Consider the following 57,671-nt stretch of genomic DNA (forward strand, 5'->3'; position numbering starts at 1 on the left):
TGACCTGCCCCCACGATTAGATACAACACTCAGTTAGTAACGTCGGAATCTTCATTCTCAGAATGACCCTTTCTCCAGCCCGCTGCAAATTCAGACGGTGTCTGATAATTCAGCGTGGAGTGCGGGCGGCATTCGTTATAATCCTGCCGCCAGTCATTAATAATTTTCCTGGCATGAACGATATCGCTGAACCAGTGCTCATTCAAACATTCATCGCGAAATCGTCCGTTAAAGCTCTCAATAAATCCGTTCTGCGTTGGCTTGCCCGGCTGGATTAAGCGCAACTCAACACCATGCTCAAAGGCCCATTGATCCAGTGCACGGCAAGTGAACTCCGGCCCCTGGTCAGTTCTTATCGTCGCCGGATAGCCTCGAAACAGTGCAATGCTGTCCAGAATACGCGTGACCTGAACGCCTGAAATCCCAAAGGCAACAGTGACCGTCAGGCATTCCTTTGTGAAATCATCGACGCAGGTAAGACACTTGATCCTGCGACCGGTGGAAAGTGCGTCCATGACGAAATCCATCGACCAGGTCAGATTGGGCGCCGCCGGACGGAGCAGCGGCAGACGTTCTGTTGCCAGCCCTTTACGACGTCTTCTGCGTTTTACGCCCAGGCCACTGAGGTGATAAAGCCGGTACACGCGCTTATGATTAACATGAAGCCCTTCACGGCGCAGCAACTGCCAAATACGACGGTAGCCAAAACGCCTGCGCTCCAGTGCCAGCTCAATGATGCGCCCTGATAAATGCGCATCAGCAGCCGGACGGTGAGCCTCATAGCGGCAGGTCGACAGGGATAAACCTGTAAGCCTGCAGGCACGACGTTGCGACAGACCGGTCGCATCACACATCAACATCACGGTTTCCCGCTTCTGGTCTGTCGTCAGTACTTTCGCCCAAGAGCCACCTGAAGCGCCTCTTTATCCAGCATGGCTTCGGCAAGCAGCTTCTTGAGTCTGGTGTTCTCTTCCTCAAGCGACTTCAGGCGCTTAACTTCAGGCACCTCCATACCGCCATACTTCTTACGCCAGGTGTAAAACGTGGCATCGGAAATGGCATGCTTGCGGCAGAGTTCACGGGCGGGTACCCCAGCTTCGGCTTCGCGGAGAATACTGATGATCTGTTCGTCGGAAAAACGCTTCTTCATGGGGATGTCCTCATGTGGCTTATGAAGACATTACTAACATCGGGGTGTACTAATCAACGGGGAGCAGGTCAGCGGGAGCGATAGGTTTACGTGAACGTAGGGCAAGATCTCCACGGCGTGTGATCGTGTATTCTTGAATATCCTTTTTAGTAAGTGTATCTATACCTTTGTTGCCAAGCTTTTGTGAAAGGGTACTCATACGTTGCACAACAGTTGCATATCCCTTTTTCTTTATCCCCCCTTTAAATTGAGTGTCTCGTAAGTATTCATCAACGATGTTAGCGATGCTGTACGCGCTTTCTGTAGAAGAAGCAGGGGTATTAGACGCTAGATTTTGCGTAGCTGCATCTGTGCTTTGTGAATCATCTATTTCTCCATGATTCAATTTTGCATCTTGCAGAGCTGCCCATTCTTGGGCTTCTTGTGATGTGGGGAATGTTTTGCTGTAAGGCTTATCGACACCTTTACCACGTACCTGAACTTGATAGGAAGTAATGCCTTTAGGGGATGTTCTTTCTTTGGTGGTGATACTAGCCATAATCTCTAACACCAATTTCACAGATTTGTGTATGTGAATTGTTGTGAGTTAGGAAAACCTATGTCTATTTAGATACTTATACGATTTCTCGCTAAGTCTCCTTACAACTGTCATCGCAGTTTGTAACTAAAAGAGTAACCCAATAATGAAGATTGAAACAGGGAATAACCTCCTGCCAGATCAATAAATCGGGAAAATTTAGCGATTTGACAGAAGGATAACTGAGAGGCTTGCGGAAAGATTACGCAACGTTACGCGTGTGGCCGGCAAGAACTGCCAGCGCGTCGCTGTTCTCAATAGTGATATATTTGCCTTTCACCGCCAGCATGCCGCTTTTCTGGAAACGACCCAGCAGGCGGCTGATGGTTTCAACCGTCAGACCGAGGTAGTTACCGATGTCGCCACGGGTCATGGTCAGGCGGAATTCACGAGGCGAGAACCCACGCTGGGCGAAGCGACGAGACAGATTGTAGATAAAGGCCGCCAGGCGCTCTTCAGCGTTTTTCTTCGACAGCAACAGGATCATATCCTGATCGCCTTTGATTTCGCCACTCATCAGACGCATCATCTGCTGACGCAGGTTCGGCATCTTACCGGACAGGTCATCAAGGGTTTCGAAAGGAATTTCGCATACCATTGAGGTTTCCAACGCCTGAGCAAAGCTCGGGTGATGGCCGCTGCCAATGGCGTCAAAACCTACCAGGTCACCCGCCAGATGGAAACCGGTAATTTGCTCATCGCCTTGTTCGGTAATGGTATAGCTTTTTATCGTTCCGGAGCGGATAGCGTAGAGTGATTTAAGCTCATCACCTGCTTTAAAGAGCGTCTGCCCTTTTTGGATAGGCTTTTTGCGCTCGATGATGTTATCGAGCTGGTCAAGCTCATGCTCGTTAAGTGTGAACGGGATGCAAAGCTGGCTGATGCTGCAATCCTGGCAATGGATAGCACAACCGCCAGACTGAATGCGCCGTATAATTCGCTTTTCCGGGATCATAGGTCTGCTCAAGCCGTAATTGATATTTGTCAATTTTAACATCTTTTTGGTGAGCACGTAAGCCTGAGCTACTCCCAATAGAGAATAATTCAGGCATAACTGGAGCGAATGTTTGTATCTGCTTGATTAACCACACTTAATTTGGGGTCGCATTATGCGGAAGTGTGATGAATAAGGCATTAATTGCCTGGAATCTAGAGTAGCAAATAACCTTCGTGGCGCAATAACCACTCTTTTCGTTGTACGCCGCCGGCATATCCGGTCATGGTGCCGTTACGTCCAATGACGCGATGACAGGGAACCACAATGCTTACTGGATTGGAGCCATTAGCTGCGCCGACGGCTCTTGCAGCGCCGGGGCGCCCCAACTGTTCGGCCAACTGACCATAATGCATGACCTGCCCGCAGGGGATAGTGCGTAATGCTTGCCAGACTTCACGCTGGAAAGGCGTCCCAGCGGTTGCCGTTTCCAGCGAGTCAATGATGCTGAGGTTTCCGGCAAAATACTCAGAGAGTTTGTCGCTTAATCCACCAGGATTTTTGGCGGCAATGCGCTGATAACCTTCTGTACGGTAATGAATATCAAGCAATTGTTCCATGCGATCGCTGTGCTGATCCCATTCCACTGCGCGCAGGCGAAATTGCTCATCACAAATAACCCACAGCGGGCCCAGCGGCGTGTCTATGGTGTCTTCCAGTAAGTTAAGCATCCGTTTCTCTCATTACAGCATTCAAGCGAGGCTACACATTATCACGCCTGTGACCGTCGCAGCTATACCCCTAAAAACGGATATCAACTTGCCGTGAGTAGAGCGGTTCAGCGCGGTGGATCCGGCTAATTATTGGAAATAACCGTAAACCGTTACCGGTATAGTTGTCGGTATAATAGTGCGCGGTTATGATAATGCTCGTCGCAATATGCTGGAGGATGAGACATGAACCTTGATGATGCATCGCTGTTTCTTGACGCAATGGGGGATGTTCAACCGCTGAAAAACCATGCCGATGTGCAGTGGCAGCCCATGCGCAATCTTCGCACTCCGGCGCGTGTCGATACGCTTCAACTGGATAATTTTCTCTCGACGGGATTTCTCGATATTGTCCCGTTGAATGTGCCGCTCGAGTTTCGTCGCGAAGGTTTACAGAACGGTGTGACCGACAAGCTGCGAAACGGAAAATACCCGCAACAGGCGAGTCTCAATCTTATTCGCCAACCTGTTGAAACATGTCGCCAGATGCTCTTTAGCTTTATTCTGCAGGCGCAGCAGGAAGGGTTGCGTAACGTGTTGGTGATACACGGCAAGGGACGTGACGATAACTCCCATGCCAATATTGTTCGCAGCTACGTGGCGCGCTGGTTGACGGAATTTGACGATGTGCAAGCATACTGCGCCGCACTGCCGCATCACGGCGGCAGGGGGGCATGTTATGTGGCATTGCGTAAAAACGCACAGGCAAAACAAGACAACTGGGAGCGTCACGCTAAACGTAGTCGCTGAACGACGTAAACATCAGGCGGCCAGCACTCTGTTCCTGCCTTCGTTCTTGGCTTTGTACAACGCGTCGTCAACGCGTTTGAATAACTCATCGATGCTTTCATTTGTTTCGTGCCGAGCTACGCCAATGCTGACGGTAAAGCGGGGAAGGCCAGGGAGAGTCACTTTGGCCACCGTCGCCCGTATCACTTCTGCGAGATTGAGGGCAGTGTCCAACGAGGTTCGCGGCAGCAGCAGCACAAATTCTTCACCTCCCCAGCGAAAAATCAGATCGTCCTTTCTCGCACAGGATTCCAGTGTGCGTGCCAGAGCGCAAAGTACCTCATCACCTTTTAAATGACCAAAAAGATCGTTAATGCTTTTAAAGCGATCGGTGTCGATCAACAGCAGGCTGTAATCCTGTGTCAGTGACATCGCGTGGGTCTGTTCCGGCTCGGTTACCTGATAAAAATGTCGGCGGTTAAGCAATCCCGTTAAGGCGTCACGCAGGGCCGCACGCTCAAGCTCCTGTTCCAGCCGCTTTTGCTCGGTAATATCATGAATAATGCACAACATGAGCTTATTACCGTAGATTTCGATTGGCCCGGCGTAGGTTTGTACGTGACGGGAGGTGCCGTCTGCCAGTTTATGCACAAAATGCAAAGGTTTATGGCCACCGGGAAGATGGGCGATTTCATGCATCACCGGGAGTATATGACGGCCCAGCGTATTGATTTCCCATGTATGTTTCTGGCACATCGTATCATGGCTATAGCCATAAAAATTTAGCGCGCTGAGATTTGCATCGACGATCAGCCCATCACGGGACGGATCGATAAGCAACATTGGTGCCGAGTTGGTCTGGAAAAAACGCGCGTAAAATCCCTGTTTTTTTCGCTGATAATTCGCTGAACGGCTCGCTTTCAGACCTTGCGAAGTCGGTGTTTCAATGCCTTCGAAAAGAATGACGTCACCTGATTCCGGCAGAGAGCGGATGGACAGGCGGCATGCCATTGCGACGGCTTCACCTTCGCGGCAAACCGTAAGGATTTCCACAATATCGTGATGATTTCTCAAATCGCTGAGATACATGGTTAAATCATTCTGGGCATGAGTTGAAAATATGCCCTTGCGGAGTAGAGAAAAGCAAGGGGCCTGCATCAGTTCCCGCGCAACGGTATTTGCGAACACCAGTTCTTCGGTATGCGGCGAAACAATCCACACCGGCAGGGTTAATAAATCCAGTGAATGCAGCTCGGTTGTGCTCATCGATAATCCCGTTATCTTTATCTGCTGTGTTGCCCGTTTAATGGCATCTGTTTTTTATATTACAGTCTCACAATGTTATCGATTGTTGAGGAGATAAAGACTGTACGATTCGCTGCTGCTTAATGTTGCTTTCCGTTGGAATCAATTCATGGATCTGATGCGCAGGCAACGGTTTTGCAAACAAGAAACCTTGCAGCACGCCACATCCCATCTGGGTCAGGAGTATTTCCTGCTCCTGGGTCTCTATTCCTTCAGCCACCACTTGCATATTCATGGAGTGGGCTATGTCAATAATAGTAGACACAATCTTTGTATTTTTGCTGTTCTCGTTGATATCTTTAACAAATACTCTGTCAATTTTTAATTCCCGTGCCGGAAGAGACTTTAACATCAATATATTTGAATAACCGGTACCGAAATCATCAATAGAAACGGTGATCCCTAAAGCTGAAAATGCATTCAAGACTTCAGCGCTACGTTTTAAATTTTTAAGCGCTGTACTTTCAGTCAGTTCCAGCGTGAGATATGCAGGTGAAAGTTGATATTGTGCAAGGGCGCTGCAAACCACATCAACGATATCATGTTGTTCAAACTGGGAAGGGGAAAGATTAACGGCGAGGGTCCATTCCGCATGGCCCTGTAACTTCCATTGATGTAACTGCTGGCATGCCTGCTGGATAACCCATTTCCCGACCGGAATGATAAGACCTGTTTCTTCCAGCGCAGGCAGAAACTCTGCGGGTAACAGCATGCCGCGTTCCGGGTGATGCCAGCGTAATAACGCTTCAAAACCGGTCAGGGAATGATCTCCGGCGGTGTATTTGGGTTGGTACCAAAGCTCAAATTGATCGTGTTCCAGTGCTTGTGACAGTTCCTGTAAAAATGTCGGCGGTGTATCGGCGATAGCTTCCATTTCCGGGCTATAAATAGCCCAACCGTTTCTGCCAGCCTGTTTGACATGATACATCGCCATATCAGCCTTTACTTTTAACTCATGCAATGTGGAACCATGTTCAGGATAAATACTGCTTCCCGCACTTAACGAAACCCGAATGGTGTACCCAAACAGCGTGAAAGGATCGCCAATCGCAGCCGCAATCCGGGTCAGCAGAGCGGTGATAGTCTCTTTATTACAGTCAGGAACCAGAAGAATAAACTCATCTCCCCCCAGCCTCGCCAGCGTCATGGTGTCATCAAGGCAGCTGTAGATTCGCTGCGTACTGGCGATCAGCAACTGATCGCCGATGTGATGTCCCCAGGTATCGTTAACGACTTTGAAGCGATCGAGGTCGATGAATACCAGAGCAAATTGATGCTGATGCAGTTTGGAATGTTGTAGACAGGCCTGCAAGCAGGCATCTATATGTGTGCGATTGGCAAGTCCGGTCAGTGCGTCGAAGTGGACCTGATGCTCAAGCTGGCAGTTAAGTTGATGTAAGTTGTCTGCCAGCCGGGAGGTACGCAGTTGCGAATCCACCATCGACACCACCAGCATGATACCCAAAATAACCAGCGTGACGGCGCAGACCCAGACAGAGAGTTCCAGTGTGCTGAGCCCATTGTGTACAGTGTGTCCAAAATGGGTGAATGTTGCCGCTCCCATCCCGGTGTAATGCATAGAGGCAATCGCCAGCGCCATAATAAGGGCGGCGACAAGCCGATTGAACAGGGCTCGACGGGTATTTTGGCGCAAATGAAACGCCAGCCATAAACCCACACCAGATGCAACGATGGCAATCATCACTGAGAGCAGTATCAGCGAATGACTCCATAGGATGGCAACATGCTCAATGATGGCATACATGCCAACGTAGTGCATGGTGACGACACCTGCGCTTAATATTCCTGTGGCTACGACTAATCGTTTTGTTGAAAGCGTATTACCGGAAATGGCGATATTAATGGCGAGAGTTGCAGAAATGAGCGCAATAAAGAAAGAAAATGCCGTGAGCGAAAAATGGTAATTGATCGGCATACTCATTTTCATGGCCAGCATACCGATAAAATGCATTGACCAAATACCCATCCCTAGCGTAGCCCCGCCAGACAGGCGCCAGAAGGTTGATTCACGTCGATTGGAGATTGCCACTTTGCCCGCACTATCGAGAGCAATAAAAGAGGCAATAAACGCGACAACAAAGGAAATCCCAATCAATACAGGGTCCCACGACACATTCAACATCATACTACCTATCGAAAAAAAGCCGTGGTAATAAATCTAGCAGGTTTTGTCCAGTTAACATGATAAAACCGGGAATGTTCTTATGTTTTTACACTGGTATTAGAGGAAACAGGAAGATAGTGAAAATAACGAGCCATTACTTATATAAACATTCACCAAATTTATAGTTCTGTGTGTTTTATGCTCTCCATGTGCTTGTCATCACAATAACCTGATGACTGGCGCCATCACAGCCATTTGATGGAATAAAACACTGAACTAACAGGAATACAAGGTGTGATTTCTTGCCTTAAGTAAAAGGATTGCAGGCTCTCATTGAAAGTTCAGCTTTCGTCGCAGAGCAATGGCATTCTGCATTGCAGGTGCTATAAAAAATAATATCTACATAATTTCTTAGTGCACAGGACTAAAATGTTAAATGATATTAGCGTCAGAACCTTTATTATTTTATTTCTGCTTATTTCGGCAGTCGCTCTAAATATTGTTGAGATAATTTTCTCGGCCACGCCGGAAATTATAATTGGTACAAATGTGGTAAGCCTTATTTCTGTATTTTGCTTATGGTGGTATATGACGAAATACCTGGTCATGCCGATCAATACGGTAAAAAGGAGCATTGAGGAAGTGACGTCTGGGAATCTGGCGATCAGTATTCCAGAGTTTGGTAATAATTGTGCGGGTAGACTAATACCGGGCATCAATAGTTTATCGAGTAATATTTCAACACTCGTTAATGAGATCAGAACATCCTCACAAACGGCGATGGCGCTCTCTGAACAGCTTGCGGAACGCAGCGCCGAGCTTTCAGTGAAAACAGAACAACAATCTGGAGTATTGATGCAAACGGCTGCTAATATGGATGAAATAGCCGTTAATACGCGAAATAATGCTGACAACACGCAAATCGCCAGCGTCCAGGCAACAGTTGCCACGCAATGCGCCATTCAGGGTGGCGAATTAATGGTGCAGGTTGCGACAAATATGCGTTCAATCACCGAATGTGCACAGCAGATGACGGAAATTATTACGCTAATTGATGGTATCGCATTCCAGACAAATATTCTGGCATTGAATGCTGCCGTGGAAGCGGCGAGGGCCGGTGAACATGGCAAAGGTTTTTCCGTGGTGGCCGGTGAGGTCAGAATGCTTGCACACCGTAGCGCGGATGCTGCTAAGAATATTAAGCAGCTGATTGCGCAAACCCATCAAAATGTTCAGCAAGGTGCAGCTATTGTGCGTGAAGCAGAAAAAAATATGCATGATATTGTCGGTGGTGCCGGTCAATTAAACCAACTGATGGGCGAGATATTAACCACTACACAGGAGCAGGAGAAAGGAATTATCAGAATTTCTCATGCACTGGCCGAACTGGAGAATGTAACCCAAAGTAATGCCATTATGGTTGATGAGCTTTCTGATTCCTCGGGTATCCTGAAAAACCAGGTGATTGATCTCCAGTCGCGAACACATAAATTTCGCTTAAGTAACGCTCTTGAGTCAGCGAGATGGCAGCGGGCTTAACCGGGTATTTCGAAGCAAGCGTCGCATTCGTCGGCGCTTTTTGTATTATCAGATATTTTTATGAATCATTTCAGCACAATGGGACAATGAGATATTGCTTAACATATTCTGATAGCTAGACTAACGAAAAAGGCTGAATGTTTGTGGAGGCGCTGTGGAAGCCATTAAGGGAACGGATGTTAATGTGCCGGATGCCGTGTTTGCCTGGCTGCTGGATGGTCGAGGTGGAGTAAAACCGCTGAGCGATAATGATGTAATTGATAGTCAGCATCCCTGCTGGCTACACCTTAATTACACTCATCCTGAAAGTGCCCAATGGTTGGCGACAACACCTCTTCTTCCCAACAATGTGCGTGATGCGCTGGCAGGCGAAAGTACACGCCCACGCGTCAGTAGAGTCGGGGAAGGTACGCTGATTACACTGCGCTGCATTAACGGCAGCACCGACGAGCGTCCTGACCAACTTGTGGCGATGCGCTTATATATGGATGAACGTCTGATTGTCTCAACCCGCCAGCGCAAAGTGCTGGCACTGGATGATGTGGTCAGCGATCTCCAGGAAGGGACAGGACCGGCTGATTGTGGCAGTTGGCTGGTGGATGTTTGTGATGCGCTCACCGACCATGCCAGCGAATTTATCGAACAACTGCACGACAAAATTATCGATCTGGAAGATAACTTGCTCGATCAACAAATTCCCCCACGCGGCTTCCTGGCATTGCTGCGCAAACAGTTGATTGTAATGCGACGTTATATGGCTCCTCAGAGAGATGTTTATGCGCGTCTGGCGAGTGAACGTTTACCCTGGATGACCGACGACCATCGGAGACGGATGCAGGATATCGCTGACAGGCTGGGGAGAGGGCTGGATGAAATAGACGCCTGTATTGCCCGGACCGGTATTATGGCGGATGAAATTGCGCAAGTGATGCAGGAGTCTCTGGCTCGCCGAACGTATACAATGTCATTGATGGCAATGGTTTTTCTTCCCAGCACATTTTTAACTGGGCTTTTCGGCGTCAACCTCGGCGGTATCCCCGGCGGTGGTTGGCAGTTTGGTTTCTCACTCTTTTGTATTCTGTTAGTGGTCCTGATTGGTGGTGTTACTTTATGGTTGCATCGTAGTAAATGGTTGTAACAACAACGTTTTTTAGTGGCTTTTGCGCATGAAAACGTCCTGATTTTTGAGCGAAGTCAATAAACCATCTACCTATTCGGGGCAATATCTCTCTCGCAGGTGAATGCAACGTCAAGCGATGGGCGTTGCGCTCCATATTGTCTTACTTCCTTTTTTGAATTACTGCATAGCACAATTGATTCGTACGACGCCGACTTAGATTAGTCGGCTTTTTTTTGCCTGCAGGAAATCAGCGTCTACCCTAAAAGAGTCAACCTGAATGACTGGAGGGGTATATGACCTGTCTGATTGCAACGTCGCACACTGATTCGCTACCGACCGATCCGGTTCCCATTCCCGATCCCATACCTCGTCCGCAGCCGATGCCGGATCCGCCGCCGGATGAAGAACCGATTAAATTGTCGCATCACGGGCACAGATCTGCGAGGATACGCGCCTGCTGAATGTGAGTTTTTACCGCGAGATTAAATTGTGACCGCTTTTTCAACCCTGAATGTTTTACCTGCTGCTCAACTCGAGAATCTTAACGAGCTGGGCTATCTTGAAATGACGCCTGTTCAGGCTGCTGCGTTACCGGCAATCCTGGCGGGTAAAGATGTTCGCGTGCAGGCTAAAACCGGCAGTGGCAAAACGGCTGCTTTTGGTCTTGGGCTATTACAGCATATTGATGCCGCGCTGTTTCAGACGCAGTCTCTGGTGCTGTGCCCAACGCGCGAGCTTGCCGACCAAGTGGCGGGTGAACTGCGTCGTTTAGCGCGCTTCCTGCCAAACACCAAGATCTTAACGCTGTGCGGTGGGCAACCTTTTGGCGCACAGCGTGACTCCCTGCAACATGCACCACATATTATTGTTGCCACACCGGGTCGTTTACTTGACCACCTGCAAAAAGGCACCGTTTCTCTGGATGCCCTGAATACGCTGGTTATGGATGAAGCCGACCGCATGCTGGATATGGGCTTTAGCGATGCGATTGATGATGTCATTCGCTTTGCGCCTGCGTCACGTCAGACTTTGCTGTTTTCCGCAACCTGGCCGGAAGCCATTGCCGCTATCAGTGGCCGGGTACAGCAAAATCCATTAACGATTGAAATTGATACGGTCGATGCGTTACCGGCTATTGAACAGCAGTTTTTCGAAACCTCCAGCCACGGAAAAATTCCACTGCTGCAAAAGCTACTCAGCCAGCATCAACCCGCATCGTGCGTGGTTTTTTGTAACACCAAAAAAGATTGTCAGGCCGTTTGCGATGCACTGAATGCGGCAGGGCAAAGCGCACTGTCATTACATGGCGACCTGGAACAGCGCGATCGCGATCAGACGCTGGTTCGTTTTGCCAACGGTAGCGCGCGCGTGCTGGTCGCAACCGATGTGGCCGCACGTGGCCTGGATATCAAATCACTTGAGCTGGTAGTTAACTTCGAACTGGCGTGGGATCCGGAAGTACATGTCCATCGTATCGGACGTACCGCGCGTGCCGGCAACAGCGGTCTGGCGATTAGCTTCTGTGCGCCGGAAGAAGCGCAGCGTGCCAATATTCTTTCTGAAATGCTGCAACTGAAGCTGAACTGGCTAACTGCGCCAGCTAATGGCTCAGTCCTGCCGCTGGAAGCAGAGATGGCGACGTTATGCATTGATGGCGGTAAAAAAGCGAAAATGCGTCCTGGCGATGTTCTGGGGGCTCTGACCGGCGACATTGGCCTGGATGGCGCCGATATCGGCAAAATTGCCGTTCACCCGGCACACGTTTATGTCGCCGTTCGCCAGACTGTAGCGCACAAGGCGTGGAAACAATTACAAAACGGTAAGATTAAAGGCAAGACTTGCCGGGTTAGGTTATTGAAATAACTGCCCGTTGGGGCGCCTGATGGCGCTCCGCTTATCAGGCCTACAGGCGCTTATGCACGTTGTAGGCCTGACAGACGCTTACTTCACTTCCACCACGTTCAGGCGTAATTCATCCAGTTGAGCATCATCTTCTTCTGGCTGCCAGCCCGCAGGTTGCAGCGGGATCTCTTCACGATCGAACGCTAAATCACCGCCGTCCACAACCTCTGAACCGTGCTTAATGCCTTTAAAATCGAACAGATTGATATCGCTCAGATGTGAAGGTACAACGTTCTGCATTGCGCTGAACATGGTTTCAATGCGGCCTGGATAGCGTTTGTCCCAGTCACGCAGCATGTCAGCAATGACCTGGCGCTGTAGGTTAGGCTGTGAGCCGCACAGGTTGCACGGAATAATTGGGAAACCTTTCGCTTCGGAGAAACGCTCGATATCTTTCTCACGGCAGTAAGCCAGTGGGCGGATCACGATATGCTTACCGTCATCACTCATCAGCTTCGGTGGCATGCCTTTCATTTTCCCGCCGTAGAACATGTTTAAAAACAGCGTTTGCAGGATGTCGTCGCGATGGTGGCCGAGCGCAATCTTGGTGGCTCCTAATTCGGTTGCCGTACGGTACAGAATGCCGCGACGCAGGCGAGAACAGAGTGAGCATGTCGTTTTGCCTTCAGGGATTTTATCTTTGACGATCCCATAAGTGTTTTCTTCGACAATCTTGTACTCAACGCCCAGCTGTTCCAGATACTCCGGCAGAATGTGCTCCGGGAAGCCGGGTTGTTTCTGATCGAGGTTAACCGCAACTAAGGAAAAACTGATCGGGGCGCTTTGCTGCAAATTACGCAGGATCTCCAGCATGGTATAGCTGTCTTTCCCGCCGGAAAGGCACACCATAATGCGATCGCCGTCTTCGATCATATTGAAGTCGGCAATGGCTTCGCCGACGTTACGACGCAGACGTTTTTGCAATTTGTTCAGGTTGTATTGTTCTTTCTTACTAATATCTTGATTTTGCGACATTTAATAGAGGCTCAATTCATAGTGTGGCATCAGAAGAGTATGCATCACGCCGGATCGTCCGGCAAAAGAAGTCTGATATAAAAACTGTGGCGTGTATGGTACGGATAAGCGGGAAAAATGTCAGCACATTTAGGACAGGAATCAAGGGTAAAAGAGGTAGAAACAAAAAGCCCGCAACGATGTGCGGGCCAGACAGCTTAGCGGACTACCAGTACCGAACACTCCGCATGACGCACCACGGCTGCAGCGTTAGAGCCCAGCAGGTAGGTGGTGATGTCAGGTCGGTGTGAGGCAATAATGACCATATCGGCCGGTAATTTTTTTGCGATCTCCAGAATCTTGTCTTTCGGCGCACCTTCTGCGACATGAACGTGCACTCTGTCCGTTGGGATATTGAACTTCTTGATAATCTCTTCCAGTTGAGATTTTGCTTCGGCTTTCAGATCGTCCATGGCCGGTAACTCTGCCGAGTAGGCCAGTCCCAGAGAAGCGTAATAAGGCAAGGACGGAATGACGGTTAAAAAATGAACCTGCGCATCGTCAATCTTTGCTTCTGCTTCAACATGGGCAATAACGCGTTGAGTTAATTCTGAGTCTGAAATATCGATGGGTACAAGAATCGTTCTGTTCATAAAACCTCCTGTTTAAGTATCCAAGTAAAGCTTACCGCGTAATGGCACTTTATGTACAATGACAACGATCACATTTTGGCATCACTTTATTTTGATTTCAGGAAATTTGCCTTTTATTACCCCATCGTAAAATCGGCCTTTAGAGACCACGATCAGGAAATCACGAAAAATACGGGCAGGGACCTGCTGATATTGCAGCGTAGCCAATTGGTGAAAGCGAATTTCTAGCGTACGGGAGGATTCGTCATAGCCGACGGATGCAATACGGGATGATTTTACAGGATGATGATTCATTGCAGGTATCCTCTACTACAGGTCTTAATGCAAGATATCATCTATCAGAGAAGTGTTTTAACGCAATAGATATAATGTTTTGATCTGGATAAAACAGAATTATTAGAACGTAAAGAGAGCCCGCCGTTGCCAGCGGGCTGACGGATTAGAACTGGTAAACCATACCCAGTGCTACAGTGTCATCGGTAGAGATGTCATTGTGATCTTTATTGTAGAAACTATCATCTTCATCTAGCAGGTTGATTTTGTAATCAACGTAGGTGGAGAAGTTTTTGTTGAAGTAATAAGTGGCACCTACGGAGGCATATTTAACCAGATCCTTGTCGCCGTCTGATCCGTTTACACCCAGATCTTTACCTTTAGACATCAGGAAAGAAACTTCCGGACGCAGACCGAAGTCAAATTGGTACTGTGCAGTTACTTCAAAGTTCTGGGTTTTGTTGGCAATAGTATTGTCGTGACCATCTGAACCGCCATACGGGGTCATATTGCGGGTTTCAGAGTACATGGTTGCCAGGTAGATATTGTTCGCGTCGTATTTCAGACCAGCAGTCCATGCGTCAGCTTTATCACCACCTGCGGTAGAATGGTTCACTTGTTGATTGGTACGGTCAGAAGATGTATATGCTGCACCGAAGCTTACGCCCATACCCAGATCGTAGGTAGAGGAGATACCGAAGCCGTCACCGTTAGAGTTCTTCATGTTACGATCGTCGCCACCGTTATTGGTGCCTTCTTGCTCTGGTGACTGATTTTCGTTCGCACCCTGGTACTGCAGTGCAACGTTCAGACCGTCAACCAGACCAAAGAAGTCGGTGTTACGGTATGTTGCAACACCGTTTGCACGACCGGTCATGAAGTTGTCTGCTTTGGTGTAAGAGTCGCCACCGAATTCTGGCAGCATATCGGTCCAGCCTTCAACGTCGTACATTACGCCGTAATTACGGCCGTAGTCGAATGAACCGTAGTCGCCGACTTTAATACCTGCGAATGCCAGACGAGTCCAGGAGTCGCCTTTATCACCTTCGGTGCCGTTGGCCTGAACCTGATATTCCCACTGGCCATAACCGGTGATCATATCGTTAACCTGTGTTTCGCCTTTGAAGCCCATACGCATATAAGTCTGATCGCCATCGCTGTTAGCGTCGTCAGAGAAATAATGCAAACCGTCTACTTTACCGTAGAGATCTAATTTGTTGCCGTCTTTATTATAAACTTCAGCAGCGTGAGCAGCGTGAGCAGCGCCTGCAGCCAGCAGGGCAGGAATTACGAGCGCCAGTACTTTTCTGTTCATTGAAATAATCCTTTAGTTTTTTTATTAACCTGTGACTACCCATGTAGGGAGTAAAAGCATGCTAAAGGAGAAGTTCCGTAAAGAGATAAATATGAATTGTTACGCCTTAAGTAAAACCTTAAACAAATAATTCTACGGAAATAGTGATAGTCGACATGAATGAGTTGATGAAAATATATATAAAATAAAAATTATACAATTGAATTTTGTTGGGCTATTCTGCGCGTGTTATATGCCTTTATTGTCACGTTTTATTTTTCGTTGGTATATTGATGGCAATTATTAATTAGCCAGCGAATAAATTGACAAGCCCGAACAACTGTTCGGGCTTTTTTTTTGGTTCCGGGCTAATACTGAGAAAAACGTATTATTCGGTACCGCTCTTTTCCGCTTTGCCTGCCAGTTGGGCCAGGAAGTCGTAGCGTTTTTGTAGATCAGCTGCGGCGTCTTTCCACAGCTGTTCTGCAACTTCTGGCTGTTGGGCATTCAGGCGGCGGAAGCGCTGCTCGTTAAGCAATGTTTCAGCCAGCGCGTCTGACGGTGGGCGAGAGTCCAGTGCCAGCGGCAGTTTACCTTCGTCTGCTCGGCGTGGGTCAAAGCGGTACAGCGGCCAGAATCCGGTAGCCGTGAGTTGACGCATCTGATCGTGGCTTAGCGCGAGGTCATAACCATGTTCTTCGCAAGGACTATAGGCGATAATCAGCGACGGACCCGGATAGGCTTCCGCTTCCTGGATAGCTTTCACCGTCTGGTTCAACTGGGCGCCCAGGGAAATCTGCGCCACATACACATGTCCGTACATCATCATACTGACGCCCAGATCTTTGCGAGCCTTGCGCTTGCCATGCTCACCAAACTTGGTAACCGCCCCGAGCGGCGTGGCTTTCGACGCTTGTCCGCCCGTGTTGGAGTAACACTGGGTATCCAGTACCAGAATATTGACGTTCTCGGTCAGGCTCAGGACGTGATCCAACCCGCCAAAACCAATATCGTAAGCCCAGCCGTCGCCGCCAATCAGCCAGATGGACTTCTCAACCAGCGCATCAGCATCGGTTAACAGTTGCTGTGCACCTTCGACATCTTTCAGATGCTGGCGCAGCGCTGCAACTTGTTCACGGCGTACTTCTGGCGTCGCTTCAGCATGCAGGGCGTCATTCAGTTCAGCCGGAATATTATCTGCAAACTGCTCCAGCAAACGCATGACGCGCACACGGTGTTGATCCACCGTCAGACGGAAGCCCAGACCAAACTCGGCGTTATCTTCGAACAGAGAGTTTGCCCATGCAGGTCCACGACCATTGGCATCGGTCGTATACGGTGTTGAGGGGAGGTTACCACCATAAATCGATGAACAGCCAGTCGCGTTGGCGATCAGCATGCGGTCACCGTACAGCTGCGTAAGCAGTTTGATATACGGCGTTTCACCACAACCAGAACAGGCGCCGGAATATTCAAACAGCGGAGTGATTAACTGCGAGGTACGGATATCAATGCGTTCAAGCTTGCTGCGGTCGATCTCCGGCAGATTGAGGAAGAAGTCATAGTTAACTTTTTCCTCTTCAACATGCTCAAGGCGCGACATCATATTGATGGCCTTGATTTCCGGGTTTTGGCGATCTTTCGCCGGGCAAACTTCGACGCATAGATTACACCCGGTGCAATCCTCTGGTGCAACCTGCAGGACATACTTCTGACCGCGCATATCGCGAGATTTCACATCCAAAGAATGCAGGCTGGCAGGAGCGTTTTCCATCGCTTCAGGTGAAACCACTTTGGCGCGGATTGCCGAGTGCGGGCAAGCGGCAACGCAGTGGTTACACTGGGTACACAGCTCTTCCTTCCAGATGGGGATCTCTTCGGCGATATTACGCTTTTCCCAACGCGTGGTGCCCATTGGCCAGGTGCCGTCTGGCGGCAGCGCGGATACGGGAAGGGCATCACCCAGACCGGCGAGCATTGCCGCGGTGACTGTTTTCACGAAATCAGGTGCGGCATCAGAAACCACCGGAGGGCGGTTTGCGCTGTGCGGATCAACTGGCTGGAGTGCTACTTCGGCTACGGATTCGCGCGCCAGGGCCAGAGCCTGCCAGTTACGTTCAACCAGGTCCTGTCCTTTACTGCTGTAACTTTTCGCAATCGCCCCCTGCAATTCAGCCAACGCGCTGTCGCCGGGTAAGATTTGCGTCAAATGGAAGAATGCCATTTGCATCACGGTGTTAATACGCGCTGCCAGACCGCATTCGCGGGCGATTTTGGCCGCATTAATCACGTAGAAACGGGCTTTCTTCTGATTTAGTACCGCCTGAACTTCCTGCGGCAAACGCGCCCAGACTTCATCCACACTGTACGGGGTGTTGAGCAGGAAGATACCGCCTGGTTTCAGGCGCTCGACCATCTGATACTTATCGATAAATTGCAGCTGGTGACAGCCAACGAAATCGGCTTGCGATACCAGATACGCTGATCGAATAGGCTGCTCGCTGACGCGCAGGTGAGAAACCGTCAGACCGCCTGCTTTTTTCGAGTCGTAGACGAAATAACCCTGCGCATACCATGGCGTAGAGTTACCAATAATCTTGATATTGTTTTTGGTGGCTGACACGCTACCGTCGCTGCCTAACCCATAAAACAGCGCTTCGAGCTTAGCCGTACCGGGCAGGGTGTTTTCTGGTAACGGTAGCGACAAGTTGGTGACATCATCATAGATACCGACAGTAAAGCGAGGTTTCGGCTTCGCGCTACTCAGCTCATTAAAGACCGCCATCACGCAGTCTGGACCAAACTCTTTGGAAGAAAGGCCATAACGTCCGCCAATCACGCGCGGTAGGGTTTCTCGCTCGCCGCAGTTAAAGGCTTCCGCCAGCGCGGTCATCACATCCAGATACAACGGTTCTGCCTGTGCGCCGGGCTCTTTGGTGCGATCCAGGACGGCGATGCTGCGTACGGTTTCCGGCAGCGCGCGCAGTAAATGTCTGGCAGAGAATGGACGGAACAGACGTACTTTCAGAACGCCGACTTTCTCGCCACGCGCCAGCAGATCTTCAACGACTTCTTCACAGGTTCCAATTGCCGAACCCATTAAGATAATGACGCGCTCAGCCTGAGGATGGCCGTAATATTCAAATGGCTGGTACTGGCGACCTGTCGCTGAGGCGAAATCGTTCATCGCCTGTTCTACATGATCGTAAACCGCGTTGTACCACGGGTTTGTTGCCTCGCGTGACTGGAAATAGGTGTCCGGGTTCGCAGACGTACCGCGAATAACTGGATGCTCAGGATTAAGCGCCCGAGCGCGATGAGCATCGATTTCCGCTTGCGGCATCAGTCCGAGGATCGTGTCGTCGGCCAGTGGCACAATTTTATTGATTTCATGGGATGTACGGAAACCATCAAAAAAATGAATGAACGGAACCCGGCTTTTCAGGGTAGCTATTTGCGAAATCAGTGCAAAGTCCTGTGCCTCCTGAACGCTGCTGGCACACAGCATCGCACATCCTGTCTGGCGCACCGCCATCACGTCGGAATGATCGCCAAAGATTGATAATGCGTGAGTAGCAATTGTACGAGCCGCAACGTGCAGTACAAACGGGGTCAACTGACCGGCCAGTTTGTACAGCGTTGGGATCATCAGCAACAGGCCCTGCGATGAGGTAAACGACGTAGAGAGTGCACCGGTCTGCAACGCGCCATGAACGGTTGCGATCGCGCCGCCTTCTGACTGCATTTCTACGACGCGAGGGGTATCCCCCCACACGTTCTTAAGCCCGTTCCCGGCCCAGGCATCCGCCTGTTCAGCCATCGTTGAACTGGGCGTAATCGGGTAGATGGCGATAACCTCGCTGGTACGAAATGCGACTGAAGCAACCGCACCATTACCGTCAATTGTGATCATACTGACACCCTTACATTGCGCAAAAAGAGGGACTCGCGTAACAGCGGCGAATCCTGTAGTTATCCTTCTATTTTAGCAAAAGCGCTAAAGACAGATTTTCGCTTTTGTGTCCCTGGAATAAACAGAATGAATGGTTTGATCAAAGGAGCAGGCAAAAAATTGCCAGAAAATGTAAACAGTGCGCATAAATGCGTATTTTGCCTCTCGACGGCGGTGTTTCCGCTGCCTATTATTTATGGCTGTGTCGTTTGGTTATTATTCAGAGGGGAGTAAGATGCGCGCAGCGTTTTGGGTAGGATGTGCCGCGTTATTATTATCGGCTTGTAGCAGCGAACCTGTTCAGCAGGCAACCGCCGCGCATGTCGCACCGGGCATGAAGGCAGCAATGTCCAGTTCTGGAGAAGCTAATTGCGCCATGATTGGCGGTTCGCTCTCTGTTGCTCGTCAACTGGATGGTTCAGCCATCGGGATGTGCGCGCTACCCAACGGCAAACGCTGTAGTGAGCAGTCGCTTGCCGCCGGAAGTTGTGGGAGCTACTGAGTCTCCGCGTTTCCTACATTAAATCCGCGAGTTTATACGTCAGCGTTTGTTCTGCTGTCGCCAGCGTTAACTGGTCAGCAGTTAGATCGACCTGTGCGCCTTGCTTAAACATTTCGCTGACGATCCCGTCGAGCGCGTTAAGCTGCGGATCGGCGCACATCATACGCGTCATCGCCATATCTTTTACCTTCAACTCACCGTCGGACAGCTTGCCCTGGCCGTGGAATTGATTACACATCTTGCCTGATACCGTCATGTTTTCGCCAAAACTTAACTCAGGTGGGTTGTTGGCGGTGGTGACGGCTTTACCATTCACGCTTTGCAAAACGAAGCGGTGATGCTGCAACTGTTCGCGATTGACGGAAACTTTTCCATTGCTCACACAGCCAGCCATCAGCATGCTGAGCGCAATCAACGTGACAACTTTCTTCATTAAATTTCTCTACGTTTGTGACGGGAATACATTCAATATAATAATGATACTGAATGTTTTATCATCGGTGATTGTCTGAAAATGCCCCCCTGACGTCAGGGGAGCTCAGAGATTAGAAGAGGGCGTTTGGACAGGTCTCGCCTTTGGATATTTGGGCCAGATTCTGTAGCGTAGTCTCAGAAATACTGGTCAACGCTTCAGCTGTCAGGAATGCCTGATGACCGGTAAACAGCACGTTATGGCAGGCTGACAGACGACGGAACACATCATCCTGAATGACGTCATTAGATTTATCTTCAAAGAACAGATCGCGTTCGTTCTCATACACGTCCATACCCAGAGAACCAATTTTCTGGTTTTTCAGCGCGTCGATAGCGGCTTGTGAGTCGATCAATGCACCACGACTGGTGTTAATGACCATCACGCCATTTTTCATTTGCTCAAAGGCTTCGTGATTGAGCAGATGATAATTCTCCGGTGTTAACGGGCAGTGCAGAGAGATGACATCGGACTCGGCAAACAGCGTTTTAAGATCGACATATTCAACGCCTAACTCCAGCGCAGCAGCGCTCGGGTAAGGATCGAACGCCAGCAGACGCATACCAAAACCTTTCAGGATCCGCAGTGCAGCGATACCGATTTTACCGGTACCGATCACCCCAGCGGTTTTGCCATACATAGTAAAACCGGTCAGCCCCTCAAGAGAGAAGTTGGCATCACGGGTACGCTGATAGGCGCGGTGAATACGGCGATTCAGCGTCATCATCATGCCAATCGCATGCTCTGCGACGGCCTCTGGTGAATAAGCTGGAACACGAACCACCTGCAGACCCAGCTCTTTTGCTGCGTCGAGATCGACGTTATTGAACCCGGCGCAGCGCAGCGCGATATATTTCACGCCATGCTTTTTCAGTTCTTCCAGAACGGGGCGGCTGCCATCGTCGTTGACGAAAATGCACACGGCTTCGCAGCCATGGGCGGTTTTGGCTGTTTTTTCCGTCAACAGAAAGTCAAAGAATTCAAGTTCAAAACCAAAAGCCTCGTTAACCTGCTGCAGATACTTCTTGTCGTACTGTTTTGTACTATAGATGGCGAGTTTCATAAGACTTTCTCCAGTGATTTTGACGTCACATTAATTCAATTCAAATTATTTTACAAAATCTAAAAAGTTATTGATAGTCATAGGCGTAATGAATAATTTCACCGTATCTGTTGTTAGTGTGGGCAGGTTACACAATTTCAACAACTGGATATTTTTCTATCCAACTCAACACCCGAATATCGCGGCAGGTAAAAAGCCAGCCGAATCACATCCGGACAGCTACGCTTATACAGGTAGCAATTATCGGGAGGGGTTATGCTGACTCACTCTGAAGCAAAACGATGGGCCACCCTAATGCTCAAGGCGGCATTATGCGATGGTATGAAACCTGATGAGATTTCCCGGCAGGTACATCTGGTCTGCGATCATCATGGTAGGGAGTGCCTCGAAGAACTCATTGAGGAAATTCTGATAGAAGCAGGTCGTATCGGACCTAAACATAGCGATGGACAACTGAGGCCTCATTAAGTCTGAATCTTAATATCCCCGACGGCACGTGTAACAGCGTGCCTGTAAATCGGTTATCTATCCTTAATGTGGGCATATCCAGTTAAACATGCCACAATACAGGCCTAAACCGGCTTAAATTTTTGCTAAATCAGGATATTAACTACCCATGAAGGGTAAATATAAAGCCGTTCTGGCACTCCTCTTATTATTGATTCTCGTGCCGCTGACGCTAGTGATGACGCTTGGCCTGTGGGTGCCTACGTTGGTGGGTATCTGGTTACCCGTTGGAACACGCATCGCGCTGGATGAGAGCCCGCGGCTGACACGGCATGGGTTGCATATACCTGAACTCCGCTATCTGGTTGAAGATTGCCCGCTAGCACGCATCACTCAGGCGGATCTGTCTCACCCCAGCCGCTGGGCGCTGAATGTCGGGACCATTGAGTTGGATTCAGCTTGCCTGGCCAAATTGCCGCAGGCAGAGCCATCGCCGGTAGCGCCTAAAACGCTGGCTGAATGGCAGTCAATGCTGCCCAATACCTGGATTAACATCGACAAACTTATCCTTTCTCCATGGCAGGAATGGCAGGGAAAACTGTCACTCTCGCTCACTCCCTCTACTCAACAGCTGCGTTACCAGGGTGAAAAAGTTAAATTTCAGGGGAGTTTGCACGGGCAAAACCTCACGGTAACGGAGCTGGATGTTGCGGCATTTGAAGGCCAGCCGCCAGTAAAACTGGTCGGTGAATTTACTATGCCACTGGTGCCCGATGGACTACCGGTAAGCGGTCATGCGGTTGCGACGTTAAGTTTGCCGCAAGAGCCTACGCTTGTGGACGCCGAACTGGAGTGGCAACAAAACAGCGGACAACTGATCGTGATGGCGCGGGATAATGCCGATCCGCTGCTTGACCTTCCGTGGGAAATAACACGCCAGCAACTGACCATCAGCGACGGACGCTGGAACTGGCCTTATCAGGGATTCCCGTTAAGTGGCCGGCTGGGCATGAAGGTTGAAAACTGGCAGGCCGGACTGGAAAACGCGGTGGTGAGTGGACGTCTGAACATTCTGACGCATGGCGATGCCGGTAAAGGAAACGCCGTATTAACGCTGGGGCCAGGTAAGCTTGGTATGGATAGTAGCGATATGCCGCTACAGTTGACCGGTGAAGCGAAACAGGGCGATCTGATCTTCTACGCGAAATTACCCGCCAGACTCACCGGAAGTCTGTACGATCCGCAATTGGCTTTCGAGCCAGGGGCGCTGCTGCGCTCACGTGGGAGGGTGATTGATTCGCTGGATATTGACGAGATTCGCTGGCCGTTGGCAGGTGTAAAAGTCACACAACGCGGCGTGGATGGCCGTCTGCAGGCTATTTTACGTGCGCATGAAAACCAGATGGGCGGTTTTGAATTGCATCTGGATGGTCTGGCAAATGATTTTCTTCCTGATGCCGGTCGTTGGCAGTGGCGATATTGGGGTGAAGGCAGCTTTACGCCGATGCATGCCCGTTGGGACGTGGCGGGTAAAGGGGAATGGCATGACAACACCCTGAAGCTATTTGATCTTTCCACCGGATTTGATCATCTGCAATACGGCACGATGAAGGTGGAAAACCCACGTCTGGTGATGGACGAACCGATAGTCTGGGTGCGTGATGCAACCAAACCAACATTTAGCGGCGCACTGTCGCTGGACGCAGGGAGCACCACCTTCACCGGGGGAAGCGTGTTACCACCATCGACGCTGAAGTTCAGCGTGGAAGGTAGCGATCCGACAATTTTCCAGTTCAAAGGCCAGCTTCACGCGGGGGCGATTGGGCCCGTACAGCTGAATGGTCGTTGGGACGGTATCCGCCTGCGCGGACAGGCCTGGTGGCCAAAACAATCGCTCACCGTATTCCAGCCTCTGGTCCCACCTGACTGGAAAATGAAGCTACGAGAAGGTGAGCTGTATGCGCAGGTCGCGTTTTCGGCAGCCCCGGAGCAGGGCTTTGAAGCGGGCGGTCATGGAGTGTTAAAAGGCGGTAGCGCCTGGATGCCCGACAACCAAATCAACGGTGTCGATTTTGTATTGCCTTTCCGGTTTAGTGAAGGTGCATGGCAGCTGGGTACGCGTGGACCTATTTCACTGCGTATTGCGGAAGTGGTCAATCAGGTGACGGTGAAGAATATCGCCGCCGATCTGCAGGGGGCGTACCCCTGGAGTGAAAACAACCCGTTACTGTTGAGCGATGTCAGCGCCGACCTGCTGGGGGGCAAAATCATCATGCAGCAACTGCGAATGCCGCAGCACGACCCGGCCTTATTGCGGGTGCAGAATATCTCTTCCAGCGAGCTTATCAGTGCGGTTAACCCCAAACAGTTCGCCATGTCTGGCCCGGTCAGTGGCGCGTTGCCATTATGGCTGGATAACGAAAAATGGATCATTAAAGACGGCTGGTTGACTAATCCAGGGCCGATGACATTGCGTATTGATAAGGACACTGCGGATGCGGTCGTCAAAGATAACATGGCGGCGGGGGCGGCCATTAACTGGCTGCGTTATATGGAAATAAGCCATTCGTGGACGAAAATAAATCTGGATAACCTCGGTGTCTTAACCATGCAGTCAACCGTGACTGGCAATAGTCGGGTAGATGGCAAAGTAGGTACGGTTAATTTGAATTATACCCACGAGGAAAACGTCTTTACGCTATGGCGCAGTTTGCGTTTTGGCGACAATTTACAGGCATGGCTTGAACAAAATGCAGCGCTGCCGGAAACCCATTGCCCGGAAGGCAAGGAATGTGAGGAACAACAATGAAAACGATAGCTGCCATGCTGGGTCTGCTGGCTTCATCTCTGCTGGTAGGGTGCACTCCCAGAATCGAAGTGGCTGCGCCAAAAGAGCCCATCACCATTAATATGAACGTCAAAATCGAGCATGAGATCCATATCAAAGTTGATAAAGACGTCGAAAGTTTATTGAAATCGCGCAGCGATTTGTTCTGAGGTCATGATGAGAAAACAGTTTGCAGTGGCGCTGGTTGTCCTGAGTTTACTCAGTAGCAATGCGTGGGCATTGACCCTGAATGAAGCCAGAACTCAGGGACGAGTAGGGGAAACGCTCAATGGCTATCTGGTTGCATTGCAAACCGATGCCGAAACGCAGGCGCTGGTGAGTGAGATTAATAAAGCGCGCAACGCCAGCTATCAGCAACTGGCTGAGAGCAATAATATTCCGCCAGATGAAGTGGCAAAAATGGCCGGGCAAAAGCTGGTTGCTCGCGCTAAACCGGGAGAGTATGTGCAGGGTATTAATGGTAAGTGGTTGAAAAAAGAGTAAATCGCTTTTTCACACAGCCAGAGGGACACGACGCTGAATTATTCATCGACATCGCAATAGTTGCCACACGGCATAAAATGGATGCTGGTATAGTCCAACACCGGTCGCGTCGTGGGGTGAAATCATGTGGCTTCTCAAGTGGTACGTCTGGAATCGTTGGGTATTCAAGCTGTTAAGCCGGGATGTCGCGGAGCCTGAACAATTTTTGCTTCATTGCTGGGAAGAGAATCTGGCGAAATGCAGGGATTATGCAACCATCTGGCGTGATATTAATCGCATTCACGGCAAACAGATACGGGTACAGGTAAAGAAGTAAGTGTTGGAGAAACCCTCTCACCGGATGGTGAGAGGGGGAATTATCAGGCAGCGACTACGCTGTCGATAGCGGCTTTCGCGTCGGATTGTGCTTTAGATGCCACTTCCGGACCGTAAGCAATACCTTCAGCAAAGACGACATTCACGTCGGTGATGCCGATAAAGCCCAGGAATACGTTCAGGTACGGCGTGATCAAGTCGGTTGGTGTGTCTTTATGAATACCACCACGGCTGGTCAGCACCACAGCGCGTTTACCCGTCACCAGACCTTCCGGGCCTTTCTCGGTATAACGGAAAGTCACACCGGCGCGGGCAATCAGGTCAAAGTAGTTTTTCAGCTGCGTTGGGATGTTGAAGTTGTACATCGGCGCGGCGATAACAATCACATCATGCGCTTTCAGCTCAGCAATCAGCTCATCGGACAGCGCCAGCGCTTCTTGCTGACGCGGTGTCAGCGGTGTATCGCTCGGGCGCATCGCACCCACCAGTTCGCCATCCAGTACCGGTACAGGATTTGCAGCCAGGTCACGGACAGTGATTTCATCAGCAGAGTGCTTTTCACGCCACTGTTCAACAAAATAATCAGACAACTGACCAGACTGAGAGTACCCTGCCAGAATACTGGATTTAAGAACTAATACCTTGCTCATGGGTGTTTCCTTTTATGTGTTTGAAGGGGGGAGTGCCCCGTTGCTTGTTGACACTTTATTCACAATCCTGTCGCAGTGATAGCGCAATATATCGAATCCTATGTTCGAAATTATTGAACAACACATGAAAAGCGCCGATGTGGTACTCTATACCCATCATCTAAAAGAGATTTAACCCGGCAGAGCACTGCCTTTTAACGCTATGACAGAACAACAAAAATTAACCTTCAACATGTTGCAGCAACAGCTGGACTCACTGATGCTGCGTGACAGACAGCGTTTTGCCCGCCGTCTGCACGGTGTGAAGAAGGTTAAAAATCCTGATGCACAACAGGCCATTTACCAGGAGATGGCGAAAGAGATTGAGCAGGCAGCCGGTAAAGTTGTGCTGCGTGAAGCGGCGCGTCCGGAAATCAGCTATCCGGAAAACCTGCCCGTCAGCCAGAAAAAACAGGATATTCTGGAAGCAATTCGCGACCATCAGGTGGTGATTGTTGCCGGTGAGACCGGTTCGGGGAAAACCACCCAGTTACCCAAAATCTGTATGGAGCTGGGGCGCGGGGTAAAAGGGCTGATCGGCCATACCCAGCCGCGTCGTCTGGCGGCGCGTACTGTGGCGAACCGTATTGCGGAAGAACTGCAAACCGAGCCAGGCGGCTGTATCGGTTATAAGGTTCGTTTTAGCGATCATGTCAGTGATAACACCATGGTCAAGCTGATGACGGACGGTATCCTGCTGGCGGAAATCCAACAGGATCGGCTGCTAATGCAGTACGACACCATCATCATCGATGAAGCGCATGAACGCAGTCTGAATATCGATTTTCTGCTCGGCTATCTGAAAGAACTTCTACCGCGTCGCCCGGATCTAAAAATTATCATCACGTCGGCGACCATCGATCCTGAACGTTTTTCAAAGCATTTCAATAACGCGCCGATTATCGAAGTCTCCGGCCGAACGTATCCGGTGGAAGTGCGCTATCGCCCGATTGTTGAAGATGCAGATGACACTGAGCGTGACCAGCTGCAGGCAATTTTTGATGCCGTAGATGAACTGGGACGTGAAGGGCCAGGCGATATTCTGATCTTCATGAGCGGCGAACGTGAAATCCGTGATACTGCCGATGCCCTGAATAAGCTGGATTTACGCCACACCGAAGTGCTGCCGCTGTATGCGCGCCTTTCAAACAGCGAACAGAACCGCGTGTTCCAGTCGCACAGCGGGCGTCGCATCGTGCTGGCAACCAACGTGGCGGAAACGTCACTGACCGTGCCGGGCATTAAATACGTTATCGACCCGGGTACGGCGCGTATCAGCCGCTACAGCTACCGCACCAAAGTGCAGCGCCTGCCGATTGAACCGGTTTCCCAGGCCTCTGCGAATCAGCGTAAAGGGCGTTGCGGCCGTGTATCGGAAGGGATCTGTATTCGTCTGTATTCCGAAGACGATTTCCTGTCGCGTCCGGAGTTTACCGACCCGGAGATCCTGCGTACCAACCTGGCATCCGTTATTTTGCAGATGACCGCGTTGGGGCTGGGCGATATCGCCGCGTTCCCGTTTGTTGAAGCGCCGGATAAGCGCAATATTCAGGACGGTGTACGCCTGCTCGAAGAGCTGGGGGCGATAACCACCGACGAACAGGCAACCGCTTACAAGTTAACGCCGTTGGGCCGTCAGCTGTCGCAACTGCCAGTGGACCCACGGCTGGCGCGCATGGTGCTGGAAGCGCAAAAACATGGCTGTGTGCGTGAGGCGATGATCATTACCTCGGCGCTGTCCATTCAGGATCCGCGCGAGCGTCCGATGGACAAGCAGCAGGCTTCCGACGAGAAACATCGCCGCTTCCACGACAAAGAGTCTGATTTTCTTGCATTTGTGAATCTGTGGAACTATCTCGGCGAGCAGCAAAAAGCACTGTCGTCAAACCAGTTCCGTCGCCAGTGCAAAGTCGATTTCCTGAACTACCTGCGCGTGCGCGAGTGGCAGGATATCTACACGCAACTGCGCCAGGTGGTGAAAGAGTTGGGTATTCCGGTTAACAGCGAACCTGCTGAATATCGGGAGATCCACGTCGCGTTGCTGACCGGTTTACTGTCGCATATCGGGATGAAAGATACCGATAAACAGGAGTTTACCGGGGCGCGTAACGCTCGCTTCTCGATCTTTCCGGGGTCGGGTTTATTCAAAAAACCGCCGAAGTGGACGATGGTCGCGGAGCTGGTGGAAACCAGCCGCCTGTGGGGACGTATTGCTGCGCGTATCGATCCTGAATGGGTGGAACCGGTAGCCCAGCATCTGATCAAACGTTCATACAGTGAACCTCACTGGGAGCGCGCGCAGGGTGCTGTGATGGCGACAGAAAAGGTCACCGTCTACGGTTTACCGATTGTGGCGGCCCGTAAGGTGAATTACAGCCAGATTGATCCGGCGCTGTGCCGTGAGCTGTTTATCCGCCACGCGCTGGTGGAGGGCGACTGGCAGACTCGTCACGCCTTCTTCCGCGACAACCTGAAACTGCGCAACGAAATCGAAGAGCTGGAGCATAAATCGCGCCGCCGCGACATTCTCGTCGATGACGAAACGATGTTTGAGTTCTACGACCAACGTATCAGCCATGACGTAGTTTCTGCTCGTCACTTTGATAGCTGGTGGAAAAAGGTCAGCCGTGAAACACCGGATCTGCTCAACTTTGAAAAGAGCATGCTTATCAAAGAGGGCGCGGAAAAAATCAGTAAGCTGGATTATCCGAACTTCTGGCATCAGGGTAACCTTAAGCTGCGCCTGAGCTACCAGTTCGAACCCGGAGCCGATGCGGACGGTGTGACCGTACATATTCCACTCCCGCTGCTTAATCAGATCGAAGAGAGCGGTTTTGAATGGCAAATCCCGGGACTGCGTCGCGAACTGGTGATAGCCCTGATTAAGTCGTTGCCAAAACCGGTACGACGCAACTTTGTGCCCGCGCCGAACTATGCGGAAGCGTTTTTAGGCCGCGTCACACCGCTGGAACTGCCGCTGCTGGACTCGCTGGAGCGTGAACTGCGCCGCATGACCGGCGTTACCGTTGACCGTGAAGACTGGCACTGGGATCAGGTGCCAGATCACTTAAAAATCACCTTCCGGGTGGTGGATGATAAAAATAAGAAACTGCAGGAAGGACGTTCGCTACAGGGCCTGAAAGATGCGCTGAAGGGCAAAGTTCAGGAAACATTGTCCGCGGTGGCCGATGACGGCATCGAACAGAGTGGGTTGCACATCTGGAGCTTCGGTCAGCTTCCGGAAAGTTACGAACAAAAACGCGGTAACTATAAGGTGAAAGCGTGGCCGGCGCTGGTCGATGAGCGTGACAGCGTTGCCATCAAACTGTTTGATAATCCGCTGGAACAACAGCAGGCGATGTGGTGCGGTTTACGCCGCCTGTTGCTGCTGAATATTCCTTCGCCAATCAAATATTTGCACGAGAAGCTACCCAATAAAGCCAAGCTGGGGCTGTACTTTAACCCATACGGTAAAGTTCTGGATTTGATTGACGACTGTATCTCCTGCGGTGTGGATCAGTTAATTGACGCCAACGGTGGCCCGGTGTGGACCGAAGAAGGCTTTACCGCGCTGCATGAGAAAGTGCGGGCTGAACTGAACGATACGGTGGTGGAGATTGCGAAGCAGGTCGAACAGATCCTGACCGCAGTGTTTAATATCAACAAACGTCTGAAAGGGCGCGTGGATATGACCATGGCGCTGGGTCTTGCGGATATCAAATCGCAAATGGGCGGACTGGTGTATCGCGGGTTTGTTACCGGCAACGGTTTCAAACGTCTGGGCGATACGTTGCGTTATTTGCAGGCTATTGAAAAACGTCTGGAAAAACTGGCTATCGATCCGCACCGTGACCGTGCACAGATGCTGAAAGTGGACAGTGTGCAGCAGGCCTGGCAGCAATGGTTCAATAAACTGCCTCCCGCGCGCCGTCAAGATGCCGATGTCAAAGAGATCCGCTGGATGATAGAAGAGCTGCGCGTCAGCTATTTTGCCCAGCAGCTTGGTACACCGTATCCGATCTCCGATAAACGTATTCTGCAGGCGATGGAGCAGATTTCGGGATAAATCGGTGCAGGGCCGTAGGCCGGATAAGGCGTAGTCGCCATCCGGCATCTGTACCCGGTAAAGATAAACACCAGGAGTCATCAATATGAGTCAGTTTCCGACACTTTCCGCAACCACTCTTGCGGCTATCAATACCGTAGGGCGATGGCTGGCGCAGAATGATTTTACGGGGAATATCTCCGTTCAGTCAGATTGCGTGATTCTGGCAGGGAACGCGGTTATTCCGACCATCGACGCTGCTTGTCGGATCGCGAAAGAGCAACAGGTTCCCTTGCTGATTAGCGGTGGTATCGGTCATTCCACGCGCTTTCTGTATGATGCGATTGCCCGGCATCCGCGTTATAACATCATTCGTACTACCGGGCGCGCGGAAGCGGCGATCCTTGCCGATATTGCTCACCAGTTCTGGCAAATTCCAGGTGAGAAAATTTGGGTGGAAGATCAGTCGACAAACTGCGGTGAAAATGCCCGATTTAGCTGTGCGTTACTGAATCAGGCGGCAGAAAGCATTCATACCGTCATTGTGGTGCAGGATCCCACTATGCAACGCCGCACAATGGCCACGTTTCAGCGCGTAACCCGCGATGAGCAACATGCGCCGCGCTGGTTGAGTTTCCCTGGTTTCATTCCTGAACTGGCCCAACAGCACAACGGCGTGGATTTTGTGCCCGCGGCAGAAGGTCTGTGGTCGGTAGACCGCTATCTTTCTCTCATTACCGGTGAACTTCCGCGCCTGCGGGATGATGCTGCCGGGTATGGGCCCTGTGGACACGATTTTATCGTACATGTTGATATTCCCCAGGACGTTGAGCAAGCCTGGCAGCAGCTAAAAAATGATACCGCGCTGACCGACTTACTGGAGAGCCGTTCTCTGTAATTTTTGCTGCCCGTTTGTCGGCGTTTTATGGCAAACGGGCAGAAAGCCCATCCGTTTTTTCTCTTCATCATCACTTTTCCAGACGCTTTTATGAAGCAGTTCACAGAACCGCCACTCCAGCGATAATGCGTCATGCATGATTGATATTAATTAACAATAGTTTTACTTGTTAAAAACAAATCAATCACAGGAGAGCCGCATGTCAGTACCCGTACAACATCCTATGTATATCGATGGGCAGTTTGTGACCTGGCACGATGACGCCTGGATTGATGTCGTCAATCCGGCCACGGAAGAGATTATCTCGCGTATTCCCGATGGGCGTGCCGAAGATGCGCGTAAAGCGATCGATGCTGCGGATCGCGCTCAGCCGCAATGGGAAGCGTTGCCTGCCATTGAACGGGCAAACTGGTTACGCAAAATTTCTGCAGGTATCCGCCAGCGAGCCGATGAAATCAGCGCGTTGATTGTGGCGGAAGGTGGAAAAATTCAACAACTGGCTGACGTTGAAGTCGCGTTTACCGCCGACTATATCGATTACATGGCGGAATGGGCGCGTCGTTATGAAGGCGAGATCCTGCAAAGCGATCGCCCGGGTGAGAATATCCTGCTGTTTAAGCGTGCACTGGGCGTGACGACGGGCATTCTACCGTGGAACTTCCCGTTTTTCCTGATTGCCCGCAAACTGGCTCCCGCCTTGCTGACGGGGAATACCATCGTCATTAAGCCGAGTGAATTCACACCGAATAACGCCATCGCCTTTGCCAAAATTGTTGATGACATTGGTTTACCGCGCGGAGTCTTTAACCTGGTGCTGGGACGCGGTGAAACGGTCGGTCAGGAGCTGGCCGGAAACCCGAAGGTCGCCATGGTGAGCATGACCGGTAGCGTCGGCGCAGGTGAGAAAATTATGGCCGCAGCGGCCAAAAACATCACCAAAGTTTGTCTGGAGTTGGGTGGTAAAGCTCCAGCTATCGTGATGGACGATGCTGACCTTGAGCTGGCAGTGAAGGCCATTGTTGACTCACGGGTGATTAATACCGGACAGGTATGCAACTGTGCCGAGCGCGTATACGTTCAGAAAGGTATCTATGACCAGTTCGTTAATCGTCTGGGTGAGGCGATGAAAGCCGTGCAGTTTGGCAATCCGGCCGAACGCAATGACATTGCGATGGGGCCGCTGATTAACGCCGCTGCGCTGGAGCGTGTAGAGCAAAAAGTCGAGCGAGCGGTGCAGGAAGGCGCCCGTGTGGTGCTGGGCGGTAAAGCCGTTGCCGGCAAAGGTTATTACTATCCGCCGACGTTACTGTTAGACGTGCGCCAGGATATGGCGATTATGCACGAGGAGACGTTTGGTCCGGTGCTGCCGGTGGTTGCATTTGATACGCTGGAACAGGCGCTGACAATGGCCAATGACAGCGACTACGGACTGACCTCATCGATCTATACGCAGAATCTGAATACGGCAATGAAGGCGATTAAGGGACTGAAGTTTGGCGAAACCTATATTAATCGCGAAAACTTCGAGGCGATGCAGGGCTTCCACGCTGGCTGGCGCAAGTCCGGGATTGGCGGGGCAGATGGTAAACACGGTCTGAATGAATACCTGCAAACACAGGTAGTGTATTTGCAGTCTTAAGTTTTTCGCCGGGTGAGCCTGTACGCCACCCGGCGCAATTCTCACACTTTGGTGGCGATCCAGTTCATCATCATTTCCGGCCAGATGGCCAGCGGTAACCCTTGCGCATCGCGAATACCAAATCCGTGCTTACCGCGTTCAAACAGATGCATTTCGACCGGAACGCCCTGCTCACGTAGCGCATTAAAGAAAACCAGGCTGTTTTCCACTTTCACCGCCGGATCGTCAATGGCGTGTAGCAGGAACGTCGGCGGCGTTGTGCTATCCACGCGTTCTTCCAGAGAATAGTGGCGCAGATCTTCCTTTTCTGGCGTAGCGCCAACCAGCTCAAGACGGGATCCCGGGTGACCGATATCTTCGCGCAGGGTGACAACCGGGTACACCAGTGCCATGAACGCAGGACGCGCAGGTTGCTCGTCTATGCTATCAATCGGTGTATAAACCGGTTCGGCAAACCGGGTTCCCAGGCTGGCGGCTACGTGACCACCGGAAGAGAAGCCCAACACACCGATACGATCAGGGTTAATTTTCCATTCATGGGCGTTGGCGCGAATGTAGCGCATGGCGCGCTGGGCATCGGCCAGCGGCGCGTTTGCACCTTCCTCATGGCCATCACCCGGCATGCGGTAGGTCATCACAAACAGGGTATAACCGCGAGCGTTAAAGAATGGTGCCAGTACGCTGCCTTCTTTATCCATCACCACGCGACGGTAAGAACCTCCCGGTGTAACAAGGATCCCTACGCCGTTAGGTTTTTCGGGGGCATAAACGGTAATTTCCGGGGCGCGAATACCGGTGACAGCACGATCATACTGAGATGTTCCTGTATGTCGGGGTTCAGGCGTAAACACCGCATCGCTGTTTTTTGCTCCGGGGGCTTCACTCTGCGGCCAGAATGAGACGGTGGTTGCGTGGGCAACGGCTTGCTCCATCATGTTTTCTAACGTTTCACGACTCAGTGCTTCCATTACTATGCTCCCTCAGTGGCAAAGGTTAGCTATAGCACAGTCAGTGAATCGAAAACGGGGAGAGACTCACAACGTATTGAATTCGCGGGAAATGAAAGAGGGCGGAGGCGGACCTCCGCCAGAATATTAGAGCTTGATAAATTTATCCAGCGTACGAATAAGCTGGGTGACAAAACCGTATTCGTTATCGTACCAGGCGACGGTTTTTACCAGTTGCAGATCGCCCACTTCGGTAATCTCGGTTTGTGTTGCATCAAATACCGAACCGAAATGCGAGCCAATGACATCTGACGAGACGATTTCCTCGTCGGTATAACCAAACGACTCATTATTTTGCGTGGCTTTTTTCAGCGCGTTGTTGACCTCTTCAGCAGTGACTTTTTTCCCCAATATCGAAACCAGTTCCGTAACGGATCCGGTTTTCACCGGAACACGCTGGGCATGGCCTTTTAATTTTCCGCTCAACGCCGGAATAACCAGACCAATGGCCTTGGCGGCACCTGTGGTATGGGGAATGATGTTCTCTGCTGCTGCCCGCGAGGCGCGCAGATCTTTCCCGCGTGGACCATCAACCAGCGACTGCGTTCCTGTGTAGGCGTGGATGGTGGTCATAGTGCCAAGCTGAATACCGAAGCTGTCGTGCAGCGCTTTCGCCATCGGTGCCAGGCAGTTGGTGGTGCACGACGCGACCGAGATAATCCGATCGTTCGCATCCATTGTGTCGTCGTTGACGTTAAAGACGATGGTTTTCATATCGCCAGCCGGGGCGGATATTAGTACTTTTTTGGCCCCTGCATCCAGGTGCGCGTTGGCTTTTTCTGTCGAGGTATAAAAACCGGTGCATTCGATGATTATCTCAGCGCCAGTGGTTTTCCATGGGATATTTTTGGCCTCTTTTTCTGCGTAAACCGCGATTTTTTTACCGTCGACAATCAGCGCGTCTTCGGTAAAGTCGATGCTCCAGGGAAACGGGCCGTAGTTTGAATCGTGCTTTAACAGATAGGCGAGAATTTTAGGTGAGGTGAGGTCATTAATGGCCACAACCTCCACGTTGCTTTTGACTTCCAGTAGTCGACGCAATACCAGACGACCGATACGACCAAAACCGTTAATGCCAATTTTACTCATGGTTTTCTCCTGTCAGGATGAGGCGGTACGACATATTTTCCCTACCAGGCTTAGTCCAGACAGGCATCCTCGGCAATAGCGGTTCTTGCGGTTAAGCGTAAGCGACTGAAAATGGGTGAACAAAAGTTAATGAATTTTTAACAAAAGCCCGTTATGTTGACGCATTATTGTTTTTATTCAGGAAGTGTTATGGGGAATAAGTATTCTGGCCTGCAAATCGGTATTCACTGGCTGGTCTTTTTGTTAGTTATTGTGGCCTATAGCGCCATGGAGTTTCGCGGATTTTTCCCGCGCAGCTATCGCCCCTTGTTCAACATGGTGCACGTCTCCTGCGGTATCACTATTTTAACGCTGATGGTGGCGCGTTTGCTGGTCAGGCTGAAATACCCGGCTCCGCCGATTGTGCCGAAACCGAAGCCAATGATGACCGGCATGGCGCATCTGGGGCATCTGGTTATCTATCTGTTGTTTATTGTCCTGCCGATTATTGGGCTGGTGATGATGTACAACCGGGGTAACCCGTGGATTGCATTCGGCATCGTTATGCCGCATGCGGCAGAGGCCAACTTTGATTTAGTGGATACGCTGAAGTCCTGGCACGTGACGCTGGCAAACCTGGGCTATTTTGTTATTGCCCTGCATGCCGTTGCGGCCCTGATGCATCACTATTTCTGGAAGGATAATACGCTGCTGCGCATGATGCCGCGCAAACGCTCCTGAGGTAACGCCCCGCAAATGCGGGGCATTTTTTTAGCCGATTAATTTTCGCAGGGTGGTGCTTTTCGTACGCTTTGAACCTGGGAGACGCGTTTTTTCAGGCTGACGATAGCTAGCGCAACAACAATCAGCACAATACCGCAGCCTTCAACAACACCAGGCTCTTCACCCAGCAACCACCAGGAAAACAGAACGCCACAGACAGGTACCGCCAGCGTACTTAAGCTGGCAATACTGGCTGGTAAGTTACGCAACACAAACAGCCATAAACTCCATGCCAGCGCCGTCGCCAGCACGGCGCTATAAGCTAATGCCCAGAAAACGACAGGTTGCCAGTCTGGAGCTCGCTGTGGAACCAGCCAGGCCACCAGGCTCATCACCAGCGCGGCATACAGCATCTGCCATGCGGTCAACCCTAACAGATCGATATTCGGATGGCGGGTATACATTCGCTTGGCGACAATCGCGCTGGCCCCCCAACTGATCCCAGAAAGGATCGCCAGTAGCGCGCTTTGCATTGAGGCAAAGTTCAGTTGCCATGGCTGTAAAACCAGCAATAATCCCGCAGCTGCCACGGCAATGGCGAAATACTGTAAACGCCGCATGCGTTCACCGAGGAAAATGGCGGCCATAATCACCACCCAGAATGGCATGGTATAACTCAGTATGGCTACTTTACCTGCGCCGCCGCTGACTAGCGCCCATTGTGATAATCCAACCATGCCGCATGTTTGTAGTAAGGCGATCGCTAACGTATAGCCGAAAGGTGTCGGGCGCATTCCTCGGCCACGCAGTAACAGAACGATGAATAACAATAATGCGCCAAAAGAACAGCGTAGTGCGGTGAAGTCGAACGCGCCGATGTAGTGCGTGACCTGTTTCATCGCGATCCAGCTGTAGCTCCAGATGAGCGTTAAGGTGATGAGGCCGCCAATGGCCAGCGGATGACTTTTCCCTGCGGTGGTCATAATGTGTCCGTTTTAATGATTTTAGTACGCCACTATACGCGCTTTCAGGGCGCCGTAGTCGTTATCATTCCGGCTGAGTACATGTCGCGAAAATTTGTACTTTCTTCTGTGGAATAAAACCGAAAATTATTTTTCCAGATAGCATAAACGCTTACCGGCAAGATGATTAAACAACGCTCAGTTCATCACTCCCGTCACTTGATCACTGTCTTCATTAAAACTACTGTATATAAATACAGTTATATGAGAGGCAGATTATTATGTTGTTTTTCCAGCCAGTTGAACACCCCGAAATCAAACACTTCCCGCTATTTAGCGATCTCGTGCCCTGTGGTTTTCCTTCTCCGGCGCAGGATTACGTTGAGAAACGTATCGATCTCAACGATCTGTTGGTGCAGCATCCCAGCGCCACCTATTTTGTTAAATCGTCTGGCGACTCCATGATGGGGGCAGGGATTGGTGCTGGCGACTTGCTGGTAGTCGACAGTGCCAGAAAAGCGGCCCACGGAGATATTGTGATTGCTGCTATTGAAGGCGAATTCACCGTTAAGCGCCTGCAATTGCATCCGGTGGTGATGCTGAAGCCAGAGAACAGCGCCTACGCGCCGATCATGATCGGCAGCGAGGACACGCTGGATATATTTGGCGTGGTGACATTTATCATCAAAGCCGCGGGCTGATTATGTTTGCGCTAGTGGATGTTAATTCGTTTTATGCCAGTTGTGAATCGGCATTCCGACCGGACCTGAAAGGTAAACCCGTTGTTGTTCTTTCAAATAACGATGGCTGTGTCATTGCCAGCAGCGCGGAAGCGAAGGCGCTTGGCGTCAATATGGGCGCGCCATACTTCAAACAGAAAGATCTGTTCAGGCGCAGCGGCGTGTTCTGCTTTAGTTCGAACTACGAGCTGTATGCGGATATGAGCAGCAGGGTGATGTCGATTCTGGAGGAGCTGTCTCCACGCGTGGAAATATACAGTATCGATGAAGCCTTTTGTGATTTAACCGGCGTGCGAAACTGCAGGGATCTTACGGATTTTGGTCGGGAAATCAGAGAAACCATTTTACAGAAAACACATCTTAAGGTTGGGGTCGGTATCGCCCAGACCAAAACCCTGGCCAAGCTGGCGAACCATGCGGCCAAAAAGTGGCAGGAACAGACTGGCGGGGTGGTGGATCTCTCGAATATTGAGCGCCAGCGTAAGCTGATGGCTGCGCTTCCGGTTGATGAAGTCTGGGGTATCGGACGCCGTATCAGTAAAAAATTGGATGCTATGGGCATTAAAACGGTCTGCGACCTGGCGGATACCGATATTCGCTTTATCCGCAAACATTTCAATGTGGTGCTTGAGCGCACTGTGCGGGAGTTGCGCGGTGAACCTTGCCTGGCGCTGGAGGAGTTTGCGCCAGTTAAGCTGGAGATCATTTGTTCAAGATCGTTTGGTGAAAAACTTACGGATTACAATGCGATGAGAGAGGCTATTTGTACCTATGCTGCACGTGCTGCGGAAAAGCTACGCAGAGAGCACCAGTTCTGCCGGTTTATCTCTACGTTTATCAAAACCAGCCCATTTTCCCTGAATGAACCGTATTACGGTAACAGCGCATCGATAAAACTGCTGACACCAACCCAGGATAGTCGGGAAATTATAAGGGCGGCCACACGTAGCCTGGACGCAATATGGCGGGAGGGGCTGCGTTATCAAAAAGCAGGGGTCATGCTGGGCGATTTTTTTAGTTCTGGCGTTGCGCAGTTGAATCTGTTTGATGACAACGCCCCACGGCATAACAGCGATAAGCTGATGGCCGTTCTGGATACACTCAATGCTGAAAAGGGTAAAGGAACACTCTATTTTGCCGGACAAGGTATACAACAACCGTGGGCAATGAAGCGAGATATGCTTTCACCGCGTTATACAACGAGATATAGCGATTTACTGCGGGTGGGATAGCCATTGTTATCGTAAATAAGCGTCCAGAGCGATTCTAAAACTGTCCAGAAATAAATAAAAAAACGATTATCAGCCGCCATTAAAAATTTTATTGTAGCGCCGACTAACAGATAACTAACTGACAAACGGCAAGTCTATAATAGGAAATTTATGAAAAAGACGCTTATTACACTCATTATTGCAAATGCGCTGACCGCGACTACGGCATTTGCCGCAGCGGATGCGGGAACCTGGTATGCAGGTGGGAAATTTGGTTGGTCGCATTACTTTGATACCAGCGCAAGCCAGCAAACGGGGGCTAATGGTAATAAATATGGTGATGTTGGTTTTGATAACGATAACGTCGGTGGTGGTGTATTTACAGGCTATCAGATTACTCCATGGCTGGCAGTTGAAGGCGGTTATGACTATTTAGGCAATATGCAATTCAACGGTAAAAATGGCGCATCTGGTTCTCAAATGAAAAGTCAGGGCCTGCAATTATCTTTGAAGGCAAGTTATGGTCTGACAGATAATTGGGATCTCTACGGCCGTGCAGGGGCAATGGGATATCGCGCGGAGTCAGATATTAAAGGCAATAACCGCTTTGATACCGGTGTGCGTCCGGTTGTGGCTGTCGGTACGGAATATGCCTTTAACAAGAACTGGGCTGGTCGCGTGGAATACCAATGGGTGAGCAACGTGGGTAATGAAAACCAGATTGGCGTATCGAGTGATGTTAGTTCCGTTACCGCTGGGTTGTCATATCGCTTTGGCCAGCATGACGACGCGGAGGTTACGCCTGCTCCGGCAGTTGCCGCCACTCCTGCGCCTGAACCTCAGCGTTTTAACTTAAAATCTGATGTGATGTTTGGTTATGATTCAGCAGCACTAACCCCAGAAGGGAAAGCGGCGATTGCGCAGCTATACCGAAACCCCGGTCTGCAACCGGCAAAAGATAAAGCGACCGTTGTTATTGGCTATAGCGATCGCACCGGAGCCGCAGATTATAACCAGCAACTGTCGGCCCAACGCGCGCAGGCTGTCGCCGATGAATTAGTCGCTTTAGGTATGCCGGCTGCAAACATTACTGCACAAGGATATGGTTCGAGTGATTCTGTCACGGGATCCAGTTGTGATGGGCAGACCGGACAGCAGCTGATTAATTGTCTTGCTCCAGATCGCCATGTCGTTGTTGAGATCACTGATAAGCACTAAACCAGTGTACAAAAAGCCCTCCTCATTATCGAATGGGGAGGGCTTTTTTATTCGCACAGTGAACTATCATTAACTGTGACAATTTAAAGATGTTAGAGCGTAATCATGTTCATAGAATCGTTAGTTTCGAGAGCTAAAGGTAAATTATGGCGTTATTTTCTGCCACGGTTTACTCTGAAAAAACATGTGGATGATCAAGTATATAATTACTATGGTGTTTATTTTTCGGATGTAAAACAAGAAAAATATCAGCTTGTGAGTCTAAGAGGCAAAAATGTTGTGCTTGAAAAATGGCATGCTGAGCAGCACGCCTATATGGAGAAAATAAACCTTCCACTCAATGATATTGAAAAAATTAATGTTGAGATTATTCATTGGAGAAAGCAAGGTCCGTTAAGGTTTGATTCGATTTTTCTTTTTGCAATAAATTATTTTACACGTATTGCTTATGTAAAAAATGCTCTGACGAGAGCAAAAAGCAATCTCTTTTCTTCATTCGCCAGTAACAAGGCGTTGAGTGGACTTGATCGTATAATGTTGCTACAGATGCTGGTGAACGAATATGTACATCAATCGCCAGAGAAAACTCACACTGGAGTAACATGTGATGAGGTTGTTGATCTATTGTACGGGACGCTTTGGTATAAACATATCAAGAATGAAGATTTCAGGAGGAAGGTCTTTCTGCTGCTCCAGTCACTTGTAATTACAGAGGATGTCAGATTTAGTGATGAAAAATATTATATACAAGGCAAGGCTATTTCAACAATTGTTTCATGGGAATCTGAAGATAAACGGGAAAAGCAGCAGATCAGGATCCAGAAAAATATTAGTCGTTTGATGCTTGTGATTACCGCGTCCACATTAATGATCACCCTGGCGATACTGGCTCAGGCAGGCCTTATTAATCTACATAATCTTTGGGTGCATCTGACACAGTTAAAACCAATCAGGGTGTTGTTCAAACTAATATAATAAAAATCAATGCGTTAACATAATCAGTAATCATATATTTTACAGCCAAATAACAAATCTGATAGTATACCCCCCTATAGTATCTGGAGGGCGTATGCCGCATTCACCTGAAGACAAGAAACGCATTCTCACCCGTGTACGCCGTATTCGCGGTCAGGTTGATGCGCTTGAGCGCGCACTGGAGTCCGGCGAACCGTGTCTGGCTATCCTGCAGCAAATTGCCGCCGTGCGCGGTGCATCCAATGGCCTGATGGGCGAAATGGTTGAGATCCATCTGAAAGACGAGCTGGTCAGCGGGGAAACTACGCCAGATCAGCGTGCCGTGCGCATGGCTGAAATCGGCCATCTTCTGCGTGCTTATCTAAAATAACACCATCACCTCGCAATAATGGGAAGAGACAAATGAAATCACGTGCAGCAGTTGCATTCGGCCCCGGCCAACCGTTAAAAATTGTCGAAATCGACGTCGCACCGCCAAAGAAAGGTGAAGTGCTGGTTAAAATTACCCATACCGGCGTGTGCCACACCGACGCCTTTACGCTCTCTGGCGACGATCCGGAAGGCGTATTCCCGGCGGTACTTGGCCATGAAGGTGGTGGCATTGTGGTTGAAGTAGGCGAAGGCGTTACCAGTCTGAAACCGGGCGATCATGTGATCCCGCTGTACACCGCAGAGTGCGGCGAGTGTAAGTTCTGTAAATCGGGTAAAACCAACTTGTGCCAGGCCGTACGTGCGACCCAGGGCAAAGGTCTGATGCCGGATGGCACAACGCGCTTCTCGTATAACGGTGAGCCGATTTATCACTATATGGGCACCAGCACCTTCAGCGAATACACTGTTTGCGCGGAGATCTCTCTGGCGAAGGTTAACCCGCAGGCCCCGCTGGACAAAGTGTGTCTGCTGGGTTGTGGCGTGACCACCGGTATCGGAGCCGTCCATAACACCGCAAAAGTGAAAGAAGGCGACACCGTAGCCGTATTTGGTCTGGGCGGTATTGGTCTGGCGGTCATTCAGGGCGCGGTGCAGGCGAAAGCCGGGCGTATTCTGGCCGTTGATACCAATCCGGAAAAATTTAAGCTGGCAGGTGAGATGGGCGCGACCGACTTCATCAACCCGAAGGATTACGACAAACCGATTCAGGATGTGATCGTCGAACTGACTGACGGCGGTGTGGATTTTAGCTTTGAATGTATCGGTAATGTTAACGTGATGCGCGCAGCGCTGGAATGTTGCCATAAAGGATGGGGCGAAAGCATCATCATTGGCGTGGCGGGAGCAGGACAAGAGATCAAAACGCGTCCATTCCAACTGGTTACCGGGCGTGTCTGGCGCGGCTCCGCATTTGGCGGCGTGAAAGGGCGCACTCAGCTTCCTGGCATGGTTGAAGATGCGATGAGTGGGAAAATTCAGTTGGATCCGTTTATCACCCACCGTTTACCGCTGGAGCAGATTAACGAAGCGTTCGATTTAATGCATCAGGGTAAGTCCATCCGTACCGTTATCCACTTTGGCGATAACTGATTCATTGGCCAGCGGATTTAACCGCTGGCACTTTCCTGAATTTTTTAGAATTATGTTGTGAAAGTGTGACGAATCCGGCGCTTTTCAAGGTAAGTAAACTTCCCGGATTGCCGATGACTATCTAACGGGCGTGTTTTCACGCATAAACCCTACAAGAGAGTCGACGGTCATGGACAACACTACATCGATGCAAGCCCAGCATAAACTGGGCTTTCTGCATCAAATCCGGCTGGTTCCGCTGTTTTCCTCCATTCTCGGTGGCATTCTCCTGCTGTTCGCCCTAAGTTCTGGGCTGGCAAGCTATTTTCTTATGCAGGCCGATCGCGATCAGCGCGACGTGACCGATGAGATTCAGGTCAGGATGGGGTTATCTAACAGCTCTAACCACTTACGCACCGCACGTATCAATATGATCCACGCCGGCGCGGCGAGCCGTATCGCCGAAATGGATGACATGAAGGCCAATATTGCCGAGGCCGAAAAACGGATCAAGCAGTCGCAGGACGGTTTTAACGCGTATATGTCGCGTGCGGTAAAAACGTCTGCTGATGAAGCGCTAGATGCTGAACTGAGCTCCAGCTTCAAAGCCTATACCGACGGCTTACAGCCCATGCTGAAATACGCTAAAAACGGCATGTTTGAAGCGATCATCAACCATGAAAATGAACAGGCCCGACCGCTGGACTCTGCTTACAATAAGGTATTGTTAAAAGCGATCGACATTCGTACCGCAAGGGCGAACCAGTTAAGCGAACAGGCGCATCAGCGTACACAACTCGGCATGGCTTTTATGCTGGGTGCATTCGTTCTTGCGCTGGCGCTGACCGTAATGACGTTCATTGTTCTGCGCCGCACGGTCATTCATCCTCTGTTACGCGCGGCCAAGCGTATTGAGCAAATTTCCGCGGGCGATCTGACGATGCAAGATGAACCGACCGGGCGTAGCGAAATTGGTCGCCTGAGCCGTCATCTACAGGCAATGCAACGATCGTTGGGGAAAACGGTGGGCACGGTACGTCAGGGCGCGGAAGAAATCTACCGCGGTACCAGTGAGATTTCGGCGGGTAATACCGATCTGTCTTCACGTACTGAACAACAGGCTGCGGCGATTGAACAAACGGCAGCCAGCATGGAAGAGCTGACGGCCACGGTGAAGCAAAACGCCGACAATGCGCATCACGCAAGCAAGCTGGCGGAAGATGCGTCCGGCAAGGCCAGTCGGGGCGGTCAGATGGTTTCTGGCGTGGTGAAAACCATGGGCAATATCTCAACGAGCTCGAAGAAAATCTCCGAAATCACAGCCGTGATTAATAGCATTGCTTTCCAGACCAATATCCTGGCGCTGAACGCGGCGGTAGAGGCAGCGCGGGCAGGAGAGCAGGGGCGTGGATTTGCAGTGGTGGCCAGTGAGGTCCGTACGCTGGCAAGCCGCAGCGCTCAGGCGGCAAAAGAGATTGAAGGATTGATCAGCGAATCGGTCCGACTGATTGACCAGGGCTCCGGAGAAGTCGTCGCGGCGGGCAATACGATGACGGATATTGTCGATGCGGTAAAACGCGTCACCGACATTATGTTAGAAATTGCGGCGGCTTCTGATGAGCAGAGCCGGGGCATCGTACAGGTGAGCCAGGCGATATCAGAAATGGATAAGGTTACGCAGCAAAATGCCTCGCTGGTTGAAGAAGCATCGGCTGCGGCGGCGTCTCTGGAAGAGCAGGCTGCACGCTTAACAGAAGCCGTTGGCACGTTTCGTTTAACAGGAATAAGCGCGATTAAACGCGCTTTCGTGACCACTACGCCTGACCCTTCACGTCCGCAGACGGCAACGGCCAGTGGCGATAACTGGGAAACGTTTTAACAATAAATTAAGGGACCTGATGGTCCCTTAATTTTTGGTATCAAAACGGTACGGTTTTGCGTATTGCGGCGATAAGGATCTGCGCGGCCTGAGAGAGTTGCACATCGACACGGGTAAGAATACCGATGGGTTCGCCCGCCCCGTGGGTAGGTATCGGCAACGACACCAGCGTCGCCTGGCGTAAATCTTCTCTAACCGCGCCTGAAGGGACAAACCACACATAGTCGTAATCAACCGTCAGCTGGCGGGAAAGCGATGCTGACAGTGTTTCAATGCAGCCTGGCGGCATCTTACAACCCTGACTTTGCAACAATGCTTCTGCGTGCTGGCGAGGTGCGGTTCCTTTTGGCGAAACCACCACCGGCCACTCCATTACCCGACTTAACGTGATGGTTTCCTGCAACAGCGGATGGTTAGGGCGCACGACCAGCTTAAGTGATTCCAGAAACAACAATTCATAATTCAGACCGACCATCAATTCTGGATCGGCCATGCGACCAATGCCAAGGTCGATTTCCCCGGATTTTAAACCTGCCAGAATCATCGGATTGCTCATGGTGGCGACCTGTAGCGTGGTCTCCATTTGCTGCTTGTGGAAAGGACCAATTACCGCAGGCAGAATGCCCAGTGCCGCGGTGGGTAAGGCCCCAATCCGTACGACATCAGTTTGCGATTCTTCGCGCTGATTTAACGCTTGTCCGGCGGTGTTGAGCGCATCCAGCACTCTTACCGCGTGGGTAAGAAACTGTTCTCCGGGCAGCGTTAACTGCGCGCCAAGGCGGCCACGCTCAAAGAGCCGGGTACCGGTCAGTTGCTCCAGTTCATTAAGCGTTTTGGAGAGAGCCGGTTGGCTCAGGTTAAGGGTCTCAGCCGCGCGCCCCAACGTTCCCTGCTGTGCAACGGCGACAAAAGTATGAAGGTGGCGCAAGCGAATGCGCTGATTGAACAGAACATTTTTTTCCATAAGCGATGTTAAAAACAGAGCCGTATCGGTGACAAGTAAAGTTGTTTGTTTTTGATAACCTGATAGCAAAATATTATTAACATTTATCATGTTTTACTTACAACTGATTTATTTTGCTTATGTTTTGTACAGCATTGCTGGGGAGTGGGATCATGGAAGGGAGTGTGCCCAGTCGTTATACTTTGGTGATTGTTTACTTTTGAACGATTTCTCTTCACAAGGCACTGATGAATGATACATGTAATAGGGCACCTTAATCCCGATAGTGATGCCATCTGCACCGCCGCAATGACGGCGCGTTGGCTTAGTTTACGTGGCCAGCAGGCGACGGCATGGCGTTTGGGCGAGCCTAACCGCGAAACGCAGTTTATCTTTGAGCATGCGGGGCTGACGATGCCTGAACGGTTGACGTTTGAACTGACCGATCGTGATGTCTGGCTGGTCGATTTCACCGAGCCTACCCAGGGGCCGGAATCGTTGACCGAAAGTAACGTGGTGGGAATTATCGATCATCACCGACTCGGTGGGTTAGTCACCCGTCTGCCACCGGAAGTGTGGGTGAAGCCCGTCGGCAGTAGCGCAACCCTGCTATGGCAACTGATGACGGAGGATGAACGCAACCAGTTATCTTCCTCTGAGGCTGTTATACTGCTCGGTGCCGTATTAAGTGACACTGTCACGCTACGTTCACCAACGACCACCTCTGACGATCGTCAGGCGGTTGATGCGCTGGCCCAAAAAACCGGAGTGGATCTTGACGCTTTCAGCCGCGACCTGCTGTCAGCCAAAACAAGCGTGGAAGGGATGAGCGCCCGCGAACTTCTGCAGAAAGACATTAAAACCTTCACCATCCATGGACATTCAGTCTGTGTAGCGCAGCTTGAACTGTATGCGCTGCAACAGGTGGATGCGGTGCTGGACGATCTCCGTCAGGAAATGGCGAGCTATGCAGAAGAAAAGAATGCTGCGTTAGTCGTGCTGATGCTCACTGACATCAATCTGGGTGACACCAGCCTGTGGTTTGCTGGATCAGAACTTTCAGACATCCCGCAGCCTTGCAAGGTAGAAGGTATGCTTAGCCGTAAAAAACAGATGCTGCCCTGGCTGGAAAGTCATTTGAAACCACGCCAGTAGGTACTGTTCATCTTTTGTATGGGTGGGAAGTTTACGCGGGGTCACACTTTGTAAATTCTTCCCACCGGAGTCAGCGGCGTTTTCTACACTCCAGGTAATATTCACTGGAGGCATGACATTATGGCGAACACCATCACGGCAGATGAGATTCGGGAAAAATTTTCGCAGGCAATGTCAGCAATGTACCAGCAGGAAGTCCCGCAGTACGGCACGTTGCTGGAACTTGTCGCTGATGTGAATCTGGCGGTACTGGAAAATAATCCGACGCTGCATGAAAAACTGGCGAATGCGGATGAACTGGCCCGGCTAAACGTTGAGCGTCATGGCGCCATTCGAGTGGGTACCGCGCAGGAGCTTTCTACGCTGCGCCGGATGTTTGCCGTTATGGGCATGTATCCGGTGAGTTATTACGATCTCTCCCAGGCGGGCGTCCCAGTACATTCCACAGCCTTCCGTCCCATCGACGATGCCTCGCTATCGCGCAACCCGTTTCGGGTATTCACCTCGTTATTACGGCTCGAACTAATCGAAAACGCCGCGCTGCGGCAAAAAGCCGCTGAGATCCTCGCGAAACGCGATATTTTCACCCGCCGTTGCCACGAGCTGCTGGATGAATTTGATGCGCAGGGCAGTTTTACAACTGAACAGGCGCAAGAGTTTGTGCATGAAGCGCTGGAAACATTCCGCTGGCATCAGCACGCCACGGTCGATGAAGAGACCTATCACGCATTACATAACGAACATCGGCTGATTGCTGATGTAGTGTGCTTCCCCGGTTGTCATATCAACCATCTGACACCGCGAACGCTGGATATTGACCGGGTGCAGTCGATGATGCCGGAATGCGGCATTGAGCCCAAAATACTGATTGAAGGGCCGCCGCGCCGCGAGGTGCCCATTTTATTGCGTCAGACCAGTTTCAAAGCGCTGGAAGAACCGGTGTTGTTTGCCGGTGAAATGCGCGGCACTCACACGGCACGTTTTGGTGAAATCGAACAGCGCGGCGTGGCCCTGACGCCGAAAGGTAGAGCGTTGTACGACGAATTGCTGAATAAAGCGGGAACGGGGAAAGACAATCTGACGCACCAGCTACATCTTCAGGAGGTGTTCAAAGCCTTCCCGGACAGCGAATTCCTGCTGCGCCAGCAGGGGCTAGCCTGGTTCCGCTATCGTCTGACGCCATCGGGTGAAGCGCATCGGCAGGCGATTCGCCCGGATGACGATCCGCAGCCGCTTATTGAACGGGGCTGGCTGGTTGCGCAACCCATCACCTACGAAGATTTTTTACCGGTGAGCGCCGCAGGAATTTTCCAGTCCAATTTGGGTAATGAAACACAAGCTCGCAGCCACGGAAATTCCAGCCGCGACGCGTTTGAACAGGCGCTGGGTTGCGCGGTTTATGATGAGTTTGCGCTGTATCAGGAGGCTCAAGAGCGAAGTAAACGTCGGTGTGGTTTACTTTAATGGAATTTACATGGGATTCGGTCTGTTCCCATCGACATAAAATATTTTCGATTTTGTACAGATAATCGGCGACCAACAATTGGATTATTAATGAATTTTGTCTAGAGTGAGCGGTCAGAAATGTGCACTCTCTTGCCGCTGATTTTGACCGGCGCGGGACCATTTACACGACCAGAAGGACTCACTTTCAGGCATGAATCGCAGACGATTTATTAAAGGTTCAATGGCAATGGCCGCCGTGTGCGGAACCAGTGGTATTGCATCACTCTTTTCCCGCGCCGCCTTTGCGGCAGAGTCTGACATTGCAGACGGAAAAACCGTACGTTTTGATTTTTCCGTTCTGCAATCGATGGCCCATGACTTAGCACAGAAACCCTGGGGCGGCGCACCGCGCGCGTTACCGGATACGCTGGCAAAACTGACGCCGCAGGCCTACAACAGCATTCAATATGACGCAGAGCAGTCTCTGTGGAACAACGTTGAAAACCGTCAGCTTGATGCGCAGTTCTTCCACGTGGGAATGGGTTTTCGTCGTCGTGTACGCATGTTCTCGGTTGATGGTAGTACGCATATGGCGCGTGAAATTCACTTCCGTCCGGAACTGTTTAAATACAACGACGCGGGTGTGGATACCAAACAATTGGAAGGGCAGACTGACCTCGGATTCGCTGGATTCCGCGTGTTTAAAGCGCCAGAACTGGCCCGCCGCGATGTCGTTTCTTTCCTGGGCGCCAGCTATTTCCGCGCCGTGGATGACACCTATCAGTACGGTTTATCGGCCCGTGGTCTGGCGGTAGATACCTACACCGACAGTAAAGAAGAGTTTCCTGATTTCACCTCTTTCTGGTTCGAAACGGTTAAACCGGGCGCAACCTCTTTTACCGTGTATGCGCTTCTCGACAGCCCAAGCGTAACCGGCGCATTCAAGTTCGTGATCCACTGCGAGAAAACGCAGGTGATTATGGATGTACAAAACCGCATCTATGCGCGCAAAGACATCAAGCAGCTCGGCATTGCGCCGATGACCAGCATGTTCAGCTGCGGCAACAATGAGCGTCGGATGTGCGACACTATTCACCCGCAAATCCATGACTCGGATCGTCTGGCGATGTGGCGGGGCAATGGCGAGTGGATCTGCCGTCCGCTGAATAACCCGCAAAAGCTGCAGTTCAACGCCTATACCGATAACAACCCGAAAGGGTTTGGCTTGCTGCAACTCGATCGCGACTTCTCCCATTATCAGGACATCATGGGCTGGTATAACAAGCGCCCAAGTCTGTGGGTCGAACCGCGCAACCAGTGGGGCAAGGGGACCATCGGTTTGATGGAGATCCCGACGACCGGCGAAACGCTGGATAACGTTGTCTGCTTCTGGCAGCCGGACAAGAAGATCAAAGCCGGCGATGAGCTGGAATTCAAATATCGCCTGTACTGGAGCGCTCAACCGCCGGTGCGTTCACCGCTGGCTCGCGTGATGGCGACCCGGACAGGCATGGGCGGCTTCCCGGAAGGATGGGCACCGGGCGAGCATTACCCGGAAAAATGGGCGCGTCGTTTTGCCGTTGACTTCGTTGGTGGCGATCTAAAAGCGGCTGCGCCGAAAGGCATTGAACCGGTGATTACGCTCTCCAGTGGTGAAGCGAAACAGATTGAGATCCTCTACGTGGAGCCTATCGATGGTTATCGCATTCAGTTTGACTGGTATCCGACTTCTGACTCAACCGATCCGGTAGATATGCGTATGTTCCTGCGTTGTCAGGGTGACGCCATCAGCGAAACCTGGCTGTATCAATACTTCCCGCCAGCGCCGGATAAACGTCAGTACGTTGACGACCGCGAGATGCGTTAATCACGCCCTTTACGGCTCTCCTGATGGGGAGCCGTATCTGCATTCATCCTCGTAACGACTCTGTACACTATTTACTCGATCCTGTTCGCATTTTTCTGTATAGCAAATGGGTACTCTGTGGGTGTGTATTTCTTATACACGTTCTTGTCCACTAACAGGGAGAAAGTATGTTTCCAGAATACAGAGACCTTATTTCCCGACTGAAATCCGAGAACCCTCGCTTTCTGTCCTTATTCGAAAAACACAACAGCCTTGATCATGAGATCTCCAGACTGGAAGGTTCGGATGGTCGGGGGTATAGTTTGGACATTGTTCGTCTTAAGAAACAGAAACTCCACCTGAAGGAAGATCTGCTCAAAATATTGCAAAAAGAGAGTGTCAGTGAGAGCTAAGTAGAACGGCGCTTGCTGTGTAAAAGGGCTTCCTGCGAGAAACGGAAGCCCTTCCTGTTTTAGGTGTTAATCGACCATCACGCGTTTGTTCGTCGCCCCCCAGAGGATCGACATTTCAGTGAACAACGCGCCGCTAATTTCTTCGACTTCTTCTGCACTAACCTGCGCATTTCCCTGTTTACCGAACAGCACCACTTCATCACCGGATGCAACCTGCGGCAAATCGGTTACATCGACGATCACGGTATTCATGGATGTTTTACCCAGTACCGGAACCCGCTGGCCGCGGATCAGCACGTGCCCCGCATTACTGAACACACGGCGATAACCATCGGCATAACCTGTCGGGATATTGGCCAGAACGGAATCACGTTTAAGGGTATAGGTTCTGTCATACCCGACGGTGTTTCCTTTGGGGTAATGGTTTACCGACGCGATGGCAGATTTAAACGTCATGACGCGTTTGTATTCGGTGCTGGCGATGGTATCGCCATAGAAAATACCGCCAACACGCACCATGTCGAGCCAGGATTCTGGAACGGTCAGGGTAGCGAACGTATTCGCGACATGCAGGGTGACATCTTCGCGCTTAAGCCCGGTAATTTTCAATACCTGGGCTGATTGCGTATTGAAACGGGCCAGATCGCGTTTTACCACTGCCGCATCTTCTTCCGGGAAATGCGACATGATGCCGACAATTTTCAGGCCGGGTAATGTGGAAATAGCGCGTGCTTCTTCCAGACCTGCTGCGGTACTGACTTCCAGACCGTTACGCGACATACCGCCAGAGTTCAGCGCCAGATGGATTCGAATAGTTTTACCTTTCTCCTGAGCGATTGCACTTAGACGCTTAGCCATGTCCAGATTACCGATCAGCTCTTCGGTATCGAAATCCGCTGCCTGGCGCATTTCTTTCTCCGTCGCGTTACGCACGCGCATGAGCTGCGATGTATAGCCTGACTGGCGAACGGTACTGATTTCCTCGTTACTGGCGATGCCAATACATTGCACGCCGTTTTGCATCATCACCGGCGTTACCAGTGAGAGATCGTGGCCGTACGCGTCGCCTTTAAGAATGGCGCACATCCGGGTTTTATCTCCCAGCAGTTGCTGAACTTTATGGATGTTATATTCCAGCGCGCTGCGGGAAATTTCCAGCGTGGTATTATCCACAACCTGTTGCTTATTGACCGCAAAGGGAACGGGGCCTGCTTGCGTGGTGGAAACAGGTTGGTGACAGGCGGTAATCAGTAAAAGCGGAATAAGTGCTAAACGACCCAAAGGTGCTGCCATGCTTGCTCCTTAGCAATAGAATGAAAGTGTTATTGTCATCATTACGGTCTATCCATGAGGGGATACCCGGATCACCAGAGTAACGGGTTCCACGCCAGAGATTCTTTCTAAGTGATTGCTGTTACAGCATAAAAATAAGACATCCTCGGTGCTAAACAGAGTAATATCGGCTACTGCCAGTCAGAAATGCCCCGTTTACGATCGCAAAGGAGATAAACATGTCAGAAATAATTATCGTTAGTGACGCGCTGGAACTGCGGGCGGTAGAAGAACAACACGTCCCCCCTCTGCATCAGTTGGTGCTTAAAAATAAAACCTGGCTCCAACAGTCACTGAACTGGCCGCAGTTTGTCGAATCTGAGGACGACACGCGCAAAAACGTGCAGGGGAATATGATGTTGCACCAGCGCGGCTACGCCAAAATGTTCCTTATTTTCGAACAAGGGGAGGTGGCTGGCGTTATCTCGTTTAACCAGATAGAGCCGCTGAACAAAGCCGCTTATATTGGTTACTGGCTGGACGAAGAGCACCAGGGCAAAGGCATTCTGTCTCAGGCGCTACAGGCAATGATTCGTCATTATGCGCAGCGCCAGGAGATTCGCCGTTTCGTGATTAAATGTCGTGTAGATAACGTCAGGAGCAACCAGGTTGCACTGCGCAATGGCTTCCGACTGGAAGGATGTATGCAACAGGCGGAATTCCTTAATGGCGATTACCATGACGTGAATCTCTACGCCCGCATCATTGATGGTTCTTCAGAATAAACCGGCGATAGGGGTGCGCGTGATACGTTGTTCGCCGTTGATCACTTTTGGCCCGCGCAGATGGATCGCATCGCCATCAAAGGCTTCAACCTGGGCCTGATCGGTTATCTCAATATGATGCTCGATCAGCACTTCACCCAGAATACAGGCATAGCCTTCAATAAGGATGTGACCGTCAAGCTGGAGCGGTCCGCCACGTAATTGCGCATGCCCCCCAACCAGCACGTGGTGTTTCAGCACGCAGTTACCTTCAACCACCGCGTGTTCCGCCACCTGCGAGCTGTAGCGCAGGGTAGGAATGGCGTCTTCATCCGTTCCGGCAATGACGCGTGCATGCCCATAGACTTTGGCGCAATCGCAGATCCAGACATTATTCTCTTCGTTGCCTTCTATCCGTGCAAAATCAAAAACTTCAGCCCGATGTTCTATAAAAGCATAATTGATCATCGCATCACCATAGATCTGCACCTGATGGACCACGCGTGAATTGCTGACTGCCGCCCGCTCGTAAATTTGCAGGAGCTGGTCGCTTTCACGGGTTAACCCTCTGGCCGCAATGATTTCAGAGTCACACACAATGCGTGCATCACCGCAGATGAGGCACTCACCGCGAACAACAGAATCCTGAATGGTGACGTTGTCACGTATTTGCGCGTTATGGCTGATTTCTGCTCGGTCAATCCAGACGGCATCACCAATCTGCGCGCCATCTCTGACCACGCTTGCCTGTGTAATACGGGCGTCTCCGGTTATCGTCGCGCCGGAAAACGCGAGCGCATTCTCATCGTATATCCAGCAATTACCGCTTTGCGACAGAACGCTTTCATCATCAACCCAGCCACCGAGCGTACCGGATCTAACATCATTAAAATCAATGAGTGCGATGATTTGGCGTAGTAATACACTTTTTTTATTGCCATTATCCAGGTAACTAAAGGAGCGAGATTCATCGCTTAGACGGTATTTGGTCATAGCTCATTTCCATGTTGCGCACCTTAGTTAAACGTAGCAAAGTTTTCTGCACTGGCTAAACCGGCAGATATTCCATAAAATGCATTTCAAATATACTTTAAAAAATAAACAAAATGAGTAAGAACAAACAGAGTGAACGGGTCCTCAATCTTCCGGCTGGTTATTTTGGCATGGTACTGGGTACCATCGGGATGGGATTTGCGTGGCGCTACGCCAGCCAGGTGTGGCCGGTGAGCCACTGGATTGGTGATGGCTTAGTGATCCTCGCAATGGTCATTTGGGGATTGCTGACGCTGGCATTTGTGAATCGCTTACTACGTTTTCCGCACAGCGTACTGGCGGAAATTCGTCATCCGGTGATGAGCAGTTTTGTCAGTCTGTTTCCAGCAACAACGATGCTGGTCGCGATTGGTTTTGTACCTTGGTATCGACCGCTGGCGCTAGGATTGTTCAGCATTGGCGTGGTGATACAGCTGGCGTACGCCGCCTGGCAAACGGCAGGGCTGTGGCGCGGCGAGCATCCGGAAGAGGCCACCACGCCGGGTCTGTATCTGCCGACCGTTGCCAATAACTTTATCAGCGCCATGGCCTGTGGTGCACTTGGGTTCAACGATGCCGGGTTGGTGTTTTTGGGCGCCGGGGTATTTTCCTGGCTTAGCCTGGAGCCGGTGATTCTGCAGCGTTTACGTAGCTGCGGTGAACTACCGACGGTTTTACGTACTTCACTTGGTATACAGTTGGCACCCGCGCTGGTCGCCTGTAGCGCCTGGCTTAGCGTCAACGGCGGCGAGGGGGATACGTTAGCTAAAATGCTATTTGGTTATGGTCTGCTGCAACTTCTGTTCATGCTACGCCTTATGCCGTGGTATTTGTCACAGCCATTTAATGCGTCTTTCTGGAGCTTCTCGTTTGGCGTGTCTGCGTTGGCGACAACGGGATTGCATCTTGGACACGGCAGTGAATCAGGATTTTTTCATACTCTGTCTATCCCACTGTTTATTTTTACCAATTTTATCATTGCATTATTACTGATACGTACGTTTGCATTGCTGATGCAGGGGAAACTGCTCATCCGCACGGAGCGTGCTGCATTACTGAAATCTGAGGATAAATAATGACCCTTTGCGACGAAAACTACTTTACTGAAAAATATGATTTAACCCGTACGCATTCCGATGTCGTTGAAGCGGCAAAAGTGGTTGCACCAGGTAAAACGTTAGATCTGGGCTGCGGTAACGGCCGAAACAGCCTGTACCTGGCGGCAAACGGCTATGACGTTACCGCATGGGATAAAAACCCAATGAGCATCGCTAACCTTGAGCGCATCAAAGCGGCTGAGGGGCTGACCAACCTCAACGCGAAGGTCGCTGACCTTAATGCGTTACGTTTTGAGGGTGAATACGATTTTATTCTTTCTACCGTTGTACTGATGTTCCTTGAAGCTAAAACGATCCCTGGCCTTATTGAGAATATGCAACGTTGTACTAAACCGGGTGGATATAACTTAATCGTCGCAGCGATGGATACTGATGATTTTCCGTGCACAGTAGGTTTTCCGTTCGCGTTTAAAACCGGAGAATTACGCAACTATTACAGTGGGTGGGATCTGCTGAAATATAACGAAGACGTAGGTGAACTTCATCGTACAGATGAAAACGGTAATCGAATTAAACTGCGCTTTGCCACCATGCTGGCACGCAAAACTTCCTGAACCTCCCGTTTGGGTTAACTCTTTCTGCGTTCAGCATTTTTTGTGCTGAGCGCAGAGATAAAATTGTGCGGTGCTTACCATTTTTAGTACATCCAAAATGAAACTGTTTTGCTATCCTTTTTAGGCATCATTGCGAAAACTAAAGGGATCGTTTCATGCGTACTCAAACTTTATTTAAAGTTGCAGTGCTTACTGGCTTGTTGGCATTATCCGGCTGTGCGTCAAAAGTGACCGAGCCGGATAAATATTCTGGGTTTTTAAAAAATTACTCTGATCTGAAGGAAACAAAATCAGCATCGGGACAAACGGTACTCCGTTGGGTTGACCCGAGCTACAACGAATCCAAATATGACAACATTGTTTATAACCCGGTAACGTATTATCCGGTTCCTAAACCTACTACGCAGGTAGGGCAGCAGGTTCTTGATCAATTACTGACCTATACCAATACGAAGTTGAAAACGGCGATCGGTCAGCGTAAACCTCTGGTTACAACCCCAGGGCCACGTAGTCTGATTTTCCGCGGGGCGATTACCGGTGTAGCGACCAGCAAAGAAGGACTGCAGTTCTATGAAGTGGTCCCGGTTGCACTGCTCGTTGCAGGAACGCAAATGGCGACGGGTCACCGTACCATGGATACCAACCTCTATTTCGAGGGTGAGTTGATTGATGCAGCGACCAATAAACCGGTGATTAAAGTTGTACGTAAGGGTGAAGGTAAAGACCTGAACAACGAAAGCACGCCGATGGCGTTCGAAACGTTGAAGAAAGTTGTTGATGACATGGCGACCGATGCCTCCATGTTTGATGTGAACAAAAAACCACAATAAAAATGATGAACGCACCATCTCAGGATGGTGCGTTTTTTTATGCCACACGACGACGATAGAGTATTTTACCCATCAATGCTTCCGGTCGGGCAAACATCACCAGATTTCCCAGTAAGATCAACACCAATCCGGCAATCGCATTAACTTGCCAGATGTATCCTTCATACAATGTTGACAACGTCAGCGCCACCAGCGGGAACAGCAGCGTGCTGTATGCCGCCTTACTGGGACCAATGCGACCTACCAGCGTGAAATAAGCGCCAAAGGCAATCACTGAGCCGAAAATAGCCAGATATAACAGCGCGCTAAGATAGCTGAATGTCCACTGTGGCGTGAAGTTGTCGCCGCGCACCAGCGCAATGGCCGCGATCAGCAATGTGCCGTACAGCATGGCCCAGCTGTTGGTCGTTAACACTTCTAACCCTTTTTTCTGGTGACGCAGACTGATCATATTGCCCAGTGAGAAGCCGAAGGTTCCCAGAGCGCTCAAACCGATGCCCAGCAGCAGTGAATGATTAAACCCGCTGTTGAGCAAATCCTGCCAAAACAGAGTCACGATGCCCGTCAGTCCCAGACCCGCTGCAATATAGAAGCGCAGCGGTGGTTTTTGCCCAAAAAAGATGAAGCTATTAACTGCATTGAACAGGACGGCCATCGAGAAAATCACCGACTCCAGGCCGGTATTAATCCACGCCGCAGCCGTATAAAAACACCAGAAGTTAAAGCAAAAAACGCATCCGCCCTGTAACAGACAAAACAGATGATCGCGGCCAGACAGTTTGCGTAATTTACCGCTTAACAACAGGATCACTATCATCACCGAGCTGGCAACTGCGAAGCGCCAAAAGATAGAAACCGGTGCAGAAACCGGACCTTGCTGCAAATAAATCGCAATCCATGTCGTTCCCCAAATAACCACCACCAGGCAGTACAACAGTGCGTTCATACAACTCTCTCTTTTTGTCGTCAGACTTACACTGTGTCACGACGGAATGCAGGAGACTTTCATCGGCTTGCGGTGTACTTGCAAAATCTTGCGCTTTTTTTAGCGTAATAGTGAAAAGGCAGCTGTTAACGATATGTAGCTGATATAGACTGAAAGCCTGCTAACTTATTTTGAATGTGATGGTATGTCTCAGCCCTACGGTGCCTTTGAAAACTTGCGCAAACATAATGCCGTGCTGCATGAATCGGTTGCGTTACATTCAGGGATCCAACTGGCGGCCTGGTCGAACAAGCGCGATACCATCACCCAATATTGCGATCACCATACGCTCAGTTTATACATCGCAGATGGTTACGAGAGTTACCACAAGACGGCGGGAGGATGGAAGAATGGCGGGGGACCAGACCGTTTTTGCCTGATGCCGAAAGAGAGTGAGTCCAGTTGGGATATTCGTGACGATCTTTCCTTTGTTCATCTCTATTGTACGGACGCGCATTTGCGAGAAGTGGGTGAAAAAGTTTGGGACAAAAGCCCCTATAGTTTCACGCTGGACGAGCATACGTTTGGCAGTGACCCGGGGATCACGGCGGTTTACCGTCAGTTTTTGCTTGGTAACGACTGGCAGCAACCGGCCAATCACCTCACGCTTAGCGCGGCATCTTCACTACTGTTAACGCATCTGATCCAGCATTACAGCAATGTGCAATGGCGACTTCCCGTTGTCACCGGAGGGCTTGCGCCTGCCACATTGCGCAACGTGCTGGCCTATATTGAAGCACATCTGGCGTATCCCATAACGTTGAGCGATCTGGCAAGCGAGGCAGCGCTAAGTGAATTCCATTTTGCCAGAATGTTTCGCCAGTCGATGAATATGGCGCCTCATCAGTACGTCATGCAACGCCGTATGGCGCTGGCGCAGCAACTGGTCTGTTATTCATCACGCAGCCTGTCGGATATTGCAATGGCCTGTGGGTTCAGTTCGGCGAGCCATTTCAGTAACCGGTTTAAACAAGTGACGGGTAAAACGCCAACGCAGCTACGCGCGGCGAAATAATGTCAACACTGAGTAGCAGATACCGCCGACGACCAGCCCCCAGAATGCAGACCCAACATCAAATACCGTCAGACCACTGGCCGTAACCAGAAAAGTCACGATGGCCGCATCGCGTTCTGCTTCATTATGTAAGGCTTGGAATAAACTACCGCTAATCGTGCCGAGTAATGCCAGACCAGCAAGCATCTGGATCCAGCTTACGGGGAGGGCTGCCATCAGTCCTGTGACCGAACCGCCAAACACTCCAGCCAGAATGTAAAAGACACCCGCTGCCGCTGCGGCAAGCCAGCGTCGATTTGCATCTGGATGGGCTTCGGGGCTTTGGCAAATTGCGGCG

52 protein-coding genes (1 of these 52 running past the window's edge) are annotated in these 57,671 nt (G+C 50.6%); 30 read left to right on the forward strand and 22 right to left on the reverse strand.

Features of this window, described 5'->3' with window-relative positions; genetic code table 11:
- Nucleotides 1–29: 29 nt before the first annotated feature.
- From OGY71_RS09660 to ogt, 4 genes are all read right to left on the reverse strand, one after another.
- Nucleotides 30–1,150 (reverse strand): IS3-like element ISSen4 family transposase gene (locus tag OGY71_RS09660; RefSeq protein WP_136754148.1). Its coding sequence is split into 2 segments (ribosomal slippage): nt 30–892 and nt 892–1,150, totalling 1,122 coding nucleotides; the frame shifts between segments, so codons are not numbered across the junction.
- A 49-nt stretch (nt 1,151–1,199) separates the two neighbouring features.
- Nucleotides 1,200–1,688: a hypothetical protein gene (locus OGY71_RS09665; protein ID WP_286613194.1), complete on the reverse strand. Its 489-nt coding sequence runs from the start codon at nt 1,686–1,688 to the stop codon at nt 1,200–1,202.
- A gap of 241 nt (nt 1,689–1,929) precedes the next feature.
- A complete protein-coding gene (gene fnr, locus OGY71_RS09670; RefSeq protein ID WP_003020397.1) occupies nt 1,930–2,682 on the reverse strand; it encodes a fumarate/nitrate reduction transcriptional regulator Fnr in 753 nt (250 codons plus the stop codon).
- A gap of 194 nt (nt 2,683–2,876) precedes the next feature.
- Complete coding sequence (gene ogt, locus OGY71_RS09675; RefSeq protein WP_286613196.1) at nt 2,877–3,392, reverse strand: methylated-DNA--[protein]-cysteine S-methyltransferase; 516 nt, start codon at nt 3,390–3,392, stop codon at nt 2,877–2,879.
- A 225-nt stretch (nt 3,393–3,617) separates the two neighbouring features.
- Here ogt and smrA point away from each other — a divergent pair, with 225 nt between their 5' ends.
- The gene (gene smrA / locus OGY71_RS09680; RefSeq protein WP_286613198.1) at nt 3,618–4,181 is read left to right on the forward strand and encodes a DNA endonuclease SmrA; all 564 of its coding nucleotides are present in this window, start codon (nt 3,618–3,620) and stop codon (nt 4,179–4,181) included.
- A 12-nt stretch (nt 4,182–4,193) separates the two neighbouring features.
- Here the strand turns inward: smrA and OGY71_RS09685 are convergent, their stop codons facing one another.
- Together OGY71_RS09685 and OGY71_RS09690 are read right to left on the reverse strand one after the other, a co-directional pair.
- A complete protein-coding gene (locus tag OGY71_RS09685) occupies nt 4,194–5,426 on the reverse strand; it encodes a GGDEF domain-containing protein (protein ID WP_003833223.1) in 1,233 nt (410 codons plus the stop codon).
- 67 nt (nt 5,427–5,493) lie between these two features.
- Entirely contained in the window at nt 5,494–7,608 is a 2,115-nt protein-coding gene (locus OGY71_RS09690; protein ID WP_193135041.1) for a putative bifunctional diguanylate cyclase/phosphodiesterase, read from the reverse strand.
- 411 nt (nt 7,609–8,019) lie between these two features.
- On the opposite strand from OGY71_RS09690, the gene OGY71_RS09695 reads away from it, so the two are divergent.
- From OGY71_RS09695 to dbpA, 4 genes are all read left to right on the forward strand, one after another.
- On the forward strand, nt 8,020–9,129 hold the full coding sequence (locus OGY71_RS09695; protein WP_286613199.1) for a methyl-accepting chemotaxis protein: 1,110 nt from the start codon (nt 8,020–8,022) through the stop codon (nt 9,127–9,129).
- 154 nt (nt 9,130–9,283) lie between these two features.
- Entirely contained in the window at nt 9,284–10,267 is a 984-nt protein-coding gene (zntB, locus tag OGY71_RS09700; RefSeq protein ID WP_003833215.1) for a zinc transporter ZntB, read from the forward strand.
- A gap of 275 nt (nt 10,268–10,542) precedes the next feature.
- Nucleotides 10,543–10,710: a proline-rich small protein YnaL gene (gene ynaL / locus OGY71_RS09705; protein WP_003833213.1), complete on the forward strand. Its 168-nt coding sequence runs from the start codon at nt 10,543–10,545 to the stop codon at nt 10,708–10,710.
- A gap of 28 nt (nt 10,711–10,738) precedes the next feature.
- Nucleotides 10,739–12,112, forward strand: a complete 1,374-nt coding sequence (dbpA, locus tag OGY71_RS09710) for an ATP-dependent RNA helicase DbpA (protein ID WP_063940801.1) — start codon at nt 10,739–10,741, stop codon at nt 12,110–12,112.
- Between the two features lie 78 nt (nt 12,113–12,190).
- Here dbpA and ttcA read toward each other — a convergent pair whose 3' ends face one another.
- From ttcA to nifJ, 5 genes are all read right to left on the reverse strand, one after another.
- Nucleotides 12,191–13,126: a tRNA 2-thiocytidine(32) synthetase TtcA gene (ttcA, locus tag OGY71_RS09715; protein WP_003833209.1), complete on the reverse strand. Its 936-nt coding sequence runs from the start codon at nt 13,124–13,126 to the stop codon at nt 12,191–12,193.
- Between the two features lie 197 nt (nt 13,127–13,323).
- Nucleotides 13,324–13,758, reverse strand: a complete 435-nt coding sequence (uspF, locus tag OGY71_RS09720) for a universal stress protein UspF (protein ID WP_003833207.1) — start codon at nt 13,756–13,758, stop codon at nt 13,324–13,326.
- Nucleotides 13,759–13,839: 81 nt separating this feature from the next.
- Nucleotides 13,840–14,052, reverse strand: a complete 213-nt coding sequence (locus tag OGY71_RS09725; protein WP_123267264.1) for a KTSC domain-containing protein — start codon at nt 14,050–14,052, stop codon at nt 13,840–13,842.
- A gap of 145 nt (nt 14,053–14,197) precedes the next feature.
- Complete coding sequence (ompC, locus tag OGY71_RS09730) at nt 14,198–15,346, reverse strand: porin OmpC (protein ID WP_286613201.1); 1,149 nt, start codon at nt 15,344–15,346, stop codon at nt 14,198–14,200.
- 367 nt (nt 15,347–15,713) lie between these two features.
- Nucleotides 15,714–19,238, reverse strand: coding sequence for a pyruvate:ferredoxin (flavodoxin) oxidoreductase (gene nifJ, locus OGY71_RS09735; RefSeq protein ID WP_063940798.1), 3,525 nt, complete (start codon nt 19,236–19,238; stop codon nt 15,714–15,716).
- 274 nt (nt 19,239–19,512) lie between these two features.
- On the opposite strand from nifJ, the gene OGY71_RS09740 reads away from it, so the two are divergent.
- Nucleotides 19,513–19,779: a putative hemolysin gene (locus OGY71_RS09740; RefSeq protein ID WP_003833199.1), complete on the forward strand. Its 267-nt coding sequence runs from the start codon at nt 19,513–19,515 to the stop codon at nt 19,777–19,779.
- A gap of 13 nt (nt 19,780–19,792) precedes the next feature.
- Here the strand turns inward: OGY71_RS09740 and hslJ are convergent, their stop codons facing one another.
- Together hslJ and OGY71_RS09750 are read right to left on the reverse strand one after the other, a co-directional pair.
- Entirely contained in the window at nt 19,793–20,212 is a 420-nt protein-coding gene (gene hslJ / locus OGY71_RS09745; protein ID WP_003833197.1) for a heat shock protein HslJ, read from the reverse strand.
- A 112-nt stretch (nt 20,213–20,324) separates the two neighbouring features.
- Nucleotides 20,325–21,314, reverse strand: a complete 990-nt coding sequence (locus tag OGY71_RS09750) for a 2-hydroxyacid dehydrogenase (RefSeq protein ID WP_003833196.1) — start codon at nt 21,312–21,314, stop codon at nt 20,325–20,327.
- A gap of 616 nt (nt 21,315–21,930) precedes the next feature.
- Here OGY71_RS09750 and OGY71_RS09755 point away from each other — a divergent pair.
- The 4 genes from OGY71_RS09755 to OGY71_RS09770 all read left to right on the forward strand — a co-directional run bounded on the left by OGY71_RS09755 (nt 21,931) and on the right by OGY71_RS09770 (nt 25,408).
- Nucleotides 21,931–24,570 carry a YdbH family protein gene (locus OGY71_RS09755; RefSeq protein ID WP_286613203.1) on the forward strand — a complete coding sequence of 880 codons (2,640 nt, stop codon included), beginning with the start codon at nt 21,931–21,933 and terminating at the stop codon, nt 24,568–24,570.
- A complete protein-coding gene (locus OGY71_RS09760) occupies nt 24,567–24,758 on the forward strand; it encodes a YnbE family lipoprotein (protein WP_003020350.1) in 192 nt (63 codons plus the stop codon). Before OGY71_RS09755 ends, OGY71_RS09760 begins: the two co-directional genes overlap by 4 nt.
- A 7-nt stretch (nt 24,759–24,765) precedes the next feature.
- Nucleotides 24,766–25,092, forward strand: coding sequence for a YdbL family probable chaperone protein (locus OGY71_RS09765; RefSeq protein ID WP_003833190.1), 327 nt, complete (start codon nt 24,766–24,768; stop codon nt 25,090–25,092).
- Between the two features lie 124 nt (nt 25,093–25,216).
- Nucleotides 25,217–25,408 carry a hypothetical protein gene (locus OGY71_RS09770; protein ID WP_003020344.1) on the forward strand — a complete coding sequence of 64 codons (192 nt, stop codon included), beginning with the start codon at nt 25,217–25,219 and terminating at the stop codon, nt 25,406–25,408.
- 43 nt (nt 25,409–25,451) lie between these two features.
- On the opposite strand, the gene azoR is transcribed toward OGY71_RS09770, so the two are convergent.
- Entirely contained in the window at nt 25,452–26,057 is a 606-nt protein-coding gene (gene azoR, locus OGY71_RS09775) for an FMN-dependent NADH-azoreductase (protein ID WP_003020341.1), read from the reverse strand.
- Between the two features lie 202 nt (nt 26,058–26,259).
- Here azoR and hrpA point away from each other — a divergent pair, with 202 nt between their 5' ends.
- The 3 genes from hrpA to aldA all read left to right on the forward strand — a co-directional run bounded on the left by hrpA (nt 26,260) and on the right by aldA (nt 32,678).
- Nucleotides 26,260–30,162: an ATP-dependent RNA helicase HrpA gene (hrpA, locus tag OGY71_RS09780; protein WP_286613205.1), complete on the forward strand. Its 3,903-nt coding sequence runs from the start codon at nt 26,260–26,262 to the stop codon at nt 30,160–30,162.
- 85 nt (nt 30,163–30,247) lie between these two features.
- The gene (locus OGY71_RS09785) at nt 30,248–31,039 is read left to right on the forward strand and encodes a YdcF family protein (protein ID WP_003833187.1); all 792 of its coding nucleotides are present in this window, start codon (nt 30,248–30,250) and stop codon (nt 31,037–31,039) included.
- A gap of 199 nt (nt 31,040–31,238) precedes the next feature.
- On the forward strand, nt 31,239–32,678 hold the full coding sequence (gene aldA / locus OGY71_RS09790) for an aldehyde dehydrogenase (protein WP_063940795.1): 1,440 nt from the start codon (nt 31,239–31,241) through the stop codon (nt 32,676–32,678).
- A gap of 41 nt (nt 32,679–32,719) precedes the next feature.
- Here aldA and OGY71_RS09795 read toward each other — a convergent pair whose 3' ends face one another.
- Nucleotides 32,720–33,646, reverse strand: a complete 927-nt coding sequence (locus OGY71_RS09795; RefSeq protein WP_126957621.1) for an alpha/beta hydrolase — start codon at nt 33,644–33,646, stop codon at nt 32,720–32,722.
- A 126-nt stretch (nt 33,647–33,772) separates the two neighbouring features.
- Complete coding sequence (gene gap, locus OGY71_RS09800) at nt 33,773–34,774, reverse strand: type I glyceraldehyde-3-phosphate dehydrogenase (protein ID WP_008784871.1); 1,002 nt, start codon at nt 34,772–34,774, stop codon at nt 33,773–33,775.
- A gap of 189 nt (nt 34,775–34,963) precedes the next feature.
- On the opposite strand from gap, the gene cybB reads away from it, so the two are divergent.
- On the forward strand, nt 34,964–35,494 hold the full coding sequence (gene cybB, locus OGY71_RS09805) for a cytochrome b561 (RefSeq protein ID WP_063940793.1): 531 nt from the start codon (nt 34,964–34,966) through the stop codon (nt 35,492–35,494).
- A gap of 38 nt (nt 35,495–35,532) precedes the next feature.
- Here cybB and OGY71_RS09810 read toward each other — a convergent pair whose 3' ends face one another.
- Nucleotides 35,533–36,459, reverse strand: coding sequence for a DMT family transporter (locus tag OGY71_RS09810; protein WP_063940792.1), 927 nt, complete (start codon nt 36,457–36,459; stop codon nt 35,533–35,535).
- Between the two features lie 260 nt (nt 36,460–36,719).
- Between OGY71_RS09810 and OGY71_RS09815 the strand changes: the two genes are divergently transcribed.
- From OGY71_RS09815 to OGY71_RS09845, 7 genes are all read left to right on the forward strand, one after another.
- Nucleotides 36,720–37,139: a translesion error-prone DNA polymerase V autoproteolytic subunit gene (locus OGY71_RS09815; RefSeq protein ID WP_063940791.1), complete on the forward strand. Its 420-nt coding sequence runs from the start codon at nt 36,720–36,722 to the stop codon at nt 37,137–37,139.
- Between the two features lie 2 nt (nt 37,140–37,141).
- Entirely contained in the window at nt 37,142–38,410 is a 1,269-nt protein-coding gene (locus OGY71_RS09820; RefSeq protein ID WP_286613207.1) for a Y-family DNA polymerase, read from the forward strand.
- 150 nt (nt 38,411–38,560) lie between these two features.
- The gene (gene ompA, locus OGY71_RS09825; RefSeq protein WP_286613209.1) at nt 38,561–39,607 is read left to right on the forward strand and encodes a porin OmpA; all 1,047 of its coding nucleotides are present in this window, start codon (nt 38,561–38,563) and stop codon (nt 39,605–39,607) included.
- Nucleotides 39,608–39,793: 186 nt separating this feature from the next.
- Entirely contained in the window at nt 39,794–40,582 is a 789-nt protein-coding gene (locus OGY71_RS09830) for a hypothetical protein (RefSeq protein WP_284962543.1), read from the forward strand.
- Between the two features lie 94 nt (nt 40,583–40,676).
- Nucleotides 40,677–40,952 carry a metal/formaldehyde-sensitive transcriptional repressor gene (locus tag OGY71_RS09835; protein WP_003833178.1) on the forward strand — a complete coding sequence of 92 codons (276 nt, stop codon included), beginning with the start codon at nt 40,677–40,679 and terminating at the stop codon, nt 40,950–40,952.
- A 32-nt stretch (nt 40,953–40,984) separates the two neighbouring features.
- Nucleotides 40,985–42,103 (forward strand): S-(hydroxymethyl)glutathione dehydrogenase/class III alcohol dehydrogenase, encoded by a 1,119-nt coding sequence (locus OGY71_RS09840; protein WP_126957613.1) that lies wholly within the window; start codon nt 40,985–40,987, stop codon nt 42,101–42,103.
- Between the two features lie 169 nt (nt 42,104–42,272).
- Nucleotides 42,273–43,961: a methyl-accepting chemotaxis protein gene (locus OGY71_RS09845; RefSeq protein WP_286613212.1), complete on the forward strand. Its 1,689-nt coding sequence runs from the start codon at nt 42,273–42,275 to the stop codon at nt 43,959–43,961.
- 40 nt (nt 43,962–44,001) lie between these two features.
- On the opposite strand, the gene pcaQ is transcribed toward OGY71_RS09845, so the two are convergent.
- Nucleotides 44,002–44,925 carry a pca operon transcription factor PcaQ gene (gene pcaQ, locus OGY71_RS09850; RefSeq protein WP_003020288.1) on the reverse strand — a complete coding sequence of 308 codons (924 nt, stop codon included), beginning with the start codon at nt 44,923–44,925 and terminating at the stop codon, nt 44,002–44,004.
- A gap of 231 nt (nt 44,926–45,156) precedes the next feature.
- Here pcaQ and OGY71_RS09855 point away from each other — a divergent pair, with 231 nt between their 5' ends.
- From OGY71_RS09855 to OGY71_RS09870, 4 genes are all read left to right on the forward strand, one after another.
- Nucleotides 45,157–46,059, forward strand: coding sequence for a manganese-dependent inorganic pyrophosphatase (locus OGY71_RS09855; protein ID WP_149384216.1), 903 nt, complete (start codon nt 45,157–45,159; stop codon nt 46,057–46,059).
- Between the two features lie 120 nt (nt 46,060–46,179).
- Nucleotides 46,180–47,523: a 2-oxoadipate dioxygenase/decarboxylase HglS gene (gene hglS / locus OGY71_RS09860; protein WP_267391015.1), complete on the forward strand. Its 1,344-nt coding sequence runs from the start codon at nt 46,180–46,182 to the stop codon at nt 47,521–47,523.
- Between the two features lie 193 nt (nt 47,524–47,716).
- Nucleotides 47,717–49,372: a glucan biosynthesis protein D gene (locus OGY71_RS09865; protein ID WP_103285257.1), complete on the forward strand. Its 1,656-nt coding sequence runs from the start codon at nt 47,717–47,719 to the stop codon at nt 49,370–49,372.
- Between the two features lie 167 nt (nt 49,373–49,539).
- Nucleotides 49,540–49,764, forward strand: a complete 225-nt coding sequence (locus OGY71_RS09870) for an HP1242/YdcH family protein (protein WP_003833168.1) — start codon at nt 49,540–49,542, stop codon at nt 49,762–49,764.
- Nucleotides 49,765–49,830: 66 nt separating this feature from the next.
- On the opposite strand, the gene alr is transcribed toward OGY71_RS09870, so the two are convergent.
- Nucleotides 49,831–51,057, reverse strand: a complete 1,227-nt coding sequence (alr, locus tag OGY71_RS09875) for an alanine racemase (protein WP_191222562.1) — start codon at nt 51,055–51,057, stop codon at nt 49,831–49,833.
- 218 nt (nt 51,058–51,275) lie between these two features.
- On the opposite strand from alr, the gene rimL reads away from it, so the two are divergent.
- Complete coding sequence (gene rimL / locus OGY71_RS09880; protein WP_063940784.1) at nt 51,276–51,821, forward strand: 50S ribosomal protein L7/L12-serine acetyltransferase; 546 nt, start codon at nt 51,276–51,278, stop codon at nt 51,819–51,821.
- Here rimL and ydcK read toward each other — a convergent pair.
- The gene (gene ydcK / locus OGY71_RS09885; protein ID WP_286613234.1) at nt 51,813–52,793 is read right to left on the reverse strand and encodes a YdcK family protein; all 981 of its coding nucleotides are present in this window, start codon (nt 52,791–52,793) and stop codon (nt 51,813–51,815) included. The genes rimL and ydcK overlap by 9 nt on opposite strands.
- Nucleotides 52,794–52,906: 113 nt before the next feature.
- Here ydcK and tehA point away from each other — a divergent pair, with 113 nt between their 5' ends.
- The 3 genes from tehA to OGY71_RS09900 all read left to right on the forward strand — a co-directional run bounded on the left by tehA (nt 52,907) and on the right by OGY71_RS09900 (nt 55,334).
- On the forward strand, nt 52,907–53,908 hold the full coding sequence (gene tehA / locus OGY71_RS09890; RefSeq protein ID WP_003833162.1) for a dicarboxylate transporter/tellurite-resistance protein TehA: 1,002 nt from the start codon (nt 52,907–52,909) through the stop codon (nt 53,906–53,908).
- A complete protein-coding gene (gene tehB / locus OGY71_RS09895; RefSeq protein ID WP_003833160.1) occupies nt 53,908–54,504 on the forward strand; it encodes a tellurite resistance methyltransferase TehB in 597 nt (198 codons plus the stop codon). Before tehA ends, tehB begins: the two co-directional genes overlap by 1 nt.
- A 155-nt stretch (nt 54,505–54,659) precedes the next feature.
- Nucleotides 54,660–55,334, forward strand: a complete 675-nt coding sequence (locus OGY71_RS09900) for a DUF3313 domain-containing protein (RefSeq protein ID WP_003833157.1) — start codon at nt 54,660–54,662, stop codon at nt 55,332–55,334.
- Nucleotides 55,335–55,371: 37 nt separating this feature from the next.
- Here OGY71_RS09900 and OGY71_RS09905 read toward each other — a convergent pair whose 3' ends face one another.
- Nucleotides 55,372–56,280, reverse strand: a complete 909-nt coding sequence (locus OGY71_RS09905) for a DMT family transporter (protein ID WP_003833155.1) — start codon at nt 56,278–56,280, stop codon at nt 55,372–55,374.
- A 184-nt stretch (nt 56,281–56,464) separates the two neighbouring features.
- On the opposite strand from OGY71_RS09905, the gene OGY71_RS09910 reads away from it, so the two are divergent.
- A complete protein-coding gene (locus OGY71_RS09910; protein ID WP_003833154.1) occupies nt 56,465–57,334 on the forward strand; it encodes an AraC family transcriptional regulator in 870 nt (289 codons plus the stop codon).
- Here the strand turns inward: OGY71_RS09910 and OGY71_RS09915 are convergent.
- A protein-coding gene (locus tag OGY71_RS09915) for a benzoate/H(+) symporter BenE family transporter (protein ID WP_286613236.1) crosses the window boundary here: on the reverse strand, nt 57,317–57,671 show its 3' portion. The gene runs 812 nt beyond the window's last position; 355 of the gene's 1,167 nt are visible here — the last part of the coding sequence; the start codon falls outside the window, past its right edge; the stop codon is at nt 57,317–57,319. The two genes, OGY71_RS09910 and OGY71_RS09915, sit on opposite strands and share 18 nt — an antisense overlap.

It is taken from the genome of Citrobacter sp. Cpo109 (assembly GCF_030332565.1).
Taxonomy (GTDB): Bacteria; Pseudomonadota; Gammaproteobacteria; order Enterobacterales; family Enterobacteriaceae; genus Citrobacter; species Citrobacter portucalensis.

What these genes read in the sequence shown, in the direction of transcription:
- fnr (WP_003020397.1), bottom strand. Translation starts at nt 2,682, where the DNA reads ATGATCCCGGAAAAGCGAATTATACGGCGCATTCAGTCTGGCGGTTGT.
- cybB (WP_063940793.1), top strand. Translation starts at nt 34,964, where the DNA reads ATGGGGAATAAGTATTCTGGCCTGCAAATCGGTATTCACTGGCTGGTC.
- OGY71_RS09755 (WP_286613203.1), top strand. Translation starts at nt 21,931, where the DNA reads ATGAAGGGTAAATATAAAGCCGTTCTGGCACTCCTCTTATTATTGATT.
- OGY71_RS09690 (WP_193135041.1), bottom strand. Translation starts at nt 7,608, where the DNA reads ATGTTGAATGTGTCGTGGGACCCTGTATTGATTGGGATTTCCTTTGTT.
- OGY71_RS09845 (WP_286613212.1), top strand. Translation starts at nt 42,273, where the DNA reads ATGGACAACACTACATCGATGCAAGCCCAGCATAAACTGGGCTTTCTG.
- gap (WP_008784871.1), bottom strand. Translation starts at nt 34,774, where the DNA reads ATGAGTAAAATTGGCATTAACGGTTTTGGTCGTATCGGTCGTCTGGTA.
- rimL (WP_063940784.1), top strand. Translation starts at nt 51,276, where the DNA reads ATGTCAGAAATAATTATCGTTAGTGACGCGCTGGAACTGCGGGCGGTA.
- aldA (WP_063940795.1), top strand. Translation starts at nt 31,239, where the DNA reads ATGTCAGTACCCGTACAACATCCTATGTATATCGATGGGCAGTTTGTG.
- ttcA (WP_003833209.1), bottom strand. Translation starts at nt 13,126, where the DNA reads ATGTCGCAAAATCAAGATATTAGTAAGAAAGAACAATACAACCTGAAC.
- OGY71_RS09910 (WP_003833154.1), top strand. Translation starts at nt 56,465, where the DNA reads ATGTCTCAGCCCTACGGTGCCTTTGAAAACTTGCGCAAACATAATGCC.
- OGY71_RS09840 (WP_126957613.1), top strand. Translation starts at nt 40,985, where the DNA reads ATGAAATCACGTGCAGCAGTTGCATTCGGCCCCGGCCAACCGTTAAAA.
- ynaL (WP_003833213.1), top strand. Translation starts at nt 10,543, where the DNA reads ATGACCTGTCTGATTGCAACGTCGCACACTGATTCGCTACCGACCGAT.
- azoR (WP_003020341.1), bottom strand. Translation starts at nt 26,057, where the DNA reads ATGAGCAAGGTATTAGTTCTTAAATCCAGTATTCTGGCAGGGTACTCT.
- hslJ (WP_003833197.1), bottom strand. Translation starts at nt 20,212, where the DNA reads ATGAAGAAAGTTGTCACGTTGATTGCGCTCAGCATGCTGATGGCTGGC.
- smrA (WP_286613198.1), top strand. Translation starts at nt 3,618, where the DNA reads ATGAACCTTGATGATGCATCGCTGTTTCTTGACGCAATGGGGGATGTT.
- OGY71_RS09760 (WP_003020350.1), top strand. Translation starts at nt 24,567, where the DNA reads ATGAAAACGATAGCTGCCATGCTGGGTCTGCTGGCTTCATCTCTGCTG.
- OGY71_RS09865 (WP_103285257.1), top strand. Translation starts at nt 47,717, where the DNA reads ATGAATCGCAGACGATTTATTAAAGGTTCAATGGCAATGGCCGCCGTG.
- OGY71_RS09795 (WP_126957621.1), bottom strand. Translation starts at nt 33,646, where the DNA reads ATGGAAGCACTGAGTCGTGAAACGTTAGAAAACATGATGGAGCAAGCC.
- OGY71_RS09855 (WP_149384216.1), top strand. Translation starts at nt 45,157, where the DNA reads ATGATACATGTAATAGGGCACCTTAATCCCGATAGTGATGCCATCTGC.
- OGY71_RS09750 (WP_003833196.1), bottom strand. Translation starts at nt 21,314, where the DNA reads ATGAAACTCGCCATCTATAGTACAAAACAGTACGACAAGAAGTATCTG.
- OGY71_RS09905 (WP_003833155.1), bottom strand. Translation starts at nt 56,280, where the DNA reads ATGAACGCACTGTTGTACTGCCTGGTGGTGGTTATTTGGGGAACGACA.
- hrpA (WP_286613205.1), top strand. Translation starts at nt 26,260, where the DNA reads ATGACAGAACAACAAAAATTAACCTTCAACATGTTGCAGCAACAGCTG.
- nifJ (WP_063940798.1), bottom strand. Translation starts at nt 19,238, where the DNA reads ATGATCACAATTGACGGTAATGGTGCGGTTGCTTCAGTCGCATTTCGT.
- OGY71_RS09695 (WP_286613199.1), top strand. Translation starts at nt 8,020, where the DNA reads ATGTTAAATGATATTAGCGTCAGAACCTTTATTATTTTATTTCTGCTT.
- OGY71_RS09685 (WP_003833223.1), bottom strand. Translation starts at nt 5,426, where the DNA reads ATGAGCACAACCGAGCTGCATTCACTGGATTTATTAACCCTGCCGGTG.
- tehB (WP_003833160.1), top strand. Translation starts at nt 53,908, where the DNA reads ATGACCCTTTGCGACGAAAACTACTTTACTGAAAAATATGATTTAACC.
- ydcK (WP_286613234.1), bottom strand. Translation starts at nt 52,793, where the DNA reads ATGACCAAATACCGTCTAAGCGATGAATCTCGCTCCTTTAGTTACCTG.
- OGY71_RS09765 (WP_003833190.1), top strand. Translation starts at nt 24,766, where the DNA reads ATGAGAAAACAGTTTGCAGTGGCGCTGGTTGTCCTGAGTTTACTCAGT.
- tehA (WP_003833162.1), top strand. Translation starts at nt 52,907, where the DNA reads ATGAGTAAGAACAAACAGAGTGAACGGGTCCTCAATCTTCCGGCTGGT.
- OGY71_RS09665 (WP_286613194.1), bottom strand. Translation starts at nt 1,688, where the DNA reads ATGGCTAGTATCACCACCAAAGAAAGAACATCCCCTAAAGGCATTACT.
- OGY71_RS09770 (WP_003020344.1), top strand. Translation starts at nt 25,217, where the DNA reads ATGTGGCTTCTCAAGTGGTACGTCTGGAATCGTTGGGTATTCAAGCTG.
- OGY71_RS09870 (WP_003833168.1), top strand. Translation starts at nt 49,540, where the DNA reads ATGTTTCCAGAATACAGAGACCTTATTTCCCGACTGAAATCCGAGAAC.
- OGY71_RS09900 (WP_003833157.1), top strand. Translation starts at nt 54,660, where the DNA reads ATGCGTACTCAAACTTTATTTAAAGTTGCAGTGCTTACTGGCTTGTTG.
- OGY71_RS09725 (WP_123267264.1), bottom strand. Translation starts at nt 14,052, where the DNA reads ATGAATCATCATCCTGTAAAATCATCCCGTATTGCATCCGTCGGCTAT.
- OGY71_RS09820 (WP_286613207.1), top strand. Translation starts at nt 37,142, where the DNA reads ATGTTTGCGCTAGTGGATGTTAATTCGTTTTATGCCAGTTGTGAATCG.
- OGY71_RS09785 (WP_003833187.1), top strand. Translation starts at nt 30,248, where the DNA reads ATGAGTCAGTTTCCGACACTTTCCGCAACCACTCTTGCGGCTATCAAT.
- OGY71_RS09835 (WP_003833178.1), top strand. Translation starts at nt 40,677, where the DNA reads ATGCCGCATTCACCTGAAGACAAGAAACGCATTCTCACCCGTGTACGC.
- ompA (WP_286613209.1), top strand. Translation starts at nt 38,561, where the DNA reads ATGAAAAAGACGCTTATTACACTCATTATTGCAAATGCGCTGACCGCG.
- alr (WP_191222562.1), bottom strand. Translation starts at nt 51,057, where the DNA reads ATGGCAGCACCTTTGGGTCGTTTAGCACTTATTCCGCTTTTACTGATT.
- ogt (WP_286613196.1), bottom strand. Translation starts at nt 3,392, where the DNA reads ATGCTTAACTTACTGGAAGACACCATAGACACGCCGCTGGGCCCGCTG.
- hglS (WP_267391015.1), top strand. Translation starts at nt 46,180, where the DNA reads ATGGCGAACACCATCACGGCAGATGAGATTCGGGAAAAATTTTCGCAG.
- OGY71_RS09740 (WP_003833199.1), top strand. Translation starts at nt 19,513, where the DNA reads ATGCGCGCAGCGTTTTGGGTAGGATGTGCCGCGTTATTATTATCGGCT.
- OGY71_RS09810 (WP_063940792.1), bottom strand. Translation starts at nt 36,459, where the DNA reads ATGACCACCGCAGGGAAAAGTCATCCGCTGGCCATTGGCGGCCTCATC.
- pcaQ (WP_003020288.1), bottom strand. Translation starts at nt 44,925, where the DNA reads ATGGAAAAAAATGTTCTGTTCAATCAGCGCATTCGCTTGCGCCACCTT.
- OGY71_RS09815 (WP_063940791.1), top strand. Translation starts at nt 36,720, where the DNA reads ATGTTGTTTTTCCAGCCAGTTGAACACCCCGAAATCAAACACTTCCCG.
- uspF (WP_003833207.1), bottom strand. Translation starts at nt 13,758, where the DNA reads ATGAACAGAACGATTCTTGTACCCATCGATATTTCAGACTCAGAATTA.
- ompC (WP_286613201.1), bottom strand. Translation starts at nt 15,346, where the DNA reads ATGAACAGAAAAGTACTGGCGCTCGTAATTCCTGCCCTGCTGGCTGCA.